This window comes from Streptomyces triticagri (assembly GCF_003429565.1).
GTDB lineage: Bacteria > Actinomycetota > Actinomycetes > Streptomycetales > Streptomycetaceae > Streptomyces > Streptomyces triticagri.
In genome coordinates, this window is sequence record NZ_QUAK01000124.1 from 1 (window position 1) to 56659 (window position 56659).

Here is a 56659-nt window from a genome sequence, read left to right on the forward strand (position 1 = left end):
GCCGACCTCCACCCCGCTGTCGGCGGGCGGGCCCGGGCGCCGGGCCCCGCGCCATCGGGGGTGTGTGAGAACACCCCCCCAGCAAAGCCTTCCGCGTCACGCCGGCCGTCGTCGCCCGCGTGCGCGACCCGTTCCCGCCGTACAACGGCGGCGAAGGAGCTGATTCACGTGTCCGCATCGCCCGTGCTGGCGTTGCGCGGAGTCTCCAAGCGGTTCGGCGCCGTCCAGGCGCTCACCGACGTCGACCTGGAGATCCGCGCCGGTGAGGTGGTCGCCCTGGTGGGCGACAACGGAGCCGGCAAGTCCACCCTCGTCAAGACCATCTCGGGGGTCCACCCGATCGACGACGGCACCATCGAGTGGGAGGGCAAGGCGGTCCGCATCAACCGGCCGCAGGATGCCCAGGGCCTCGGCGTCGCCACCGTCTACCAGGACCTCGCGCTCTGCGACAACCTCGACGTCGTCGCGAACCTGTTCCTCGGCAGCGAGGTCCGCAAGAGCACCATCCTGGACGAGATCGCCATGGAGAAGCGGGCCAAGGAGCTGCTCGACACCCTCTCCATCCGCATCCCGAGCGTCCGTATCCCGGTCGCCTCGCTCTCCGGTGGTCAGCGCCAGGTCGTCGCCATCGCCCGCGCGCTCGTCGGCGACCCGAAGGTGGTCATCCTCGACGAGCCGACCGCCGCACTCGGTGTCGAGCAGACCGCGCAGGTCCTCGACCTGGTGGAACGGCTGCGCGAGCGCGGCCACGGCGTCATCCTCATCAGCCACAACATGGCCGATGTGCAGGCCGTCGCGGACCGCGTCGCGGTGCTGCGCCTGGGCCGCAACAACGGCGTCTACGACGTCGAGGGCACCAGCCACGAAGAGATCATCGCGGCGATCACCGGAGCCACGGACAACGCCGTGACCCGCCGCAGGGCACGCACCGACGGCGCCTCCACCAGCACGGTCACGAAGGAGGACGCGAAGTGAGCGACCTCAAGAAGAACGCAGCGGACACCGAGGTCCCCGAGGCCGAGGTGCCCCCGGAGGCCGTCGCCCCGGCGGCCGTCGACCCGCGCCTGCTCGTCCGCGAGGAGGGCTTCAAGGGCTACTTCACCGAGTTCGTACGCCGGGTCCGCGGCGGTGAGCTCGGCTCGCTGCCCGTCGTCATCGGCCTGATCGTGATCGCGATCGTCTTCCAGGCGCAGAACGACAAGTTCCTGTCGGCGAGCAGCCTGACCAACATCGCGGTCTTCACCTCCGGCCTCGGCATCATGGCCGTCGGCATCGTCTTCGTGCTGCTGCTCGGCGAGATCGACCTGTCGGTCGGCTCGGTGGCGGGCACCGGCGCCGCGGTCTGGGCGGTCCTGAACGTCAGCAACGGCTGGAACGACTGGCCCTCGGTCATCGTCGCCATCGCCAGCGGCACCGCGATCGGCGCCCTGCACGGCTTCTTCTTCGCCAAGGTCGGCGTACCGGCCTTCGTGGTCACCCTCGCGGGCTTCCTCGGCTGGAGCGGTCTGCAGATCTGGCTGATGGGCAACGAGGGCAGCATCAACACCCCGTCCGGCGGCGTCGTCGAGAACCTCACCGGCTACTTCTTCGAGGACAAGGCCGCCGCGTACGGCCTCGCGCTCGTCGCGGTCGTGCTCTACGCCGGCTCGCTGCTCATCGACACCCGGCGCCGCAAGGCCGCGGGGCTGCCGTCCCGGCCGACCAGCGAGATCGCGCTGCGCACCGCCGTCGTCGCGGTCCTGGTCTTCGCCACCGCGTACGTACTCAACGACCTGGAGGGCTCGCGCGGTCTGCCGCTGGCCCTGGTGCTGTTCCTCGCCGTCGTGGTGATCGCGGACTTCGTGGCCCGCCGCACCACCTTCGGCCGCCAAGTCTTCGCGGTCGGCGGCAACGCCGAGGCCGCCCGCCGTGCCGGTATCAACGTCGACCGCATCCGCATCACGGTCTTCGCGATCTCCGGCATGCTCGCCGCCTTCGGCGGTCTCTTCATCGCCTCGCTGCAGGGCGGCGCGACGAAGAACCTGGGCGCCGGCAACACCCTGATGCTGGTGATCGCGGCCGCGGTCATCGGCGGCACCAGCCTCTTCGGCGGCCGCGGCAAGATCTGGTCTGCCCTGCTCGGCATGCTCGTTCTGCAGTCCATCCAGCAGGGCCTCAACCTGCTCGGCATGGCCAGCGAGATCCAGTTCATGATCACCGGTGCGGTGCTGCTCGCCGCCGTCGTGATCGACTCGGTCTCCCGCAGGACGCAGAAGAGCGCGGGCCGCACCTGACGCGGACCGCTGGGGCCGCGGGGGAAGTCCTCTCCCGAGCCCCGCACCACGGACGTGCCCGGCACCGGAGCAACCGGTGCCGGGCACGCCTGCGTCTGTCCCCGGGGCGTGCCTGCGCGGCAGTACGGGGCCGTACGGGTGGCGTACCCCGCGCGGCGGGTCCGTAGCGGAACATTAGACTCGACAGACCCGGAGCAGCTCGAACAGCTCTACCGCTCTACTGCAAGGAGGCACGGCGTATGGCAGCCGCGCACAGCGCGTCCGTCCCGGGTGGTGGGCGAGGCACGGGCATGCTGGCCCGCATCGAGGGGCCGCGTGACCTGGACGGACTCAGCCACGAACAGCTCGACGAGCTGGCGGCCGAGATCCGCACCTTCCTGGTCGACGCGGTCTCCAAGACCGGCGGCCACCTCGGCCCCAATCTGGGCGTCGTCGAGCTCACCATCGCGCTGCACCGTGTCTTCGACTCCCCGAAGGACCGGGTGCTCCTGGACACCGGACACCAGTCCTACGTCCACAAGCTGCTCACCGGCCGCCAGGACTTCGCCCGGCTCCGCGCCAAGGGCGGCCTCTCCGGCTACCCGTCCCGTGCCGAGTCCGACCACGACGTGATCGAGAACAGCCACGCCTCCACCGTGCTCGGCTGGGCCGACGGCCTCGCCAAGGCCAACGAGGTCCTGGAGAAGGACGACCACGTCGTCGCGGTCATCGGCGACGGCGCCCTGACCGGCGGCATGGCCTGGGAGGCGCTGAACAACATCGCCGCCGCCAAGGACCGCCCGCTGGTCATCGTCGTCAACGACAACGAGCGCTCGTACGCCCCCACCATCGGCGGCCTCGCCGACCACCTGGCCACCCTGCGCACCACCGACGGCTACGAGCGCTTCCTGACCCGCACCAAGGAGGTCCTGGAGCGCACCCCGGTCGTCGGCCGCCCGCTCTACGAGACGCTGCACGGTGCGAAGAAGGGCCTCAAGGACTTCATCGCCCCGCAGGGCATGTTCGAGGACCTGGGCCTGAAGTACGTCGGCCCCATCGACGGCCACGACATCGAGGCCCTGGAGTCCGCGCTCACCCGCGCCAAGCGCTTCGGCGGCCCGGTCATCGTGCACTGCCTCACTGAGAAGGGCCGCGGCTACCAGCCCGCCGAGCAGGACGAGGCCGACCGCTTCCACGGCATCGGCCCGATCCACCCCGACACCGGGCTGCCCATCAAGGCCTCCGCGGCTTCCTGGACGTCGGTCTTCGGCGACGAGATGGTCAAGCTCGGCCGGGAGCGCAAGGACATCGTCGCCATCACGGCCGCGATGCTGCAGCCGGTCGGCCTGAAGAAGTTCGCCGAGGCCTTTCCGAAGCGGGTCTACGACGTCGGCATCGCCGAGCAGCACGCCGCGGTCACCGCGGCGGGCCTGGCCACCGGCGGACTGCACCCGGTCTTCGCGGTGTACGCCACCTTCCTCAATCGGGCCTTCGACCAGCTCCTGATGGACGTCGCTCTGCACAAGTGCGGAGTCACCTTCGTCCTCGACCGGGCAGGCGTCACCGGCGACGACGGCGCCTCGCACAACGGCATGTGGGACATGTCGATCCTGCAGTGCGTCCCGGACCTGAGGCTCGCCGCCCCGCGCGACGCCGAGCAGGTCCGGCTGCAGCTGCGCGAGGCCGTCGAGGTGGACGACGCCCCGACCGTGGTCCGCTACTCCAAGGGCGTCGTCGGCCCCGCCGTACCCGCCGTCGGCACCGCGGGCGGAATGGACGTACTGCGCCGCGCAGGCACCGACACCCCGGACGTGCTCCTCGTCTCCGTGGGCGCGCTCGCCCCGATGTGCCTGGAGATCGCCTCGCTCCTCGACAAGCAGGGCATCTCCACCACCGTGGTCGACCCGCGCTGGGTCAAGCCGGTCGACGAGGCGCTCGCGCCGCTCGCCGAGCAGCACCGCGTCGTCGTCACGGTGGAGGACAACGGCCGTGCGGGCGGCGTCGGTTCGGCGATCGCCCAGGCCCTGCGGGACGCGGGCGTCGACGTACCGCTGCGCGACTTCGGCATCCCGCCGCGCTTCCTCGACCACGCCTCCCGCAAGGAGGTCATGGCCGAGATCGGCCTGACCGCACCGGACATCGCCCGGCAGGTCACCGGCCTGGTCTCGCGTCTCGACGGCCGCTTCGAGAGCCCCGGCGCGGACGCCGTGGAGCCCGCCAGGGACTGACCCGGGGCCGAGGCGCCGCCCTCAAGAGCCGACTGAGCCGGCCGGTACACCTTTGCGGGTGTACCGGCCGGCTCTTTCGTATGAAACCCACGCCGCGCGGGGCACACGTGAGGGCGACATACTGACGATGTCGACCACGACCAGCGTGGGAGGTAGGTAGGCCGTGAGCAGCACGCTCTTTCGGACCAAGTCCGTCGAACAGTCGATCAGGGACACCGAAGAGCCGGAGCACGGACTCAGGAAGGCGCTCTCGGCGCTCGACCTCACCGTGTTCGGCGTCGGCGTCATCATCGGCACCGGCATTTTCGTCCTGACCGGGACCGTCGCCAAGGAGACCGCAGGTCCGGCGACCGCCCTGGCCTTCGTGGTCGCGGGCGTCGTGTGCGCCCTCGCGGCCCTGTGCTACGCCGAGTTCGCGTCCACCGTCCCGGTGGCCGGATCCGCGTACACCTTCTCGTACGCCTCGATCGGTGAGCTGCCCGCCTGGATCATCGGCTGGGACCTCGTCCTCGAATTCGCCCTCGGCACGGCGGTGGTGGCCGTCGGCTGGTCCGGGTATCTGCGCTCCCTGATGGACAACGTGGGCTGGCATCTGCCCGAAGCGCTGCAAGGCCCGGACGTGGCGGGCGGCACCTTCGACATCCTGGCCTTCGCCCTCATCCTGATCCTCACCGGGATCCTCGTCGTCGGCATGAAGCTGTCCGCCCGGATCACCGCCATCGTGGTCGCCATCAAGGTCGCCGTGGTGCTCATCGTCATCGTGGCGGGCTCGTTCTTCATCAAGGCCGAGAACTACAAGCCGTTCATCCCCAAGGCCCAGGAACAGTCCGCGGGCTCCGGCTGGGACTCGCCGCTGGTGCAGACGCTCTTCGGGTACGCGCCCACCAACTTCGGCGTGATGGGCATCTTCACCGCGGCCTCCATCGTCTTCTTCGCCTTCATCGGCTTCGACGTGGTGGCCACCGCCGCGGAGGAGACCAAGCTCCCGCAGCGCGACATGCCCCGCGGCATCCTCGGCTCGCTGATCATCTGCACCACGCTGTACGTCGCCGTCTCCATCGTCGTCACCGGCATGCAGCACTACAGCGAACTGTCCATCACCGCACCACTCGCGGACGCCTTCAAGGCGGTGGACGCACCGTTCTTCGGCGGTGTGATCAGTTTCGGGGCCGCCGTCGGTCTGACCACGGTCTGCATGATCCTGCTGCTCGGCCAGACCCGGGTGTTCTTCGCGATGAGCCGGGACGGCCTGCTGCCGACCTTCTTCTCCAAGACCCACCCGAAGTTCCGCACCCCGTACCGCCCGACCATCCTGCTCGGCGTGGTGATCGCCGTCGTCGCCGGATTCACCAGCATCAACGAGCTGGCGACCCTGGTGAACATCGGCACGCTCTTCGCCTTCGTGGTCGTCGCGATCGGCGTGGTCGTCCTGCGCCGCACCCGCCCGGACCTGCCGCGCGCCTTCCGCACCCCGTGGGTGCCCCTGGTGCCGATCCTCTCGGTCGCCGCCTCGGTCTGGCTGATGCTGAATCTGCCGCTCGAGACCTGGTTCCGCTTCGGCGTCTGGATGCTGATCGGCGTCGTCGTCTACTTCGCGTACGGGCGCCGCTCCAGCCGTCTCGGGCGTGAGCAGCTCGGCGCGGAGGGGGCCGACAAGGCCTGATCCGGATCGGGCCTCAGCGGGAGCCGCCGTACACCGTGCGCGGCCCCGTGCAGCGCGCGCCGAGCTCCTCGACGCGGCGGCGGAGGCCGCGGTCGGCCGTGACGACCAGGCAGTCCTGCCCGGTCCCGCGGGCGGCCGCGGCGAGCCCCACGATGTGATCGTCCCCGCTGCCCGCGGCCGACTCGACCCGCACGCCCGGCACGGACTCCACGCCACGCGCCGCGCCCTCCACGACGAGCACGATCTCCAGCGGGCCCGGCTGCCCGGCGACCCCTTCCTCGGCGTAGCCCGGCAACCCGTCCCGCAGCCGCTCGGCGGCACCGCGGCGATCGCGCCACCAGCCGTCCGGCACCGAGCCCACGACATTGGCGGCGTCCACGATCAGCAGGGTCCCCATGCGCCCATCATGAGCCACGCGCGCGTGGGGATACGCCGCAGGGGCCGTACGGACAGCTGCGTCCGTACGGCCCCTGCGCAGTACAGCGGTGTTACGCGGGCACGCTCGCCAGGCCGGGGGCCAGGAACGGCTTGCCGTTGACGCGCTCGCTGACGCCCGCCCGGTCCAGGTACGGCGTGACGCCGCCCAGGTGGAAGGGCCAGCCGGCGCCGGTGATCAGGCACAGGTCGATGTCCTGCGCCTCCGCCACGACACCCTCGTCGAGCATCAGGCCGATCTCCTGCGCCACCGCGTCGAGCACGCGGTCGCGGACCTGCTCCTCGGTGAGCACCGAGTCGCCCTGCTTCAGGAGCGCGGCGACCTCGGGGTCGAGCTCGGGCTTGCCGGAGTCGTAGACGTAGAAGCCGCGCTTGCCGGCCTCCACGACCGCCTTCAGGTTCGGCGAGACGGTGAAGCGGTCCGGGAAGGCCCGGTTGAGGGTCTCCGAGACGTGCAGACCGATGGCCGGGCCGACCAGCTCGAGCAGCACCAGCGGCGACATCGGCAGACCGAGCGGCTCGACGGCCTTCTCGGCGACCGGCACCGGGGTGCCCTCGTCGATGACGTTCTGGATCTCGCCCATGAAGCGGGTCAGGATGCGGTTCACGACGAACGCCGGGGCGTCCTTGACGAGGACCGCGGTCTTCTTGAGCTTCTTGGCGACACCGAACGCCGTCGCGAGCGAGGCGTCGTCGGTCTGCTCACCGCGCACGATCTCGAGGAGCGGCAGTACGGCCACGGGGTTGAAGAAGTGGAAGCCGACGACCCGCTCGGGGTGCTGCAGCTTCGACGCCATCTCGGAGACCGACAGCGAGGAGGTGTTCGTGGCGAGGATCGCGTGCGCCGGAGCGACCGCCTCCACCTCGGCGAAGACCTGCTGCTTGACCGACATCTCCTCGAAGACGGCCTCGATCACGAAGTCCGCGTCCGCGAAGCCCTCGGCCTTGTCGAGCACACCGGTGACCAGGGCCTTCAGGCGGTTCGCCTTGTCCTGGTTGATACGGCCCTTGCCGAGCAGCTTGTCGATCTCGGCGTGCACATAGCCCACGCCCTTGTCGATGCGCTCCTGGTCGATGTCGGTGAGCACCACCGGCACCTCGAGGCGGCGCAGGAAGAGCAGCGCAAGCTGTGAGGCCATCAGGCCCGCGCCGACCACGCCGACCTTGCTGACCGGACGCGCCAGGTCCTTCGACGGGGCGCCCGCGGGACGCTTGGCGCGCTTCTGCACCAGGTTGAACGCGTAGAGCCCGGCGCGCAGTTCGCCGCCCATGATGAGGTCCGCGAGCGCGGTGTCCTCGGCGTCGAAGCCCTGCTGGCGGTCGCCGTCGCGGGCGGCGTCGATGATGTCCAGGGCGCGGTAGGCGGCCGGGGCGGCGCCGTGCACCTTGGAGTCGGCGATCGCGCGGCCACGGGCCACCGCCGCGTCCCAGCCCTCGCCGCGGTCGAGCTCGGGGCGCTCCACGGTGATGTCGCCGTTGAGCACGGAGGCCGTCCACACCAGGGACTGCGAGAGGAAGTCGGCGCCGTCGAACAGGGCGTCGGCGATGCCGAGTTCGTAGACCTGCTTGCCCTTGAGCTGACGGTTCTGGTTCAGCGAGTTCTCGATGATGACCGAGACCGCGCGGTCCGCGCCGATCAGGTTCGGAAGGAGCACACAGCCGCCCCAGCCGGGCACCAGACCGAGGAACACCTCGGGCAGCGAGAAGGCGGGCAGCGCCTTGGAGACGGTGCGGTAGGTGCAGTGCAGACCGACCTCGACACCGCCGCCCATGGCCGCGCCGTTGTAGTACGCGAAGGTCGGCACGGACAGGCCGTGCAGGCGCTTGAAGACGTCGTGGCCGCCCTTGCCGATGGCCAGCGCGTCCGAGTGCTCCTTGAGGATCTCGACGCCCTTGAGGTCGGCGCCGACGGCGAAGATGAACGGCTTGCCGGTGATGCCGACGCCGACGATCTCCCCGGCCGCGGACTCCTTCTCGACCTGGTCGATCGCCACGTTCAGATTCGCGAGGGACTGCGGACCGAAGGTGGTCGGCTTGGTGTGGTCCAGGCCGTTGTCCAGGGTGATCAGCGCGAAGCGGCCCGCGCCGGCCGGCAGGTCGAGGTGGCGTACGTGCGCCTCGGTGACTACCTCGTCGGGGAACAGCTCGGCTGCGCCCTTGAGCAGTTCGGTGGTGGTGCTCACTTGCCCTCCCAGTGGGGGTTCTCCCAGATGACCGTGGCGCCCATGCCGAAGCCGACGCACATGGTGGTCAGGCCGTAGCGGACGTGCGGCTGCTCCTCGAACTGCCGCGCCAGCTGCGTCATCAGACGCACGCCGGAGGAGGCCAGCGGGTGGCCGTAGGCGATCGCGCCGCCGTACTGGTTGACGCGCGCGTCGTCGTCGGCGATGCCGTAGTGCTCCAGGAAGGCGAGCACCTGGACGGCGAACGCCTCGTTGATCTCGAACAGGCCGATGTCGGAGATCGACAGACCGGCCTGCGCGAGCGCCTTCTCGGTGGCCGGGATCGGGCCGTAGCCCATCACCTCGGGCTCGACACCCGCGAAGGAGTACGAGACCAGGCGCATCCTGACCGGCAGGCCGTTCTCCCGCGCGAAGTCCTCGGAGGCGATGATCGACGCGGTGGCGCCGTCGTTGAGCCCCGCCGCGTTGCCGGCCGTGACCCGGCCGTGCGTACGGAACGGGGTCTTGAGGCCCGCGAGCGACTCGAGCGTGGTGCCCGGGCGCATCGGCTCGTCCTCGGTGGCCAGGCCCCAGCCGGTCTCCCCGCCCTCGGGCGTGGTGCGGCGGATCGACACCGGCACCAGGTCCTGCTGGATCTTGCCGTCGGCGTACGCCTTGGCGGCCTTCTCCTGCGAGCGCACGGCGTACTCGTCGGCGCGCTGCTTGGTGATCGACGGGTAGCGGTCGTGCAGGTTCTCCGCCGTCATGCCCATGAACAGCGCCGACTCGTCGACCAGCTTCTCGCTCACGAAGCGCGGGTTCGGGTCCACGGCCTCGCCCATCGGGTGCCGGCCCATGTGCTCGACACCACCGGCGATCACGGCGTCGTACGCACCGAAGGCGATGGAACCGGCGGTGGTGGTCACCGCGGTCAGCGCGCCCGCACACATGCGGTCGATGGAGTAGCCGGGCACCGACTGCGGCAGGCCCGCGAGGATGCCGGCGGTGCGCCCGATGGTCAGACCCTGGTCGCCGATCTGCGTGGTCGCCGCGATCGCGACCTCGTCGATCTTGGCCGGGTCGAGGTCCGGGTTGCGGCGCAGCAGCTCCCGGATGGCATTCACGACGAGATCGTCGGCACGGGTCTCGTGGTAGATGCCCTTCGGGCCCGCCTTGCCGAACGGGGTGCGGACGCCGTCCACGAAGACGACGTCCCTGACGGTACGAGGCACGATGGCTCTCCTCCAGGGTGCGGGTGCGCCTGCCGGCGCGCTTCCACCCCTCATGCTACTTGCGAGTAACTGGAGCGAACAGGCCCCCCGCCCGGAGCGTCGAACGTCACACCGCGGACCCTGCTGCGCACGCTCTCCGGATACGCCGAACCCCCCGGCCCCAGGAGTGCACCCGAGGGATCGGGGGGTTCGATGGCGAGGGCCGGCGTCGGCGCGCTCAGTCCGGGGTAGCCGCGAGCGCGGTGACCAGAGCGGGCGTCACCTGCTCGATCTGCCAGCGCCGCGCCCCGTGGCCGGCGAGCACCGCGGCGACCGACTCGGGCGTGGCCTCGCGGGGCGGCTCCCAGCACAGCCGGCGCACGGTGTCCGGGGTGATCAGATTCTCCTGCGGCATGTTGAGCCCCTCGGCGATCTCCGTCACCGCGGCCTTCGCGGCGGCCAGCCGCGCGGCCGCCGCAGGGTCGCGATCGGCCCAGGAGCGCGGCGGAGGCGGGCCGGGCACCTGCTGCCCCGGCTGCGGCAGTGCGCTGTCCGGCAGCGCCTTCGCCCGGTCCACGGCCGCCTGCCACTGCTCGAGCTGGCGCGGCCGCAGACGGTTCCCGAAGCCGCTGACGGCGGACAGGGCCTGGACGTCGGCCGGCATCGCGAGGGCCGCCTGCACGATCGCCGCGTCGCCGATCACCTTGCCCGGCGAGACGTCACGGCGCCGGGCGATGTGGTCCCGGGTGTTCCAGAGCTCCCGTACGACGGCCATCTGGCGCCGGCGGCGCACCTTGTGCATCCCGGACGTACGGCGCCAGGGGTCCTTGCGCGGCGGCGCCGGCGGGGCGGAGGCGATCGCGTCGAACTCCTGCAGACCCCAGTCGAGCTTGCCCTGCCGGTCGAGCTCCTTCTCCAGGGCGTCCCGCAGGTCGACGAGCAACTCGACGTCGAGTGCGGCGTACCGCAGCCAGGGGTCGGGCAGCGGACGGGTCGACCAGTCGACCGCCGAGTGGCCCTTCTCCAGGACGAAGCCGAGCACCGACTCGACCATCGCGCCGAGTCCGACGCGGGGGAAGCCGGCGAGCCGTCCGGCCAGCTCGGTGTCGAAGATGCGGGAGGGGATCATTCCTATTTCGCGCAGACAGGGCAGGTCCTGTGTCGCGGCGTGCAGCACCCACTCGGCGTCGGCGATGGCGGCGCCGAGTCCGGACAGGTCCGGGCAGGCGATCGGGTCGATCAGGGCGCTGCCCGCGCCCTGCCTGCGCAGCTGCACCAGATAGGCGCGCTGGCCGTACCGGTAGCCGGAGGCGCGCTCGGCGTCCACGGCCACGGGGCCGGTGCCGGCGGCGAAGGCGGAGATCACGTCCGCGAGCGCATCGGCGTCCCCGATCACCTCGGGCACACCTTCGCGCGGTTCGAGCAGCGGGGTCGGCGCCGTTTCGACGTCGTCCGGAGGGCCGCCTCCGGTGGTGCGCAGTGAGCTGTCTGCTGCGGTCTCTTGGGCGTCGGTCACCGGCCCAGGGTATCGGTGTATGCAGCACGCCCGTCGACGGAACGTTCCGTCGACGGGCGTGACAGGGGTGCGAACCGGTCAGTGGATGATGCCGGTACGCAGGGCGACCGCGACCATTCCGGCACGGTCACCCGTGCCGAGCTTGCGCGCGATCCGCGCGAGGTGGCTCTTCACGGTCAGCGCGGACAGGCCCATCGAGACGCCGATCGCCTTGTTGGACTGCCCCTCCGCGACCAGCCGGAGCACCTCCACCTCACGGCCCGACAGCTCCCGGTAGCCGCCCGGGTGGCTCGGGGTACCCGGGGGGCGGCGGTGCATACGGGCGGCCGCGGCGCCGATGGGAGCGGCGCCGGGGCGGGTGGGCATGCCCACGTTGGTACGGGTCCCGGTGACGACGTAGCCCTTCACTCCGCCCGCGAGGGCGTTGCGCACGGCACCGATGTCGTCGGCCGCGGAGAGGGCGAGGCCGTTGGGCCAGCCCGCGGCGCGGGTCTCGGAGAGCAGGGTCAGGCCGGAGCCGTCGGGCAGGTGGACGTCGGCCACGCAGATGTCGCGCGGATTGCCGATACGGGGTCGGGCCTCGGCGATGGAGGACGCCTCGATGACGTCGCGCACTCCGAGCGCCCAGAGGTGGCGGGTGACGGTGGAACGGACGCGCGGGTCCGCCACGACGACCATGGCGGTCGGCTTGTTCGGGCGGTAGGCGACCAGGCTTGCGGGCTGCTCGAGGAGAACGGACACCAGGCCTCCTGGGGATGGCGGCGGGGACGGGGCCGGCTGGGGGAAGGCGCCGGGACCGTGCTTTCAAGGTCACAGACGTCTTCGGCAGCATCTCCGCCCGCCTTTAGCGAATGATCACGATTTGGGGACCTGCAATTCGTGCAATTAGGACACGCGGTCGATCATCCGAAGAGCGAACCGAACACGTCACGCTCACGAGCGAGCGGGGGGTGTACGGCGGCGCTCGCAGGGGAATAGGGGCCGTCGCCGGTCGGCGGCCGAGGGCGTGTGGTCGTCCGGCGGTCGGCTTCGTTCTCCGAGCGATCGAAGGCGATCGGCGGGGGATCGGTCCGTGCGGCTTCGGGCGCGAGTGAGGTGTGCCGACACGGCGACGCGGCCGGCGCGAACCATGTCCGCGCCGACCGCGTCGGCCGATGTGTGTCCCCGTCCGCGCTCCGCCCGCGTACGCCCCTGCCGGGGGAGTGCGCCGTACCTCAGGCGCGGTGCGGCCCCCGGCGCTGCGGCAGCGAGACGACCGCCGCGTCCGACGGGCCCTGCGGGGGCAGCCCGGCGATCTGACAGAGCAGATCGCACCAGGCGGCCAGGTGGGCCGTGGTGTCCGGCGCACCGTGCTGCCCCTCGCGGGGCGTCCAGGAGGCGCGGATCTCGATCTGTGAGGCCGGCCGGCGCTCGGCGAGACCGCCGAAGTAGTGGGAACCCGCCCGTGTCACGGTGCCGCTGGGCTCTCCGTAGAACAGCCCACGGCCCTGCAGCGAGCCGGTCAGCCAGGACCAGCAGACCTCCGGGAGCAGCGGATCGGCCGCCATCTCCGGCTCCAGGTCGGCGCGTACCAGGGTGACGAGCCGGAACGCCCCCTTCCAGGCGTCGTGCCCCGCGGGATCGTGCAGCAGGACGAGGCGCCCGTCCGCCAGATCCTCGTCGCCGTCCACGACCGTCGCCTCGAGCGCGTACGCGTACGGGGCGAGCCGCCCGGGCGCGCGGGTCGGCTCCACCTCGATCTCCGGCCGCAACCGGGCCGTCCGCAACGCCTCGACAGCCGTGCGGAACGGGGGCGGAGCATCCGGCGCCGCCTTCCCCTCCGTAGCGTCCATCCCCTCAGAACCCTCCGACAGTTGTCCCTGCTGTCCCTGCGCCGCAGCCATGCGGGGAAGATTAAGCGGAAGCGGGCCCCGGCGCAGGGAGGGACACCCGCCCCGAGCCAGGCACTTCACGGCACATGGGAGACTTTCGGCGTGAGTGCCAACGACCGCCCGCAGGGCCAGCAGCCGAACCCGTCGCCCGCCGTCGCGGATTCCGCCTTCCTCAGGGCGTGCCGCCGAGAGCCCGTCCCGCACACCCCCGTGTGGTTCATGCGGCAGGCGGGGCGCTCGCTGCCCGAGTACCGCAAGGTGCGCGAGGGCATCGCCATGCTGGACTCCTGCATGCGTCCCGACCTGGTCGCCGAGATCACCCTGCAGCCGGTGCGCCGGCACCACGTCGACGCCGCGATCTACTTCAGCGACATCGTCGTACCGCTCAAGGCCATCGGTATCGATCTCGACATCAAGCCGGGCGTCGGCCCCGTCGTCGAGCAGCCGTTCCGCACCCGCGCCGACCTCGACCGGCTGCGGGACCTCACGCCCGACGACGTCTGGTACGTCACCGAGGCGATGGGCCTGCTCACCGGTGAGCTCGGTGCCACTCCACTGATCGGTTTCGCGGGCGCGCCCTTCACGCTCGCCAGCTATCTCGTGGAGGGCGGGCCCTCGCGCAACCACGAGAACACCAAGGCCATGATGTACGGCGACCCGCAGCTGTGGGCCGATCTGCTCGACCGCCTCGCGGACATCACCGGCACCTTTCTGCAGGTGCAGATCGACGCGGGAGCGAGTGCCGTGCAGCTCTTCGACTCCTGGGTCGGTGCCCTCGCGCCGGCCGACTACCGCGCGTCCGTGCTGCCGGCCTCCGCGAAGGTCTTCGAGCGGGTCGCGGACCGGGGCGTGCCGCGTATCCACTTCGGCGTCGGCACCGGCGAGCTGCTCGGGCTGCTCGGTGCGGCGGGCGCCGACGTCGTCGGCGTCGACTGGCGGGTCCCGCTGGACGAGGCCGCCCGCCGCGTCGGTCCCGGCAAGGCGCTGCAGGGCAACCTCGACCCGGCCGTGCTGTTCTCCACCCCGGAGGCGGTCGCGGCCAAGGCCGACGAGGTGCTCGCCGCCGCGCAGGGCCTGGAAGGGCACGTCTTCAATCTCGGGCACGGCGTCCCGCCGAACACCGACCCCGATGCGCTCACCCGCCTCGTGGAGCATGTGCACACGCGCAGCGCGCGCTGAGTTTGGCTGGAATTCAGTGCTGTGGCACGGGGTGCGTCCCCGTGCCACAGCCTTTTCCGTCGCCCCTCACCCCGCCTTGCGGACCGCCGTGACGGCCTTGCGGGCCGCCACCAGGACGGGGTCCCACACCGGTGAGAACGGCGGGGCGTAGCCCAGATCGAGCGCCGTCAACTGCTCGACCGTCATCCGGGCGGTGAGTGCCACGGCCGCGACGTCGACCCGCTTCGCGGCGCCCTCATGGCCGACGATCTGCACGCCGAGCAGTCGCCCCGTACGCCGCTCCGCGAGCATCTTCACCGTCATCAGGGCCGCGCCGGGGAAGTAGCCCGCGCGGCTGGTCGACTCGATGGTGGCGGTGACGTACTGCAGTCCTGCGGCCCTGGCGTCCTTCTCGCGCAGGCCGGTTCGCGCGATCTCCAGGTCGCAGACCTTGCTGACGGCGGTGCCGACGACGCCGGGGAAGGTGGCGTAGTCGCCGCCCACGTTCGAACCGATCACCTGGCCGTGCTTGTTGGCGTGTGTGCCGAGCGCGATGTGCCGCTCGTTCCCGGCGACCAGGTCCCGTACCTCCACGCAGTCGCCGCCCGCCCAGATGTCGGCGTGGCCCCTGACCCGCATCGAAAGATCGGTGAGTAGTCCGCCCTGAGCGCCGAGCGGCAGCCCCGCGGCCCGCGCGAGGTCCGTCTGCGGCCGTACGCCGATGCCGAGGACGACCACGTCCGCCGGGTACTCGGCGTCCGCCGTGGCCACCGCCCGCACCCGCTTGTCGTCGCCCGTGCGGATGCCGGTGACCTCCGCGTCGTCGACCATCTCGATGCCCATGCCGGACATCGCCTCGTGGACCAGGCGTCCCATGTCGGGGTCGAGCGTCGACATCGGCTCCTGGCCGCGGTTGACGACGGTCACCCGGTAGCCGCGCTGCACCAGGGCCTCCGCCATCTCGACGCCGATGTAGCCGGCGCCGACCACGACCGCGCGCCGGCCTTCGGTGGCGGCCAGGGTGTCGAGCAGGGCCTGGCCGTCGTCCAGGGTCTGCACCCCGTGCACGCCCGGTGCGTCGATGCCGGGCAGCTCCGGGCGCACTGGGCGTGCGCCGGTGGCGATCACGAGCTTGTCGTACGCCGTCCAGTACTCCTCGCCGGAGCGCAGATCGCGCGCGCGGACGCGCTTGCCCGGCACATCGAGCTCGGTGACCTCGGTGCGCATCCGCAGGTCGATGTCGCGCTCGCGGTGCTCATCGGGAGTACGGGCGATCAACTCGTCCCGTTCGGCGACCTGTCCGCCGACCCAGTAAGGGATACCGCAGGCCGAGTACGAGGAGAAGCCGCCGCGTTCGAAGGCGACGATCTCGAGCGCATCCCGGTCCTTGAGCCTGCGCGCCTGGGACGCGGCGGACATGCCCGCCGCGTCCGCGCCGATGACCACCAGTCGTTCACTCATGCGGCACACGCTACGTGGCGCCCGTGGCGGGGGCCCGGAGCGCGTGGGTGGACGGGAACTTCCGGGGTGTCAGGGGCTCTTGGGCGCCTTCTCGCCGGTGTCGGGGCCTTCGCCGGTCCCGGGAGCCGGCGTGGGCGTGGGAATCGTGGCCGGGGCGTGGGCGGGTGCCGCAGGCCACGGGATGCGCCGGCGGTCGGCGCCGGGCAGGCGGGACCGCAGCAGCCGCCACAGCAGGACGAGCAGCGCGCCGAGCGCGAGGAACGGCAGCGCCGCGCCGATCACCACGGCCACCCAGCGCAGGAACGTCACGAAGGCGCCCCAGCCGCCCGCCAGGGCGTCCCCGACGCCGGTGTCGTCGTCCTTCTCCGCCTTCTTCACCGGAGGGCTCGGCTGCGACAGGCTCAAGGTGATCGTCGACAGCGTGGTCCGGTCCTCCAGGGACGCGCGCCGGGCGAGCAGGGAGTCCAACTCGGCCTGGCGGGTGCTCAGTTCGTCCTCCAGGGTGACCACATCGGCGAGCTTGGTCGCGTCGTCCATCAGGTCCCGCACCCGGGCGACACTGGCGCGCTGTGTCTTGACCCGGCTCTCGACGTCCACCACCTCGTCGGTGACGTCCTTGGCCTTCGCCTTGCGGGACACGAGCTTGCCGGTGCCGGAGAGTTCGTCGAGCACATCCGCGTACGCGTCCTGCGGGACCCTCAGGGTGATCCGGGAGCGTTCGCGCCCCGACGCGTCGCGGTCCGTGCTCTCGTCGCCCACGACGCCGCCCGCGTCCTCGGCCGCCTTGCGCGCGGTGTCGAGGGCGGACTGCACATCCTTGACCCGGACCGAGAGGGTCGCCGTGCGGATGATGTGGGTGCCGGCCGGGTCGGACGCCTTGCGGGCGGCGCTCGTGCCGGAGTTGCCCGCGCCCTGGTCGCCCTTGCCCGCCTTCCCGCCGCCGTTGTCCTGATCGCCGCTCGCGGGCCCTTCGGCCCGGTCGGCTGCCGCTTTGCCGCCTTCGCCGCCGTCGCTCCCGGCCGTGCAGCCCGTGACGGCCAGAGCCGCTGCGAGCAGCAGCGCGGCCGGCATGCTGCGGCGGTGCCGGCGTCCGTGCGTGGTGTTCCGGATGTGGGCCGTGCTGCCCATCGGCGTACCCCCTGTTGCCTCGGTGGTGCTTCGGGTGTCGTCCTACGACGCCGGGACGGACCGGAACGTTTGCGCCGGGCGATTCCGAAGCGATTACGGCACGGCCGCGGAACGAGCACCTCCGAAACGAACGCCTCCGAAACGGGCACCCCCGAGACAAGCACCCCCGAAACGAGCACCCCGACACGGGCCCCCGGCCCGCCCGGCCACCCGCCTCTGCGACCCTTGAGGCATGCACGCCTCGGACGCCGCCACCGCCCCGTACCACGCAGTCGTCGTCGGAGGGGGCATCGCCGGTCTCGCCGCAGCGCACCGGCTGCTCGGCACCGGTGCCCGGGTCACGGTCCTGGAGGCCTCCGACCGGCTCGGCGGAAAGCTGCACGCAGACCGGATCGCCGGCGTCCGGGTGGACCTGGGCGCCGAGTCGATGCTCGCCCGCCGCCCGGAGGCCGTCGGCCTCGCGCGCGAGGTGGGCCTCGCCGATGCCCTGCAGCCGCCCGCCACCGCCACCGCGTCGCTGTGGACCCGCGGCGCCCTGCGCCCCATGCCCAAGGGACACGTGATGGGCGTACCGGGCGACCCGGCCGTCCTCGCCGACGTCCTGAGCCCCGAGGGCCTGGACCGCATCGCCCGCGAGCCCGGCCTGCCGCCCACCGAGGTCGACGAGGACATCGCGGTGGGGGAGTACGTGGCCGCACGGATGGGCCGCGAGGTCGTCGACCGCCTCGTCGAACCGCTGCTCGGCGGGGTCTACGCGGGCGACGCGTACCGCATCTCGCTGCGGATGGCCGTACCGCAGCTCTACGAGGTGGCCCGTTCGGGCGGCTCGCTGCTGCACGCCGTACGAGACATCCAGCGCCGTGCCGCCGAACAGCCGCGCACGGACCCGGTGTTCATGGGCATCGAGGGCGGCGTCGGCCGGCTGCCGCTCGCGGTCGCCGATGCGGTACGCGCGCGTGGCGGCGACATTCGCACCGGTACGCCCGCGACCGCGCTGCGCCGCACGGACGGCTCCTGGCAGGTGGTGACCGAGCAGGAGACCCTCCGCGCGGACGCCGTGATCATCGCCGTCCCCGCGCCACGGGCCGCCCGGCTGCTCGCCGCCGAGGCGCCCGCGGCGGCCGCCGAGCTGCGCACCGTCGAGTACGCCTCGATGGCCCTGATGACCTTCGCCTTCCGCCGCGCGGAGGCCGAACTCCCCGCAGGCAGCGGCTTCCTGGTGCCCCCGGTCGACGGCCGGACCATCAAGGCCGCGACCTTCGCCAGCCGCAAATGGGGCTGGATCGGCGACGAGGACCCGGACCTGCTCGTCGCCCGTACGTCCGTAGGCCGCCATGGCGACACCGAGGACCTGAAGCGCGACGACACCGAGCTCCTCGACATCGCACGGGCCGATCTGCACGCCGCGACCGGCCTCACCGCCGCACCCGTCGCCGCCCGGGTCACCCGCTGGCAGGACGGCCTGCCGCAGTACCCCGTCGGCCACCACGCGCGCGTGGAGCGCATCCGCCGGGAGGTCGCCGAGCTGCCCGGGGTCGCGGTCTGCGGCGCGGCCTACGACGGCGTCGGCATCCCTGCCTGCATCGCGAGCGCCCGCGCGGCCGTCGACCTGCTGCGCGGCGATACGGCCGCGGCGGACGAGCTGACCGCCCACCCGGTGCAGAGCCTGCACGGCGGCGCGGGAGAATAGCCCCATGAGTGACGACGCCCCCGCCAAGGCCCCCAACGCGGGCAAGAAGGCCAAGGACCTCAACGAGGTCATCCGCTACACCCTGTGGTCCGTCTTCAAGCTGCGCGACGTGCTGCCCGAGGACCGCTCCGGCTACGCCGACGAGGTGCAGGAGCTGTTCGACCAGCTCGCGGCCAAGGACATCACCGTCCGCGGCACGTACGACGTCTCCGGTCTGCGGGCCGACGCGGACGTCATGATCTGGTGGCACGCCGAGACCTCCGACGCGCTGCAGGACGCGTACAACCGCTTCCGCCGCACCAGGCTCGGCCGCGCCCTCGAGCCGGTCTGGTCGAACATGGCGCTGCACCGCCCCGCCGAGTTCAACAAATCGCACATCCCGGCCTTCCTGGCCGACGAGTCCCCCCGCGACTACGTCAGCGTGTACCCCTTCGTGCGCTCCTACGACTGGTACCTGCTGCCCGACGAGGACCGCCGCCGGATGCTCGCCGACCACGGCAAGATGGCCCGCGGCTTCCCGGACGTCCGGGCCAACACGGTCCCCGCGTTCTCGCTCGGCGACTACGAGTGGATGCTGGCCTTCGAGGCGGACGAGCTGTACCGCATCGTCGACCTGATGCGGCACCTGCGCGCATCCGAGGCCCGTATGCACGTCCGCGAGGAGGTGCCGTTCTACACGGGTCGCCGCAAGAGCGTCGCCGAACTGGTCTCCGGCCTGGCCTGAGCGTACGGCTTGCCCGGTGCGGCTCATCCGCACCGGGCCGCCTCAGCGGTCCCGGTGACCCAACCCGCCGGAGGCGAAGGCGGCGTTCAGAGACGGGTCGCGCACCGCCGCGACCCCGTACGCCGCCACCGCCGTCAGATAGCCCCGCTCACCCGAATCCGCCTCCGGCGACAGCGAGTTGAGCACCGTACGACCGGCCGGCGAGGCCCACTGCGAGCCCGGCCGCACCTCGTACCGGGCGATCACCAGGCAGCCGACCACCACCCCGAGCGGCAGCGCGAACCACGCCGCCACCGGTCCCGGACTCACCTGCGCGGGAAACATCCACAGCGCCACGGCGCCGAGCAGGAACACCGCGACCGCTGCGGTCCGCACCTGCCGCACCGCGTCCGGCACCCGCCCGCCGTCCTCGGTCGCGAGGCCCGCATCCGTGAGCCGCGCGGCCAGGCCGCGCACCGGCTCCGCGACCGCGACGGCAGCACGGACCGGACGGATCCGCTCCTGCCCGGACGGCCCGATCGCCTCGAGCACCGAACGCTCCACGGCGTCCCGGCCCTCGGGCACCGCCACGGTCACCCAGCCGGTGTGCGCGAGCAGCAGCCGGCCGGCCCTGGCCATCGACACCATGGCCAGCTCGGCGACCCGGTACGGACCGCCCGCCAGGAATGCGACCTCGTACAGGCTCGGCCGGTGCCCGGAGCCGGTCATCGGTGGCGCGGGCGCCACGGCGGCGGAGCGCACCGCGGCGAGGCAGAGCCGGGCGACGGCGAGGCCCGCCAGGATCCAGGCGGGGAGCAGGAAGAGCAGCCAGAGCATGGCGATGTTCTACGGGAAGGAGCTCCCCCATGGCTACGGCATTTCACGATGCGAACCGTCCTGGACAGGGATTTCGCGATACGGAATGAGTCCGTCCGTCGATGGTGCGAAGCCGTCGAACGGCCTCGCACTGCTTCACGCGCGCGTGGCCGGCGTACCCGAAGCCGCCGTCACCGCACGTCCCGCGCGCGGGGCCAGCACCCGGCGCACCCGGCGGGCGGCGTCCCGTACGACCGGCGGCAGGGAGAGGTGCGGGCGGCCCGCACGCTCGCTCCACCAGTCGTCCAGGGCCTGCCGCGACCGCGGGTCGTGCGGGAGCCCGGCGTCCAGGAGGTGGGCGGCGAAGTCGAGCGCGTCGTAGCGGTATCCGTCCGTCATGGGCCGGTTGGCGGCGTACGAGAGGAACGCCGGCCGGTATCCGCTGCCGAGGATCTCCGGCAGTTCGGGCGCGACCTTCGCGACCACATCGGCGCGCTTGGCGGCCAGCGCCCTGGACTGCACGGCGAGCCGCCTGCGGTCGAAGCCCTCGGGCGCCGGGGTGCCCGCCACCAGGGACGACAGGAGAGCTGCCTGCGCGAGCGCGACGCGCTGGCGCGAGCTCTCGGTCGCGGTCGCGCGCGGTGTCCCCGCCGGCTCCGGGGCGTCCGCCCGACGCCCGGCCCCTGCCGCCACGGTCGTACGGATCGACTCCAACTCGGCTTCCAGCTCGGCCGGTTCGGGAAAGTTCTCGTCCCGTTCGAGCAGCACACCGGGCGGCGTCACCCGCGAGGCGAGCTCGGCCAGCACGTCGAGGACCGGCCGGGTGACCGGGTGTGCGTGGCTGTCGTGCCACACCCCGTCCCGCTCGAAACCGCCCGCCACATGGACGTACGCGATGGCCTCGACGGGCAGTTCGTCGAGCGCGCGGCACGGGTCCTCGCCGCGGTTGACGTGGTTGGTGTGCAGATTCGCCACGTCGATCAGGAGGCGTACCCCGGTGCGCTCCACGAGCTCGTACAGGAACTGGCCCTCCGTCATCTCCTCGCCCGGCCAGGAGATCAGTGCCGCGATGTTCTCCACGGCGAGCGGCACGGGCAGCGCGTCCTGGGCGATCCGTACGTTCTCGCAGAGCACGTCGAGCGCGTCCCGGGTGCGGGGCACGGGCAGCAGATGACCGGCCTCGAGCCGCTGGGAGGCAGTCATCGCACCCCCGGCCCGTACGAAGGCGATGTGCTCGGTGACCAGGGGCGAGCCGAGCGCCTCCGCCCGCTCGGCGAGACTCGCGAGGCGCGCCGGATCGGGACGCTCCGCGCCGCCGAGACCGAGCGAGACGCCGTGCGGGACCACCGTCACTCCGCGCTCCCTGAGCCGGACCAGGGACGGCGGCAGATGGCCGGGACACACGTTCTCGGCGACGGCCTCGACCCAGTCGATGCCCGGCATCCGCTCGACGGCCTCCGCGATCTCCGGACGCCAGCCGATCCCGGTCCCGAGCCGCGCCGGCACTCGCGCGCCCTGCGAACTCGTACGCTCCGGGCCCCCTGTGTGCTCCGTGCTCCTCATGCTCACCCTCCCTCGCCGCAGCCACCCCGCTGTCCGCACGCGACGACGCGCGCGTGCCGGTGTTGTCGCCCCGCCGTACCGGAACGAATCCCGGGANCCACCCCGCTGTCCGCACGCGACGACGCGCGCGTGCCGGTGTTGTCGCCCCGCCGTACCGGAACGAATCCCGGGACAGAGACGTTCAGAGGTTGATTTGAGGTTCCGCAGCCCTTTGCGGTTCCGCAGCCCTTGGCGGGACACCTGTCGCAAAGCTCAGGAAGGGTCGGGACGGTCGGTGTTGATCACCCGGCCCTCGTCCTCGGGCGATTGGGCGGACGGCTCCGAAGTGAGCTCGGGGGATCCGCTGGGCTCGGCGGGTCCCGCAGCCGGTGGCAGTGATCCGTTCGGCGGCGGCGGTCCCGTCGGGCTCGCCGTGGACTGGCCGGCCGCCTCTCTGGCCATGTCGTCGAAGTCCACTCCGCCGGTGCTCTCCAGCATCGTGATGTGGTCGAGCACCGTCTGGTTGGCGTCCGTGGCCAGCTGCCTGACCAGGGAGTTGCGCGTGGTGTGCCGGACCTCGGCGATCAGTGCGAAGACCTTTCCGTGCGAGTTGCGCAGCAGATTGGCGAACTTCCGCTGGTACGTCTCGCCCTCCGCCTCGGTCAACTCCCGCAGCCAGCCCTGCTGTTCGTCGGACGGCTGATTCGGCAACTGCACACCGAGCTGGGCGGCGACGGACCGGGTACGCCGGTCGAGGTCAGTGTGCCCGACGATCAGATGGTCACCGGTCGACTTGATCGCCTCCGTCGGCGCGCGTTCGAGGGCCTGCTGCCCGGCCGGTATCTCCCACAGGCCGGCCAGCCTGACTTTGACCAGGAAGTCCCGGTCGGTGGCCGAAAGTGGCCCCCACTGGGTGGCGACGGTCCCGGCGTCCAGGTTCGCCTCGCCGGTGCCCGAGCGGTCCGCGTACGACCAGACGGGGAAGGCGAGTGCGCCCAGTGTCGCCACCAGGGCCGCGATGATCAGAGCGGTCCCGTTGATGCGCCGCAGCAAGGTGCCTCCAGAGGTAGAGCCCACGAGTTCGCCGTCACGTGCCCGCCGACACGTGACGGTGCCGAGGGATACGTACGGGAGGGCCGTACCGTTCAACGGGCGGGCTGGGCAGGGCGGTCGGCCGCTGCTCAGCCCCCGCTGCTCAGTCGCCGCTGCTCAGCCCAGGGGGCCGCGGCGCAGCGCAGGGTGGTCGGCCACCACCGTGCATGACCCGGGGGCGATCTCGGTGTAGCCGGCGTCGCGCACCACGGGGAGCCCCGAAGCCACCAGGTCCCGCCAGTCCGCGGCGTCCGGCCTGCGCACCGACAGCGGGAAGCCGGCCTCGCGCCACTGCTCGCGCTCGGCCCCGGTCAGCTCCCACCAGGCCAGCTGGGCGCCGTGACCGGCCTGCGCCATCGACTTGCCCGCCGACATGTCGACCTCTGGATTCAGCCACAACACAGGGGTACCGGCATCCGGCCGGCCCGGCGTCTCCGGATCCTCGAGCTCCGTACCGGACACCTGCAGCCGGGCCAGATCCTTCGGCCAACCGTCGAGGGGGACCGGCGGGAACACCCGCACCTCGGCCGACTTCCCGGTCACGGTGATCCCAGGCAGCGCCTCGGCCCGGCGCCACTCCGCACCGCGCGCCCGGCGCACCACCTTGCGGATCCGGGCGTCCTGCCAGTCCCGCACAGCCTGTGCCCATTCACCTTCGCCGACCGCCCGCGGGTCGCTCAGGAGCAGCAGTACGGCACGGGCCGCGGTCTCCAGCGCATCGGTACGCGCGGGCGGCGCCGCACGCTCGATGCGGACCACCAGCGGGAGTACGAACTGCGGGGCCTGGTCCCGGTCCGTGCTCGCGTGCCGGAAGGGACTGTCGGGCTGTGCGTCGTCGGCCGGGCTGGCGGGATGGCTGGTCACCCGCCCAGTCTGCCAGGCACTGCGGGGCCGGGCTCCGGGGCGGTCGCCCGTTCAGGATGGCGCTGCGGTACACAGGATGGTGCCGGGGTGCACAGGATGGCTCTGCGGTACGCGTCAGCCCGGTTGTCCCGCCGAACCGCCGATCAGCTCCGAGACCCGGGCGAAACGGTAGCCCTGCTTGCGCAGTTCGGGCACGATCCGGCGGATCGCCCGCTCGGTGACCGGCGCCGCGCTCCGTGTGCAGTGCATGACCACCACCGAACCGGGCCGCACTCCGCGCAGCACCTCATCGGCCACCGCATCGGCGTCCTCGGCGAAGGCGTCCCCACTCACCACGTCCCACTGGACGGCGGTGACTCCGGCGGGCGCGATCGCTTCGAGGGCCGCACGGTCGTAACAGCCGCCCGGGAAGCGGAAGTACGGCACGGTGCTCCTGACCCCGGCCTTGCGGAAGGCGGTGAAGGCCCGCTCCACGTCCGCACGCATCCGGTCCGCCGACACGGAGGGGAGTCCGTAGCAGTCGTCGGTGTACGCGTGATGGCTGTACGAGTGGTTGGCGACCTCGAAGAGCGGGTCCGCGCCGATCGCCCGCGCCTGCTTCGGATACTCCTCGGCCCAACGACCGGTCATGAACACGGTCGAGGGCACCTGGAGGCGGCGCAGCGTGGCGATCAGCTCCGGATTGTCGAAGCGCTCTCCGGCAGCGGCCCGCGGGCCCTGATCCGCCGTCATATCGGCGTCGAAGGTGAGGGCCACGGTCTTCCCGCCGTCCGGCCGGCCCTTCTTGAACACCGGGGTCAGGCCCTGCGGCCCCGGAGCGAGGGTGGGCGGCCGCTGTTTCGGCGCCGACTGCGGACGGTGCTCCTGCCCGGCCTGGGGCGTCCGCCGTTCCTCGGGCCGCCCGGCCCCGCCCGTATCGGCGCAGCCGCAGACCAGGGCACCGAGCGCACAGACGGTCACCAGCTTGCGAAGCGAGGAGAGAATCACTCCGCGAAGATAACCCTACAAACAACGCATCTCGGGCATTTCCAGCATCGATGGCGACGAAGTCAGGGCGAGGCGAGCAACTGCTCGCGACTGGCCGCCACGTCGAAGGTGGCCTTCGGGTACTGCGGATCGAGCGCCGTCAGATGCTCCAGAAGCAGGGTGCTGATCGCCCAGTTGCGGTACCACTTGCGGTCCGCGGGGACCAGATACCAGGGGGACGTGGGCGTCGAGCAGCGGGCCAGCGCGATCTCGTACGCCTCCTGGTAGGCGGGCCAGACCGTGCGCTCCGCGATGTCGCCGGGGTTGAACTTCCAGTGCTTGTCCGGGCGGTCCAGGCGCTCCAGGAGACGGGCGCGCTGTTCCTCGTACCCGAGATGCAGGAAGCATTTGACCACCGTGACGCCGTCGTCCGCGAGCGACTGCTCGAAGCGGTTGATCGCGCCGTAGCGGCGGCCGAGCACCGGTCGCGTCACCAGCTCACGCACGCGCGCGATCAGGACGTCCTCGTAGTGCGAACGGTCGAAGATGCCGATCTCGCCGGGCACGGGCAGCGCCTGACGCACCCGCCACAGGAACGGATGGCTCAGCTCCGCACGGGTCGGCGCCTTGAACGCCTTGATACGGCAGCCGGACGGGTTGAACAGCCCGATCACATGCTTGACCGTGCCGCCCTTTCCGCTGGTGTCCATGCCCTGCAGCACGAGCAGCACGCGGCGGCGGTCCCCGGCCGTGCTTGCCGCGTACAGGCGTTCCTGCAGGTCGGCGAGCGGGTCCCCGAGGCCCGCGGTGGCCGTACGGCCGGCCGCCTTGCCGCCGGTGAAGCCGGGGGTGGCGCGGGTGTCGTACGACGAGAGGTCGACCGGCTCACCGGGCGGGACCCGCAGGAGATCGCTCAGCGAGGCAGCGGACTTCGCCTCGCCGGGCCCGCGCTCGGCCTTCGCCCTGCCGCCACCCTTGTCCTTGGCCTTGTTCTTCGCCTCGGCCTTCCGGTCGTGCTTCTCGGACACCGTGCACGCACCCCTTCCATCGCCTGCGTAGAGCCTGCGCCGTGTCGGGGCGCCGCGCTACCCGTGCGCCAGGACCGGATGCGCTCAGACGGCCAGCACCTTGATCCCCGCCTCGGTCAGCCGCGTCACCGTGGCCGGCGCCACCGCGGAGTCCGTCACCAGCACATCCACCCGGTCGATGCCACAGATACGGGCGAAGGCGCGCGCCCCCATCTTCGACGCGTCCGCCACCACGACCACCCGCCGCGCACGCTCGGCGAACTGCCTGCTCACACTGGCCTCGTCCTCGTGCAGCGTCATCACCCCGAGGTCCGGATCGACCGCATCCGCGCCGAGCGCCACCACATCCAGCACGACCTCGCCCAGCACCCCACGGGTCAGCGGACCCACCAGCTCGTAAGACTGCGGGCGGGCCACCCCACCGGTCGTCACGATCTTGATCTGCGGACGTACCGCCAGCTCGCCGGTGATGTTCAGCGCATTGGTGACCACCGTGAGCACCGGCGGCTCCCCCGAGGCCGGTACCGCCTGCAGATCACGGCCCGCCCGCACCGCGAGGGCGCGCGCCACCTCCGTGGTGTCGTTCCGCCGTTGAGGCCCACCACCTCGCCGTCCCCGATCAGATCCGCCGCGGCCACCGCGATCCGCTGCTTCTGCGCCGCGTTCCGCGACGACTTGTAGCGCAACGGCAGCTCGTGCGAGACCCCGTGCGCCAGCGCGCCCCCGCGGGTGCGCAACAGCATGCGCCGCTCGGCCAGTTCGTCGAAGTCCCGCCGGATGGTCGCAGCCGAGACGCCGAGCCGGACCGCGCCGTCCTCGACATCGAGACGGCCCTCCGCGGCCAGGAGTTCGAGCAGATTGCTCCACCGGTCGTGCTTGGACATTCGACGGCTCCTCGGCGCTGCGGCTCGACGCCCCGCGCCACAGCGGCAGCGGGGACGTACGGCCCGCAGGCCGCACGCCCCCGCAAGGTGCCTCAACTTCCCTGTACGCGCCAGTGGTTACCGGTGCCAGGGCCCGGTGACCGCGAAAGTGGTCCCCGGGTTGTAGCAGTTCACATACATCGTGTCCTCGTCGGGCGAGAAGGTGACCCCCGCGAACTCGCCCCACTCCGGCTCCTCGGGCGTACCGACGTTCTGCGCACCGCGAGCCATCGCGTAGACCTCACCGCGCCGGGTCAGGCCGAACACGTGCTGGGCGCCCTCACCGTCCTCGCAGACCATCAGGCCGCCGCTCGGCGCCAGACAGATGTTGTCCGGCTCCTCGCCCGGCAGCTGCACATCGGTGTCCGGACCGAAGACGATCACCAGGGTGAGCCGGCGCCGCTCGGGCTCGTACCGCCAGACCTGGCCGTAGTGGTCACCCGCCGAGCCCTCCTTGCTGCGGGCGTAACTGGACACGAAGTAGACGGACTTGCCGCCCCAGTAGCAGCCCTCCAGCTTCTGCGCGTGGGTGATCCCCTCCGCTCCGAAGTCCTGGAAGCGGATCGGGGTCTCGGCGGCCAGCGGATCGGGTACGTCGACCCACTCGATGCCGTCGAAGCAGGCGCCGGTCTCGTCGATCGCCGAGAGGTCCGGCACTCCCGGCACCCGCATGGCCTGCAGCTTGCCGCCCGCGCGCAGCGAACCGAGGCCGCCGTGCGGCTTGTTGGGCAGGAAGCGGTAGAAGAGGCCGAAGGGCCGCTCGAAGGCGTCCTCCGTCTCGTAGATGATGCCGCGCCGCGGGTCGACGGCGATCGCCTCGTGCTGGAAGCGGCCCATGTCCTCGAGCGGGTGGGCGCCGCTGCGGTGCGGATCGACGGGGTCGACCTCGAAGATGAAGCCGTGGTCCTTGGTGTAGCCGTTGGTGCCGGCCTTGTCCTCGGTCTCCTCGCAGGTCAGCCAGGTGCCCCAAGGGGTCGGTCCGCCCGCGCAGTTGACCGCGGTGCCGGCGATGGCGACCCGCTCTTCGAGGACCTCGCCCCGCCGGTCGAGGGCCAGGGCGGTACAGCCGCCCAGGCCGTCCGGATCGTAGGTCAGGCCGTCGACGGCCGGGACTCTGATCTTGGCGTCGTTGCGGTTCTCGTGGTTGCGGACCAGGTTCACGCCGCCGCGCTTGCCGCGGAAGGCTGCCATGCCGTCGTGATTGCTGGGCACCGGGCCCTCGCCGGAGCGCAGTTCGTCGCCCTCGCGGGAGAGCACCCGGTAGCGGAAACCTTTGGGCAGATCGAGCAGGCCGTCCGGGTCGGGTACGAGCGGACCGTAGCCGCTCTTGCCGTGGGCGGCCGCGGTGCCTGCGAAGAGTTCGGTGAAAGCGCCGGTGAAAGCGATGCCCGCTCCCAAGGCGCCCGAACGGGCCAGGACTTGACGTCGTGTTGCGGACAGTGGTGATTCGGACATGTGGGCAACTCCCTGCTGGCGGACAGGAATGTGACCCGCCTGTGTGTATCACGCGGTCAGGCCGCAAGGAACCACGCGCGTAGAAACGCGTGCGCTGTGTCCTGTGCGGGGCGAGTGGCCGAAGGCATGTGTCTGCGAGAACGTATTGAATCGATCGGTCCAATACGGCTACGCTGCCCGCATGGCACGACCGAGAACATTCGACGAGGGGTACGCACTGGATGCGGCCATGCGCCTGTTCTGGGAGAAGGGGTACGAGGCCACTTCGACCCAGGACCTCTGCGAGGTCACCGGCCTCGGGCGGAGCAGCATCTACAACACCTTCACCAGCAAGCACGCGCTGTTCCTCAGGTCGCTCGAGCGGTATGTCGACATGGTGACCCGCGACCAGCATGCCCTCCTCGACGGCGCCGAGCTCTCCGCCGTCGACCGGCTCCGGTCGATGTTCACCTCGGTCATCGACATGGAGGAACGCCATCGCCGCAAGGGGCGCGGCATCGGCTGTCTGGGTGTCAACAGCAGTACGGAGCTGGCGGGGCGCGACCCCGAGGTCGCTCAACTGCTCGGGCGTGATCTGGAGCGCCGCCTCTCCGTCATGGGTGAGGTGATTGCGCAGGGGCAGCGTGCCGGGGAGATCTCCCGGGCGCGGAAGCCGGACGAGCTTGCCCGGTTCCTCAACGCGGTGATCGCGGGCATCCGGGTGTCCGCGCAGAACGGCGCCGATCGCTCGGCGCTCGAAGGCGTGGCCGCCTGTGCGATGGATTCGCTGACGCGGTAACCGGCTGCGGGTGTGGAGCCCGGTGGCCGGCGGACGCATGCCGCAGTTTTGAACTGAAGTATCCAAAACCAACGAGAGGGAGTACCGCACGTGCCACGCGCCGTATATGTCCTGGCCCTGGGCATCTTCGCCATGGTCACCAGCGAGTTCGTAGTCGCCGGCCTGATGCCGCAGATGGCCGACGGATTGGGTGTGACGATCCCTCAGATCGGCTATCTGATCACGACGTTCGCCGTCGCCATGGCCGTCGGCGGCCCCTTCCTGACCGTCGCCGTGATGCGGCTGCCTCCCCGGCCCGCACTACTGCTGCTGTTCGCCGTCTTCCTGGCCGGGAACGTGCTGGCCGCGACGGCCACCGGCTACGGCGTCATGGTGGTGGCGCGCATCGTCACCGGCGTCGCGGCGCAGGCGTTCTTCGGTGTCGCCATCTCCGTGTGCTCGGCCGTGACGAGGGAAGAGGTCCGCGGCCGGGCCATCGCGGTGGCCATGAACGGCCTGATGCTCGGCACGCTCCTCGGCCTGCCGATGGCCACCTTCATCGGCGGCCGGCTGGGCTGGCGGGCCGCCTTCTGGGCGATCACCGTGCTCACCGTGATCGTGGCGGCGGTCACCGCTCTGGCCGTACCGCGTCTGGACCGCCCGGGGGCTGCCGGCGGCACCTTCCGCGACCAGGTCCAGGTCTTCCGCAGGCCCAGGCTGTGGCTGGTGCTGTCCACCAGCACGCTCATCATCGGCGCGACGTTCGCCGCCTTCAGTTACTTCAACCCGATCCTGACCGGGCTCAGCGGCTTCAGCGAGGGCGCCGTCCCCGGTCTGCTGATCGTCTACGGAGCCGCCACCGTCATCGGCAACACCGTCGTCGGACGCCTCGCCGATCGCCGGAACCTCGGCGTCCAGGTCGTCGGACTGGCCCTGAACGCCGCGTTCCTCGCCGCCTTCGCGCTGCTCGCCGACGTCGGGGCGGCCGCGGTGGTGCTCATGATCGGCATCGGTCTGGTCGGCGTGACGATGAATCCGGCGATGGCCACCCGGGTCCAGCGCACCGGAAACCCGGGACCGCTGGTGAACACCGTCCACGCGTCCTTCATCACGCTCGGAGTCGTCGTCGGATCGTCCCTGGGCGGAGTCTTCGTCACGCACTTCGGACTGCGCTCCCCGCTGTGGCTCGGCGCCGGCCTGGCCGTCCTGGGGCTGCTGTCGCTGCTGCCCGAACTGGTGTGGCGCCGTGGGGCGTCGGCGTCGAGCGGGGTGGTGGTCACCCGGGCCGCGGTCGTCGTACCCGTATCCGTGGCCGTACTCGAATCAGAGTCCGTATCCGAACCTGAATCCGAATCCGAATCCGAATCCGAGGAGCGGGTCGGCGAAGCTACTGGCGTTCCGACACCAGCGGGGCGGCGTCGCGGGCCAGGGCGGTGAGGCGCGAGATGGCCCGGAAGTACTTCTTCCGGTATCCGCCCTTCAGCATGTCCTCGCTGAACAGCCGGTCGAACGGTACGCCGGAGGCCAGCACCGGCACCTCGCGGTCGTAGAGCCGGTCGGCGAGGACCACCAGGCGCAGCGCCGTGGACTGGTCGGGCACCGGCTCGGCGCCGGTCAGGCACACCGCGGTGAGCCCGTCGGTCAGGGCTCCGTACCGGCTGGGGTGCACCTTCGCCAGATGCTCGAGGAGCCGCGGGAAGTCGTCGAGGGACGCGCCTTCGGTGGCGTACGCGGCCTTGGCGACCTGCTCGTCGGAGTACGGGGCGGGGGCCTCGGGCAGACCGCGGTGCCGGTAGTCCTCGCCGTCGATGCGCAGCGCGCGGAAGTGCGCGGACAGGCCCTGGATCTCGCGCAGGAAGTCCGCGGCGGCGAAGCGGCCCTCGCCGAGCTTGCCCGGCAGGGTGTTCGAGGTCGCGGCAAGCGCCACTCCGGCCTCGACGAGCTTGCCGAGCAGGGTGGAGACCAGCACGGTGTCACCGGGGTCGTCGAGCTCGAACTCGTCGATGCAAAGGAGCCGGTGCTCGCTCAGGGTGCGTACGGTCTGCTGGAAGCCGAGCGCCCCGACCAGATTGGTCAGCTCCACGAAGGTGCCGAAGGCCTTGTGCTCGGGCGCCGCCGGAGTGGCGTGCCACAGGGAGGCGAGGAGGTGGGTCTTGCCGACGCCGTACCCGCCGTCGAGGTAGATCCCGCGGGGGCCCTGGGGCGCGGCGGGCTTGCGGCCGAAGAACCGCCGCTTGGTGCCGACCGCATGCGCCCCGCCGAGCCCGGCGGCGAAGCCGCTCAGCACCCGGACCGCCTCGGCCTGGCTGGGCTGCCGCTCGTCCGGTACGTACGTCTCGAAGCGTGCGGTCTGGAAGCGCGGCGGCGGCACCATCTCGGCGACCAGACGATCGGCCGGTACGTGCGGCTCGCGGGCGCACAGGGACTCGGGGGCCGCGTCGGCTATGTGCGAAGTACCGGCGGCGGGAGCGGAGGTCGACACAACTCCCCACCTTAAGGGCCGTGGGAGACTGCGGGACATGCGCAGCCTCTTCCCTGTGACCGACGAAACAGCCGACCAGGGCCCCGGGGCCGATCGCCAGTGGACGCTCGACGAGCTGGCCGACCGGTACGCCTATCCGGTGGATCGGGCGGATTCGGCGACGGAAGCGAAAGGTTCCGCTTCCGCTTCTTCTTCGCCGGCACCGTCGCCCGCTGCTTCGCCCACACCTTCGCCCGCTTCCTCCTCCGCTTCTCCTTCCGCTGCGCCGGGCCCCGCTCCCCGCCCCTGGCTGCGGGCCAACATGGTCTCCTCCCTGGACGGCGCCGCCCAGCACGACGGCCGCTCGCAGCCCATCTCCTGCGCCGCGGACATGCGGATCTTCGGCACCCTGCGCGGCCTCGCGGACGTGGTTCTGGTGGGTGCGGAGACGGTCCGGAAGGAGGGGTACCGGCCCGCCCGCGCGCGGGAGGCCTTCGCGGACCGCCGCAGGGCGGCCGGCCAGACCCCGGCCCCGGCGGTCGCCGTGATCAGTGCGGGTCTCGACCTCGACTTCTCCGCCCCGCTCTTCACCTCGCCGCTGACCCCGACGCTGATCCTGACCGGCGAGAAGGCGCGCGAGGACCGCAAGAAGGAGGCCGAGCAGGCCGGCGCCCGGGTGGTCGTCGCCGGCGAGGGCAGGGGAGTGGACCCGGCGCGAGCCGTGGCCGCACTCGCCGGGCTCGGCCTCACCCGGCTGCTCACCGAGGGCGGCCCGCGGATCCTTGGTCAGTTCATCGCGGCCGGAGTCCTGGACGAGCTCTGCCTGACCCTGTCGCCGATGGTCACCTCGGGGGAGGCGCAGCGGATCGCGGACGGTCCCGGGATCGCCGTGCCGAAACGGTTCTCCTTGGCTTCGCTCCTGGAAGAGGAGGGGTTTTTGTTCACCCGTTACCGTCGAACCTGACAATCAGCGGAATTGATCGTTCCGTTTGTGTTCCGCTGGGCACACTAGAACCGGCAGACCCCGTGTGACCGCGGGGCAGGATGGTTTCCGCAGGGGCCAGGCGGCCCCCGAAGGAGAAGGGCGCCCGTCGTGTTCACGAGCGTATTGATGATCGAAAAGGCCCTGTCGGCCGTGGACGTGGAGTTCGTCACCACACTGCACGGCGACGAGCCGGTCTCCTTCGTCGTCCTCATGCAGCCGCGCGGCGACCAGGACCGGCTGCTGCGCGCGGTCGACGACGTGGCACTCGGCGAACTCGAGGACGCCGTGCACGAGGCGGACGAACCGGAGGGCGACGAGGCCGTAGGCCCCGCCCGCCTCGGCCTCGAGCACTCCCTGAAGGTCCTCCGCGACGCCGGCGGCGAGGCCGTCGGACAACTGGTCGAGGACCACCCGCTGGACGTACTGACCTCGGTCGCCGAACAGACCCACGCCGACGAGGTCATCGTGCTCACCGCGCCGCACTACGTGGAGGAGTTCTTCCACCGCGACTGGGCGTCGAGGGCGCGCCACAAGGTCGGCGTCCCCGTGCTCAAGCTCTACGCGCACAGCGAATAGGCTGGGGCCGCCCCGGGCACCGACCGGGGCACCCGCCGGCCGCACCGGCACCGCTCCCGCGTCGCCGGGTCCGTGCCGCGGCGTGGCGGCCGTACCACCCGTACTCGCCCCCGTGCCCAGGAGACGCAGATGACCCCCGGCCTTCCCCCCGCCATGGACCGACCGCACTTCATCGGCATCGGCGGAGCGGGCATGTCGGGCATCGCCAAGATCCTGGCCCGGCGCGGCGCCGCCGTGGCCGGCAGCGACGCCCGCGACTCCGCGACCGCCGAAGCGCTGCGCGCCCAGGGAGCGACGGTCCACATCGGCCACGCCACCGGACACCTGGCCGACGACGCGAGCAGCGTCGTCGTCTCCTCCGCCATCCGGGAGGACAATCCGGAGCTCGCCGCCGCCCGGGAGCGCGGCATCCCGGTCGTCCACCGCTCGGACGCCCTCGCCTCCCTGATGGACGGTCTGCGCCCGATCGCCGTCGCCGGCACCCACGGCAAGACGACCACCACCTCGATGCTCGCCGTCGCCCTGTCGACCCTCGGCCTCGAGCCCTCGTACGCCATCGGCGGCGACTTGGACGCCCCCGGCTCCAACGCCGAGCACGGCACCGGCGACATCTTCGTGGCCGAGGCGGATGAATCGGACCGCAGCTTCCACAAGTACGCACCCGAGGTCGCCATCGTCCTCAACGTGGAGCTCGACCACCACGCCAACTACGCCTCGATGGACGAGATCTACGAATCCTTCGAGACCTTTGCCGGCCGCATCGTGCCCGGCGGCACCCTCATCGTCTCGGCCGACCAGTCCGGCGCGGTCGAACTGACCCGTCGGCTGCGCGACCAGTCGTCCCTGAAGGTCGTCACCTACGGCGAGTCCGAATCCGCCGACGTACGCGTCCACAAGATCACCCCGCGCGGCCTGACCAGCGAGGTCACCGTCCTGCTCGACGGCAAGCTGCTCACCTTCGCGGTCTCCGTGCCCGGCCGCCACTACGCCCTCAACGCGGTCGCCGCGCTCGCCGCCGGCGTCGCCCTCGGCATCCCCGCGCACAATCTGGCCTCCGCCCTCGGCAAGTACACCGGCGTCAAGCGCCGCCTGCAGCTCAAGGGCGAGGCCGCCGGCGTCCAGGTCATCGACTCCTACGCCCACCACCCGACCGAGATGACCGCGGACCTGGAGGCCATGCGCGCGGCGGCCGGCGACTCGCGACTCCTCGTCGTCTTCCAGCCGCACCTCTTCTCCCGCACCCAGGAGCTCGGCAAGGAGATGGGCGAGGCCCTCGCCCTCGCCGACGCCTCCGTGGTCCTCGACATCTATCCGGCCCGCGAGGACCCGATCCCCGGCATCACCAGCGCCCTGATCACCGACGCGGCCCGCGCCGCCGGCGCCGACGTGGTGGCCGAATCCGCCAAGGACGCGGTGCCCGAGGTGGTGGCGGGAATGGCGAAGCCCGGCGATCTCGTTCTCACCATGGGCGCGGGCGACGTCACGGACCTCGGTCCGGAGATCCTCGCCCGCCTGTCCCGCTGACCGCTCCACCGCACGCCGAGGAGAACGCACATGTCGTACGACGTCGAAAAGCCGGACGAGCAGTGGCGCGCCGAACTGTCCCCGGCCGAGTACGCCGTCCTGCGCCAGGCCGGCACGGAGCCGGCCTTCACCGGCGAGTACACGGACACCAAGACCGAGGGCACCTACGCCTGCCGCGCCTGCGGCGCCGAACTCTTCACCTCCACCACGAAGTTCGAATCCCACTGCGGCTGGCCGAGCTTCTACGACCCGCGGGACACCGACGCGGTCGAGCTCGTCTCCGACACCTCCCACGGCATGGTCCGCACCGAGGTCCGCTGCGCCCGCTGCGGCTCCCACCTGGGCCACGTCTTCGAGGGCGAGGGCTACGACACACCTACGGACCAGCGCTACTGCATCAACTCGATCTCGCTGACGCTGAGTCCGGCGGAGGGCTGACGACTGGGCGGAGGGCGCCGGCCGGCCCCCCACACAACTGCGTTGAGGGTGCTGGGCGGTCCCACGTCACTTGGGTCGGCTTTTCGGCGGCACTGGTCCCGGGACCACACCCAGGTCCATGAGTTCGAGTCGGCCGTGCTGGTTGGTGAACGGCTTCGCTGGTTTCCAAGAGCGTCCTGCCTCGGGGAATCGAGGGCTTGGGCCGCGTCCGTGTCATGGTCGCCACGATGATGTCGGCGTCATCATCGGCACCGATCCGCTGGTGCAGCGTCTCGTCCCGTCCCCGCCAGAAGCAGTCCGGCTCGGCCCGGCGAAGCGGCCGGAGCCCGCTGTCGGCGGCCGGTCACGAGGTGGATGCCACCGACAGTGGGGGAGCGATGTCCTCGAGGGAGCGGCGTTCGGCCGCTACGGCGAAGACGACGGCGACGAGGCCTGCCGCGACCATCAGTCCGGCGCCGATGCAGAAGGCGAGAACGGCGTCGGCGACGACTCCGCTGCTGGTGAGGCCGGCGAAGATCAGCGGGCCGGAGATTCCGCCTGCGGCGGTTCCGATCGCGTAGAAGAAGGCGATCGACATGGCCCTGGTCTCCATCGGGAAGATCTCGCTGACGGTCAGATAGGCGGAGCTGGCTCCGGCGGAGGCGAAGAACAGCACGAGGCACCAGCACAGTGTCATGGTGGTGGCGTCGAGGAGCCCGGCACCGAACAACCCGGCGGTGGCGAACAGGAGCAGGCCGGAGAGTATGTACGTGCCGGCGATCATGGGCCGTCTCCCCCAGGTGTCGAAGTAGCGCCCGAGCAGAAGTGGGCCCATGAAATTGCCGGCAGCGATGATGGCGAAGTAGTAGCCGGTTGCGCCCGACGGAACGTCGAAGAACGTGATCAGGATCGTGCCGAAGCCGAACGTGATCGCGTTGTAGAGGAATGCCTGGCCGATGAAGAGCGCGAAGCCGAGGGTGGCGCGGCGGGGATAGTCGCGGAACACTGTCCGTGCGATCTCGACGAACCTGATGGTGCCGCGCTGGTGAATGGTCATCTCGTCGGTGGCCTGCGGCAGTTGCCGGGACGTGTCCCGTTCGATCTTCGCCTCCACGTCGTCCACGAGGCGTTCCGCGGCGGCCGCGCGACCGTGGATCAGCATCCAGCGTGGGCTCTCCGGTACGTGGCGTCGAACCAGGAGAATCACCAGACCCAGCACGACACCCAGCGCGAAGGTGAGTCGCCACCCCAGGTTCTTCGGGAAGACATCGGTGTTGAGTGCCGGCACGGAGAGCAGGGATCCGCCGACGGCGCCGAGCCAGTAGCTGCCGTTGATGATCAGATCGACGCGTCCGCGGAAGGCGCTGGGGATCAGTTCGTCGATCGCAGAGTTGATGGCCGCGTACTCGCCGCCGATGCCGAGACCGGTCAGGAACCGGAAGAGGAAGAACCACCACGCGGTGAACGAGACCGCGGTCAGCGCGGTGGCAGCCAGGTACACGGCGAGGGTGACCAGGAAGAGCCTCTTCCGGCCGAACCGGTCGGTGAGCCTGCCGAAGAACAGTGCCCCCGCGCAGGCGCCCGCCACGTACAGGGCGGCCGCGACCCCGGTCACCTGCGCGTCGGTGATGGCGAGTCCGCTGCCGTCCTCCGCGATACGACCGGCCACGGCGCCCACGACGGTCACCTCGAGCCCGTCGAGGATCCAGACGGTGCCCAGACCGATCACGATCATCCAGTGCCACCGGGACCACGGCAGCCGGTCCAGGCGTGCGGGGATCGTGGTGGTGACCGTGTCCACCGGTGTGGTGCTGTTCCTGTTCATGGCCCGACTCCTTCAGGCGGCCGCAGGTGGCCGGCGCCGGACGCGCGGACGTCAGACCGCCGCTCGGTCCGTCGGCTCGCCGGCCTCCTCCCGCACCCGGCTGCAGGTGTTCTTGAGGGGGCGGAGAGGTGCATCTGTGAGATGCCGAGCGCATGGCCGATCGACAGTTGTGGCATGTCCTGGGAGTAGCGAGTAGCGCAGCCTCACCAACACCCGCACCTTGTTCGCCAGGCCCAGTGCCTCGGCATGGCCAGGAGCAGTTGCTCCTCCACTCCGACGCTGCGCATGCCACCGCGGTCAGTCCACGCCCCGGACGATATTCGGCTCCCGCCCCTTCCCGTCCCCTTCACCCTCTCCCTTCGCCCGGACGCAGGTGCGGATACTGCTCCTGTGCCGGCGCTGTGCCCTCGCCCATCCTGTTTCGGGCGGTCGCTCGAGCGTCGTCGCTGCCTTGGCTTTCCCGGTCACGGCGTGCCATCCCCTTTCCGATGCCGCCCCTCCGGGGCGGTTCGGTCTCGTCCGGCTGCACAACGGCTGTCGGGTCCCCGCTGCTACCCCGGCCAAACGGAAGGAGCACCGGGCCCTGCGTGTGTGCCGTTCCAAGCCGGGGGTACTCCTGCGGGGCGACCGTCCCGGTCGGACGTCGCGCACCGACCCGAGAGGAGCGAACCATGGGACACGGCGGCAATGTCATCGAGGAACTCACCACCGATCACCGCGAGGTCGACGAACTCTTCGACCGGATCGAGTCCCTGCCCGCCGGCGACAAGCAACGCCGCGAACTGGCCGACGAGTTGACCATCGAACTGGTGCGGCACTCCGTGGCAGAGGAGATGCACCTGTACCCCGCGGTACGCACACACGTGGAGAACGGTGACTCGCTCGCGGACAAGGAGATCTCCGACCACGCCACGGTGGAGCAGCACCTCAAGGACCTCGAAGGCACCGAGGCCGACGACCGGGAGTTCGACCACCTCCTGGCGACCCTGAAGCTCGAGGTGAGTGACCACGTACAGGACGAGGAGGCACACCTGTTCCCCATGCTCGCGATCTCCTGCCCGCCGTAGACGCTCGACGAGCTGGGCGAGAAGATCCGTACCGCGAAGAAGACCGCACCCACCCGACCGCACCCCTCCACACCGTCCACACCGCCCGCCAACAAGCTGCTCGCCCCCGGCACCGGCCTCGTCGACCGCGCACGGGACGTCCTCACCGGACGCGGCAGCGGCTGACCGCGGCAGGACAAGCCGACGCTCTCCGAGCGCTGTCTCTCCGGGTGGGATCCGCACGTCCCACGCCGCATCCAGGAACTGCGCAATACCGTGCGCATCGCACGCCGGGACCGACCGCGCAACCGCCAAGGCAAGCCTGCGGCACCTCCCACAACGCGAGCGCATCATCCTCTACGGCAGTCGGCCTCCGACTCGGTACCTTGCGGCAGTGCAGCTCATGCGCGGTGAGCCCTCGAACCCCGCAGTGGATGAGTATGGCGGGCCGCGCCCTGCGGCAAAACGGCCGTCGATCGGGTTGCAAATTCCCGCAAGGCAAGGGCATTTCCTCGATCCTTGCGCAAGTATGCGCAACAGTCTGGCTGTTGCGGACCGTGGTCGCGCACTCTCGATCCGTCAGCGAACGCGACTTCGAGGAGCCGTAGTGGCACTTCATCTGCTGTGCAAAGACCCCGAGAGTCCGAACAACGGAAGCCCCACCCTGTACTACGACGACGAGTCGGACACCTTCCTGCTGCAGTCGTGGCGGATAGGTGAGACCGAGCGCCTGTCTTCCATCACCGTACCGTCGCACGAGACGGTCGTGGAGTTCCCGAAGAGACTCTTCCGCCTCTTCCCCACTGCCGAAGTCGCCCTGGAAATGGGGGAGAAGAAACCGAACCAGCAGTGACAATACAGCGCATACGGAAGCATCCGGGTGCCGGGGAAGTTGGCCAGGAGACACAGCGCAAGAGACACTGTCGGCATGTCTCAGTCCTCCAGTCTCAACGCCGCACGGCTCGCTCTCGGGCAGCGCTTACGCGCGGAACGTCGTGAAACGGGTATCACCGCACGGGAGTTGGCATCTCGATGCGACTGGCACGAATCAAAGGTCAGTCGCATCGAGAACGGCCGCGCCGCGCCCTCGCCCGCCGACATCGCCACCTGGCTCGCGGCCTGCGGCAAGGAGGAGCTGACCGCGGACCTCGTCGCCCTGGTCCAGGGGATAGACAGCATGTACGTGGAATGGCGCCACATGGAGAAGGACGGCCTGCGCAGAGCCCAGGACCAGGCCCTCCCGCTGTGGGAACTGACCTCCCGCTTCAAGGCGTACAGCCAGTGCCTCATCCCCGGTCCGCTCCAGACCGAGGCCTACACCCGCGCCGTCCTCGCAGGACTGCGCAAGCGGCGCGACCTCACGGACGACGTCGAAGAGGCCGTGCAGTCCCGCATGGAGCGCCAGAAGGTGTTGCGTGACGGGAGCAAGCAGTACGCGATCCTCCTCGAGGAAGCCGTCCTGCACTACCGCCTCGGCGATCGAGCCCTGATGCTCGGCCAGCTCAGCCGGCTCATCGAAGCCGCCGGCTTCACCAACGTCAGCCTCGGCATCATCCCGCGCACGGCCGACCGCTCCGGCATGTGGCCCGTCGAGGACTTCTGGATCTTCGACGACCGGCAGGTCAACGTCGAGAATGTGTCCGCGTACATCACGATCAAGCAGAGCGGCGAACTCGCCCAGTATCAGGACGCGTTCAGCCGCCTGCAGAGCCTCGCCGTCTACGGCCGCGACGCCTTCGCCCTGATCATGACCGCCCTGCCGGACACGTAGGCCCAACCGGATCGCACACGTACCCCCCGACCACCGTCACGTCGTTCAGGCAGGAGCGGCACATGAGACGCCGCACGACCCCTCGCGAGCCCATCATCGAGGCAGTACCCCCGGAACCGGAACGGTTCTACAGACAGGGGCCGTTCATCCTCGCCCTGTCGGTGGCCGCGCTGCTCGCCGCCACGCTGGCGCTCGGCAGCCTCGCGGAAGGTGGAGACGACCAGACGTCGGACGCGTCGGACCCGAAGGACGCCGCCGACCGTGCACGGCAGCACGACACCTTCCTGGACCTGATGGCCCAACAGCCCGGAGTGCAGGGCCGTGTGGCCGCATCGACCGCCGAGACCGGCCGCCGCGTGCAGGTAACCATCGGTGACCCCGAACACCCCGGCAACCTCCTCACCTACGCATGCTGGGGACCCGGCACCCTCACCATCGACGTCCGACCAGCACTCGAATCCCGGCCCGGCCACGCCGCACAACGCTGCGACGGCAGCGTCGTCCGCGTCCACACGTCAACTCCCACCCGAGTGACCCTCACACCGACCACCACCACGACCAGCATCTCCTACGCGCTGTCCGCCACCAAGACGGGAGTGGAAGCCGACGCCCGGTCGTCCGGGTGACGATGGGCGGGGAGACGAGTTCGGCGAGCTCGGGCAGGGGGGCGGGGCGATCACCGAGTTGAGTACGGCAGGAGTGCCATCTCTCGCGCGTTCTTGATCGCGGTGGCGATCTGTCGTTGCTGCTGGGCCGATACGCGAGTGACCCGGCGGCTGCGGATCTTGCCGCGGTCGGAGATGAACCTGCGAAGCAGATCGGTGTCCTTGTAGTCGATGTAGGTGATGCCGGCTGCGTCCAGAGGGTTGGGGCGGGACTTCAGCGGCTTACGTGGGTCGTGACGGCGGGCCATCAAGGGCTCCTTCAGTAATTCTCCGTCGCTGGGGACGGAGGGGGAGTGGCGAGCTAGGACGCAGGATCCAGGAGTGAGTCGAACGCCGCAGGCAGTTGTCTCCAGGCCTGCGGGCCGGCGGCGTACTCCTCGTCCGTGAGCAAGCAGGACTCGAGCAGTCGCTCCAAGCCGTCGCGGTCGAGGCCCGGCGAGGTGAAGACGAGGTGCTGACAGCAGTCGCCGTGGACGGGATGCCAGTCGAGTGCGGCGGCTGCCCTGCGCATCGGCGGTACCAGCTCCCAGGCCGCATCGGGCAGCGACGCCAGCCACGGGCCGGCGTACTCCACGCACAGGGCTCCGCCTGCAGCGTCCCAGGCGAGCAGCGACTCCAGACGGTCGGCGAGCCAGAAGCGTCCGCGACTGCGGACCGCAGCGCAGCACAGATCCTCCAGTGCTCTGTACAGGCGCTCGGGGTGGAACGGGCGTTGGCGACGCCAGACGAGTGTCGAGACACCCGCTTCCTCCGACTCCTGGGGCAAGAGCGCACAGGCGGGGTGCTGAGCGGCTGCCGCAGTATCCACGTCGAAGCCGGTGGAGAAGGCGAGTTGGACGAGCTGCTCGCAGTCGATGGCGGGCACTCGGCTCGCCGTTGGATGGAGCTGCGCTACGAGGGCTCGATCCTCTTCGTCAGCGTCCGGATTGTCGATGAGGGCGAGTACGGGTGCGTACTCGAGCTGGCGGGCGAAGGTGTCGCCGACTGTGCGCTCGTCCGTCGAGGCTGCGGCGAGGCCCGCCTCGGAGAGGTCGTCACCGTTGGCGAGATACGGCAGTACAAGAGCTGGATCAACTGCTGTGATCACGTTCGAAAGGCTGACTCCGTCGCCGTGAGCTGTGACGACTTCGGCCATTGCCTTCGGTTCGACCGAATCCCACAACTCGACGACGGCGAGCCGGGTGAGTCCGCTGGCGGCCAGGCGTTCGAGCTCGGGGACGAGGTCTTCGCGCAGGGCGCAGCAAGCGCAGTCGTTGACCAACGGGGCGTTGTCGCGGGACAGTTCGCCGGCGGCGTCACGGATGGTGCGCTGTACGGTGCCGTCCGCGGCGGTGGCCAGATTGTGGTGAAGAGCGACGCTGCCGGGGACGGAGTGCAGTAGCTGCTCGACGACCTGTGTGCGGGCGTCGGCGTGGAGTCCTGCGACGATGACGACGGGCAGCGGTGGATTGTCCTTCATCAGTTGGCTCCGCGCCGACGGTATCGGCGCTCGAAGCGCTCGACGCGACCGGCAGTGTCCAGGACTCGGGCCGTTCCCGTGTAGAAGGGGTGGCTCACGTTGGAGATCTCGACGTCGACGACCGGGTAGGTGTTTCCGTCCTCCCATTCGATGGTCTTGTCGCTCGTCATCGTGGAGCGGGTGAGGAACGCGGAGCCGGCGGCCTTGTCACGGAAGACGACGGGTGCGTACGCGGGGTGGATTCCAGGCTTCATGACGGGTCCTTGGGGTGGGGCGGTTCGAGTCAGCGTTCTTCGCGGAAGTCGACGTGTCGGCGGGCGATCGGGTCGTACTTGCGCAGAACCATGCGGTCGGGGTCGTTCCGGCGGTTCTTGCGAGTGACGTAGGTGTAGCCGGTCCCCGCGGTCGAGCGGAGCTTGATGGTCGGGCGTAGTTCGTTGCGGGCCATGACGAGGTACTATATGGCAATGGTTTCCATTACCAAAAAGAGCGCAACCTGGAGAGGTGGAACACGCTGTGTCTGCACACTGCCAACTGACCGGAGCGCAGCCGGGCTTCGGCAAGAACATCTCGCACTCGCACCGCCGGACGTCACGCCGCTTCGACCCCAACATCCAGCGCAAGCGGTACTGGCTCCCGAGCGAAGGTCGTCATGTGCGACTGACGCTCAGCGCCAGGGCGATCAAGACCGTTGACAGCATCGGCATCGAGGCGGCCGTGGCTCGTATCCGTGCACGAGGGGGGAAGGTCTGATGGCGAAGAAGAGCAAGATTGCTCAGAACGAGAAGCGCAAGGTGATCGTCGAGCGCTACGCGGCGCGGCGGGCCGAGCTGAAGGAGATCATCAGGCGCCCTTCGTCGACGGAGGGTGAGCGAAGGGCCGCCGTCGAGGAGCTGCGCAGGCAGCCGCGTGACGCCAGTGCGACCCGGGTCCGCAATCGCGACGCCGTGGACGGTCGCCCCCGAGGGCACCTGCGCAAGTTCGGCCTCTCGAGGATTCGCATGCGTCAGGAGGCGCACGCGGGGCTCCTTCCCGGAGTCACCAAGTCCTCCTGGTGATCGCTGCAGCCTGAGCGTGAAGGGCCGGCCGCCCTCCGGAGTGCGTGCGGCCGGCCTTGCGGGCGGTGCCGAACGACAGACGGACATGCGCGTCTGTCGTGGGCACGCAATGCGCGCAGGCTCGTGCAAGACCGAACTGACCCGGCAGGCGTACGGAGATGAGGAGCCATCAGATCATGGACAAGTACCAGGTGAAGCAGGGAGGAGTGGAAGAGACCGTCCTGATTCCGCTCTACGCCCGAGCCGTGGAGACTGCCAAGACGGACCCTGCTCTACGCGATCCACGCGCGGTGGAGATGGTCGAAGCCATCGACTACGACTACGCCAAGTTCGACGGTCTGCCCAGCCTCGGTGGTGCTGTGATGCGTACTGCGTTGTTCGATCACTGGACGAGGGCCTTCCTCGCGGAGCATCCGGACGGCACCGTGATCGAGGTGGGCACAGGCCTGAACACCCGCTTCGAGCGGACGGACAACGGGCGGGCGCACTGGTACGACCTGGACCTCCCCGACATCATCGAGCTGCGCCGCAGGTTCTTCCACGACACCCGGCGCCGGACCATGATCTCGGCATCGGTCACCGATCCGGCGTGGCCCGATCAGGTGGACACCGGCGGCCCGTACCTGATCAGTGCCGAGGCCGTGCTGGCCTTCCTGTCCGAGGAATCGGTGCGCAGCGTCGTCCAGTTGGTGGCGAACCGCTTCCCGGGAGCCCTGCTGGCCATGGACACCTCGGGAACCGGGATCGTCGCGGCTCAACAGCAGCACGACGTACTCAGCAAGGTGGACGCTGTCATGAACTGGGCGTGTGACGATCCGTCCGAGGTCGCCGGCTGGCGTCCTGGAGCCGAGGTGCTCGGCTCGCACACCCTGACGTCGTTGCCGCCCGAGCTCTACGCCGCGCTCCCGGCCGCGTACCGCGCCATTGTCGACGAGCTTGTCCCCCAGCAGCTGATGCAGGTCGAGCAGTACCGCATGAGTCTGATCCGCCTCCCTTGACCGAACCCGCCGTCCTACGCACGCATGTGGCAAGGGCAGCAGCAGAGACAGTCCGGGAGCTGAGGTGTGCCTTTCAGGCCGGTGGGCGGTCGACGTAGGGGCGCTTCGGCTCCGGGATGCGCTGGAGCGAGTCCACGTTCAGGGCCACGGCGGCGCTCGTGGTCCCGAGGGTGCCTGAGGGGTGCCATGTGCCGGTCACCGTCACCCAGGTGTCGGCGGCGGGGGAGTGGATGCCGTGCATCCTGACGGTGAGGGACTGGGAATCGGCGGCACAGCACGAGACGAGGAGTCGACTCAGGTCCCACGCCCCGTCCGTGCGCGGTGTCACGAATCCTGACAGGACGACGGTGCGCCCCCGCAGGCTCTGTGCTTCCTCCTGCTGGACGCGGGCGGTGAACTCGGTGAGCGACAGGTGAACGGCCCCGTGCGTCGGCAGCGGGTCGAAGTGGTCGTAGTCGGCGACGATCTTCGGATTGTTCCGCGCTGCCGTGTACGAGCCGAGGGCGGGCGGCGCCCAGCACAGCAGGGCCAACGCGGGCGGCACCAGGAGCCAGGCCGTGCGCGGCGGCCCGTGTCCGTCGCCGCGCCCGTCGCGCACCCGACTCAGCGCGGCCGCAAGGATCAGGACCGCACCGGTGACCGCGAGGTACGGGCGCAGCGGCTCCTGCACGTAGCGCAGGGCGACGTCGCCGAACAGGGTGATGCGCAGCAGCGCGGCACCGACGAGGAGCAACAGAACGGCGGGTACGGGGTGCTTCACAACAGCCACCACCCGGTCACCGCTGCGGAGATGACGGCGACCACGGCGGTGGCAGCCGAGAAGCGCAGGGCGAAGGACTTGCCGAACGTGCCCGCCTGGAGCGCCATGAGTTTGAGGTCGACCATGGGTCCGACCACCATGAACGCCAGACGTGCGGTGGGGGAGAACCCGGTGAGCGAGGCCGCCACGAACGCGTCTGCTTCCGAGCAGACGGCGAGGACGACGGCGAGCAGCGCGAGCACGAGGACGGACAGCCACGGTGAGGTGGACAAGGAGTCCAGGACGGAGCGGGGGACGAAGACATTGAACGTGGCGGCGGCGAAGGCTCCGAGGACGAGATAGCCGCCGGCATGCAGGAAGTCGTGTTGAAAGCCCTGCCGGAACTCCTCCCACCGTGAGGCGCCGGGCTGATGGCCGGTGTGGCGCACGGCCGGACGCAGCCACTGGGCCCGCCCGAAGCGGAGCCACAGCCAGCCCATCACGGCAGAGGTGGCCAGTGAGGCGATGAGCCGGGCCGCCACCATCCGGGGCGATCCGGGAAAGGCGACGGCGGTCGACGTCAGAACGATCGGATTGACCGCAGGCGCCGAGAGCAGGAAGGCGAACGCGGCCGACGGCGTGACGCCGCGCCGGATGAGGCTGTTGGCCACGGGCACCGAGGCGCACTCACAGCCCGGCAGGGCCACGCCGGCCACGGAGGCCACCGGCACGGCCAGTGCGGGGCGCCGCGGCAGCAGGCGCTGGAAGACATGGGCCGGGACGAAGGCGGCCACGGCCCCGGAGACCAGGGTGCCGAGCACCAAGAAGGGCATCGCCTGGACGGTGATGGCGACACAGACGGTCTGCCAGGCCCGTACGTCCGGCCGGGCAAGCCACGCACCGAGTCCCGTCGCCCAGGCCAGAGCCAGCAGGAGCAGTACGGACAGCGCGCCGACGAGGGGGAGTGACCGCGAGGTGCGCGGCCGGCCGTCGACGGGATCGTCGTGCGCGAGCGGCGCGGTCGGGACGGTGTCGTCCTGGTGCACGCCCGCTCCGATCGCTCCGGCCGGTTCGACTGAATCCTTCAGTCCGGCACTGTCTTGTCACTCAGCCCGGCACTGTCTTTGTCACCCAGTCCGGCACTGTCTTGTCACCGCGCGGCAGACGGGATACCCGTGTGAGGACACGCGTGCTCACACGGGGTGCCCCGGGTCTTTCGGCGGTTGCCCTGGCATCGTGAACATCATGGACTCGCACATCAACGGCTCGAGCGCCCGCACTGCATCACCGACCGCAGCTCTGGTTCCCCCGAGAGTCGATGGTGCCCGCATCGGCAAGGCGCCCGAATTGCTCGCGCAGAGCGGTGCGTTGATCCTCTCCGAGTTCGGAACATCGGCCGATGACCTTGTGGTGGCCGCCGCTCGCGTACTCGGCAGCCGTCTGCGCGAAGTCTACCCGCTGCGTCTGAGGGCTTCCGAGGGCTCCGGGCCCGTGCATCTGCATGCGGACAGCCTGGACTTGGTGGTCGACCGGGCTGGTGTCCTCGAGCGGCGACGTCACCCTGACGAGGACTGTGTTCTCGTCCAGTGCGTGAGGCCGGCCCCTCAGGGAGGTGATTCCTTTGCCGTCGACGGCTACCGGCTGATCGACGACATCACTGCTGCCGATCCGCTGCTGGGAGAGTTCCTCACCGGTTGCGACGTCGACCTGTACGGCGGCTGGTCGGGGCTGCGGGGACTTCCTGCTGTGCCCAGAGTTGCCAGACTCGTGGAGTACACGCGGGCTGGTCGGCGCATCGTCCGCAACACCGACGGCGTCGTGCCGCTGCACAGAGATCCGCGTGCCGCGCACATCCAGGACATGCTCGTCCGGTTCCGTGAGGTGGTCCGCGGCCATGAGCCGCAGCTCCCGCGCTTTCGCCTGGAGGAAGGAGACATCCTCGTGCTGGACAACTACCGCTCCTGGCACGGCCGCGATGCACACGAAGGTGATCGCGCCGTCCGCATTCTCACGCTGCGCACCGATGCAGCAGCGTGATGTCCGGCTGTTGACCGACTGAGTGTAGAGAGGCCGATCAGACAGCACGTTCCGCTGATCACGGGCCGGCCACCCACCTGCACGGCTGGGGTCCTGCCCCTGCTGCGCAGGCTTTTCGTGGGTCATGACAGCAGGGCCGGCGCCCCGTCGAGTACTGCGCCGGGTTCGCCTGCCGCGTCGAGGTGGCCCGCGCGCAGCAGCAGGCAGTGATCTCCGGAGCGGGCGGAGTCGAGGTCGTGGGTGGCCTGGACCACCGTCGTACCGTCTGCGGCCAAGTCCGCGAGGAGCCGGCTGATGCTCTGCCGCGTCCCGGGATCCAGTCCTGTGCACGGCTCGTCCAGGAGCAGCAGGTCGGACCGCTGCGCCAAGCCCTGGGCGATGAAGGCGCGTTGACGCTGCCCGCCGGACAGCTCGCCGAGCTGCCGCCCGGCCAGATCTGTGATGCCGAGCCGCTCGAGTGCCTCATCGACGGTCGAGTGATCGCGTCCGGTGAGCCGCCGCCACAGCCCGCGTTCGCGCCAGCGGGCCATCGCCACGGTCTGCCGCACAGTGAGCGGCAGGGCGTCACTCACCGCGCCGCGCTGTGGCACGAATGCCGGTGCGCCGCCGCGGTGGACCACCGTCCCTGCTGTCGGCCTGATCACACCGGCGACGGCGGAGAGCAGCGTGGACTTTCCGCTGCCGTTCGCTCCCACCAGCGACGTGACCGCCGACTCGGGTATGTCTGCGGTGACTTGATGCAGGACAGTGCGCCCGTCGTAGCCGGCGCTGAGGGCGTCGAGGCGGGTGCGGGGTGGCCGGTCGTATGCCGGAGGGAGAGGGCTCATGCGGGGTCCAGTCTGTAGTGACAATCATTTTCAGTATAGTCTGCGGGCATGGAGTGGTTGACCGGTCCCTTCGAGGTGACCTTTGTGCAAAGAGCCCTGATCGGAGGGCTCCTTGTGTCCGCGATCACCGCGCTCGCCGGCACCTGGGTGGTGCTGCGCGGGATGGCGTTCCTCGGGGACGCGATGTCGCACGGCCTGCTCCCCGGGGTCGCGATCGCCTCGCTGCTCGGTGGGAGCCTCCTGATCGGGGCAGCGGCCAGCGCCGTGGTCATGGCGGCCGGCGTCACCGTCCTCGGGCGTACGCCGAGGCTGTCGCAGGACACCGGGATCGGACTGCTCTTCGTCGGGATGCTCTCGCTGGGCGTGATCATCGTGTCCCGCTCGCAGTCGTTCGCCGTCGACCTGACCGGTTTCCTCTTCGGGGATGTACTGGCCGTCGGCGCCGACGATCTGGCCACCCTCGCTGTCGCGCTCGTCCTCGCCGTGGCCGTCGCGGCGCTCGGACATCGGGCGTTCCTCGCCCTGGCCTTCGACGAACGCAAGGCGCACACCCTCGGACTGCGTCCACGCGTCGCGCACGCGGTCCTGCTCGGACTGCTGACGCTCGCGATCGTCGCGTCCTTCCACGTGGTGGGCACGCTGCTGGTGCTCGGTCTGCTGATCGCGCCGCCGGCCTCGGCACTGCCTTGGGCACGGAGCGTGCCGGGTGTGATGGCGGGCGCCGCGGTCCTGGGGGCGAGCGCCACCTTCTTCGGACTGCTCATCTCCTGGCATCTCGGCACCGCAGCCGGGGCGAGCATCGCGGCCTTCGCCGTCGCTCAGTTCTTCGTCTCGCGGCTGGCCGCCGGCCTGTTCGGCCGGACCCGTACCGCCGACGAGCCGGGCCCCTCGGCCCCGGACCGCACCACCAGTACCCCCGTACGCATCGGAATGGGAAACTCGTGATCACCCGCAGCAGCACGGCCCGTCGGCTCCCGGCCGTCGCCGCACTCACCGCCGCCCTGTGCGCGGGATGTGCCTCCGGCGGCGACGAGGAGCAGCAGCCCGCCAAGTCCTCCGCCTCCGCTCCGCACGGATATGTCGAGGGCGCCGAGGAGTCCGCCGAGCAGCAGTCGCGGCTCGTCCTCGGCGACCCGGCCACCGGCGAGACCCGCGTCCTCGACCTCATCACCGAGAAGACCCACAGGACACCGACGGTCAAGGGGGTCACCGCCCTCACCACCGACGGCCGGTTCGGTCACTTCCACTCCGGGTCCGGCGTCACCGTGCTCGACACCGGTGCCTGGATGGTGGACCACGGCGACCATGTGCACTACTACCGTGCCGACATCCGGCCGGTGGGGCGCATACCCGCCGACGGCGATGCGGACGTGGCGATACGCAGCGACGCGGCCGTGACGGCGGTGACCACCGAGGACGGTGGTGCGCGACTGCACCGGCGTGCCGACCTCGAGGACGGCCGGGTCGGCAAGGGACGGGACGCCGGAATCGGCAGGCCCGCGGCGGTGATTCCCTCCGACGAGCACCTCGTCGTCGTGGCGGGCGACGACCAGGACGACCGGATCACGGTGCGTACCCGCGCGGGCAAGCAGGTCGCCGCGCCGAAGACCGCCTGTCGCGATCTGCGCGGCGACGCCGTCACCCGCCGCGGGGTGGTGCTCAGTTGCGCCGACGGGGCCGTGCTCGTACGGGAAGAAGACGGCGACTTCGAAGCCGTGGAGATCCCCTACCCCGAGGACACACCCGAGGGAGAGCGGGCGGACGGATTCCGGCTGCGGCCCGGCAGCGACACCCTGACCGCGCTCGCCGGCGATGAAGCCGTCTGGGTCCTGGACGTCACCGACCGCAAGTGGCAGCGCATCGGGACAGGACCCGTCGTCGCCGCCAACACTGCAGGCGAGGGCGCCCCGTTGCTGGCCCTCGGTCCGGACGGCACGCTGCGCGGCTACGACATCGAGAGCGGCCGGCGCACGGCCGAGACCGAACTCGGCGCCAAGGCGACGGGGACGGGCAAGGGCTCGGGCGCGCCGGACATCGCCGTCGACACGACCCGTGCCTACGTCAGCGACCCGGCCGGAAAGCGCGTCGCCGAGATCGACTACAACGACGGTCTGCGCCTCGCCCGTTCCTTCGACCTGGACATCCGTCCCGGCCTGATGGTGGAGACCGGCCGATGAGCCGCCGCACCGGGATACGCATGCTGCTGCGCCGCGCCCTGCTGCCCGTACTCGCCGCGCTGCTTGCCGTCGTTGGGCTGCCCGGTTGCTCCACCGGGCCGGACCGCCCGCACGTCGTGGTCACCACCAACATTCTCGGCGACATCACCCGCCGGATCGTCGGCGACGAGGCGCGGGTCCAGGTCCTGATGAAACCCAATGCCGACCCGCACTCCTTCGGCCTCTCCGCGACCGAGGCAGCCGCCCTCGAACAGGCGGACCTGGTGGTGTTCAACGGCCTCGGCCTCGAGGAGAACGTCCTGCGGCACGTCGACAACGCCCGCAAGTCCGGCGTGCCCACCCTCGAAGTCGGCGCCGCCGTCGACCCGTTGGCGTACGGCGCGGGCCAGGGCGACGCAGGACAGCAGGACCCGCACTTCTGGACCGACCCCGACCGCGTACGCAAGGCCACCGGCCTGATCGCCGACGAGGTCGCAGCCCATGTCGACGGGGCCGACGAGCCGACCGTACGCAAGAACGCCGAGCGGTACCGGAAGGAACTGGCCGGACTCAGTACCTGGATGACCGAGACCTTCGACCGCATCCCGCGCGAGCACCGGGCGTTGGTGACCAACCACCACGTCTTCGGCTACCTCGCCGACCGGTTCGGCTTCCGGGTGGTCGGCGCCGTCATCCCGAGCGGCACCACGCTCGCCTCGCCGAGCTCGTCCGATCTGCGCTCCCTCACCCGCGCCATGGACGAGGCGGGAGTACGGACCATCTTCGCCGACTCCTCCCGGCCGAAGAAGCTGGCCGAGGTGCTGCGCAAGGAGATGGGCGGCGACGTACGGGTCGTCGAGCTGTACTCCGAATCCCTGACCGGGAAGGGCGGGGGAGCGGCCACCTACCTGGCCATGATGCGCGCCAACACCCGTGCCATGGCCGGGGGATTGACCGCCTGACCCGCCCCTGACCGCCCCGCCCTCGAACCCCTGCCGGACCCCTGTGTCCGGCCTGCTGGAAACCCATCGTCCCCGACCTAAGGAACACCGGACGTGAACATCCCCGTACGCAGCCGCGCCGCACAGGGCGCCGCGCTCACCCTGGCCCTCGCTCTCGCCCTGACCGCCTGTGGCAACGACGAGGACGCCGGCTCCTCGAAGGCCGCCGACGACAGCAGCCCGAGCACCTCCACGCCCCTGAACGAGCCTGTGGTCGCCACCTACGACGGCGGCCTCTACTTCCTCGACGGCAAGACCCTGAAGCTCGCGAAGACCGTGAAGGTCCCAGGCTTCAACCGGGTCAACCCGGTCGGTGACGACACCCACGTCATGCTCTCCACCGACAGCGGCTTCCGCGTCGTGAACGCCGCCGAACAGACCCTCACCGACATCGAGTACAAGGGCGCCAAGCCCGGCCACGTCGTACGGCACGCCGGCAAGACCGTCCTCTTCACCGACGGCACCGGCGAGGTCAACGTCTTCGACCCCGCGGACCTCGGCTCCGGAGAGAAGCCGAAGGGCCGCGAGCACACCACCGACAAGCCGCACCACGGCGTGGCCATCGAGCTGAAGAACGGCGAACTCCTCACCACCATCGGCGACGAGGAGAAGCGCACCGGCGCCCTCGTCCTCGACAAGGACGGCAAGGAGATCGCCCGCAACGAGGACTGCCCCGGCGTGCACGGCGAAGCCGCTGCCAAGGGCGAGGCCGTGGTCGTCGGCTGCGAGAACGGCGCACTCATGTACAAGGACGGCAAGTTCAAGAAGATCGACGCCCCCGACAAGTACGCCCGCATAGGCAACCAGGCGGGCAGCGACGCATCCCCCATCCTGCTCGGCGACTACAAGACCGACCCGGAGGCCGAACTCGAGCGCCCCGAGCGGGTCTCGCTCATCGACACCCGCACCGGCAAACTGCGCCTGCTCGACCTCGGCACCAGCTACTCCTTCCGCTCGCTGGCCCGCGGCCCGCACGGCGAGGCACTCGTCCTCGGCACGGACGGCGACATCCACGTCATCGACCCGGAGAAGCGCAAGGTCGTCCGCACCATTCCGGCCATCGGCGATTGGAAGGAGCCGCTCGACTGGCAGCAGCCCATGCCCGTCCTCTTCGTCCGCGACCACACCGCGTACGTCTCCGAGCCCGGCGCGAAGAAGCTGCACGCCATCGACATCGAATCGGGCAAGAAGAAGGCCTCGGTGACCCTGCCGAAGACCACGACCGAACTCTCCGGAGTCGTCGCCGGGCACTGACACGCGAGACACATCGGCCGGCACCCTTGGGTCGCGACCGCCTCGGCGGACGCGACCCAAGGATGCGTCTGGATCGCGAGGTGGACAATCCAACAGGCATGAATGCTCCAGCAGTCCCAGGCGGTCAACAAAGGAAGCGAGATCCGTGATGGTCGAAGGGCGTCAGCCTCTACGCTCGTTGAGGAACGCACCGCGAAAATTTGACTGGCCGGCGCTTCGTGCAGATCTGAAAGGTGCTGTGCCGGATGCGACGCTGGCATTAGTGGCAACTGCGGCAATTTTCCTGTGGCTTGTCGTACGCGTAGAAAATGGAACATCTGGGACGACTCAGCTCATGCCCATGATGAGTGATTGGGACAACTGGACATACTGGCTCTGTCAGGCGTTCGGTTGGTCAGGCCTGCTGTGGGCCTACATCACCGTCATTCTTGGACTGCTGCGTTCCGGCAGGCAGCCCCGCTGGCGGTGGTTCCGCGGGGCGACCGTGGAAAGGCTGCACCGCACGACCAGCTTGACCACGATCGGCCTGATGTTCATGCACGCCCTCGTGTTCTTCGTGGACAAAGTGCAGGCGAATCGTGAGCAGTACGCAGGTGCCGAACGCTTCTTCAAGACGTTCACGCACATATGGGTGCCCGGGACCTATCCCTCGGGTACCGGGAGAGTCGCCATCTTTGTCGGACTGATTGCGTTCTACTTGGCAATTCCGCTGGGGCTGGCGTTCTACCTCCGTCACCGCACCGGTTCTCGGGTATGGCTGGCGCTCCACCGTTTCATCATCGTGGTCTACGCTCTCAGTGTTTGGCATACCCTGCTGTACGGCACGAATGTTTGGTACGACGGCAGTTTTCGGGATCTGGTCTGGGCGCTGCAACTACCCATAGCGGGTCTACTGTTGTTTCGTCTGCTGGCCCCTGCGCGTCCGGCGGAGAGATTGAGGAGCCGTCGAGCATCCGGATCTGCGCCGGTCTACGCGGTGGGGGCCTGGGTGGCCGGGCGGCTGTCCGTCGTGCTCATCATGGTCGGGCTGCTCGCCGTCATGATCTCGGGGGTCGACGGAGGGCGGCCGCAGGAAGGCCATGGGTCGCACGAGCTGTGGCCCGAGAGGTGGGTCATCTGGGCGAGCCTCGTGCTCTTCGTTGTTGCCATCGTCGTCACGGCACGAAGGCAACGGTCCGTGCGGACGCGAGGTACCAAATCGAGCACGCAGGCCGCGAAACCTTCGGCGAACCGCGGGGAGACCGCCGCCCCCTCCGTCGACGAGGCGGACGGGTCGTGAACCGATCAGCGGGGCGATCGCGGCCTCGACCAGTGTGTGGCCGATCGGCCGACGCCGTGCCGCGGCGAGGTGACGCTCCGTACCAGCTCGATGAGTGCACGGCACGATGCGGCCTCCGGCAGGCATCCGAGTCGGGCCTTGCGCGCACCGGGAGGCGGCCGGTCGTCAGGGGGCGGGTGCGAGCCCTGCCCGGAGGATCCCGAGGTAGTTGTCGATCGCGGTCGGCTGCCGCTCCGCCGGGTGCTCGCTGACGGCGTGGATCAGTCCGCACAGGAGCTTGAGCAGGTTCTCGCCGGTGAGGGCCGGGGCGGGGCGGATGTCTGAAAGCAGTCCGGAGGTGGCCTCGACCAGCTCTCCCTTGGCTCGGTGCAGAGACTCGGTCTCGTCGGACCCGGTGATCAGGACGTCGGTGAGGCCCGGTCGCGCCAGAGCGGTCAGCAGTGCCGTGCGGAGGAAGCCGACGAGTGCCTCGGCGGGATCGGGAGCTCCGCTCGCCGCGGCCGCGGCATCGATGAGCTCGCGGACCGCCTCCTCCAGGACGGACTCGCGCATGGCCCGCTGCGTGGGAAAGACCCGATAGACCGTCCCCACTCCCACGCCCGCCCTGCGCGCGAGCTCGTTGAGGGTGAGCGCGGTCTCCCCGCCGATGACGGCGCTGCGTGCCTCGTCGAAGATCCGCTGCCGGTTGCGTGCGGCGTCCGACCTCATCATTCCTCCTCCGCGGACGTATGTGGATAACCTATCAGGTCGGTGTTACGGTGAAGCGGATAACTAATCCACTTCGCAGCGTCAGGGAGCTCTCGTGACCGTCGTATTCATCCATGGAGTACCGGAGACACCGTCCGTGTGGGACGGCCTCCGGGAGAGGATCGACCGCCCCAACACGGCCCTGCGGCTGCCCGGGTTCGGCAGCCCCCGCCCGGCCCGCCTCGACGGCAAGGAGGCGTACGCCGACTGGCTGGCGAACGAACTGCGGGCCCTCAGGGGGCCGTTGGACCTCGTGGGTCACGACTGGGGCGCGCACCTGGTGATGCGGATCGTCTCCGCCTACGACGTGCCGGTACGCAGCTGGGTGTCCGACGTCGCGCACGGCTGGCACCCCGACTATGCGTGGCACGAGGCCGCCACCCTCTTCCAGAAGACGCCGGAGGGCGAGGACCTCCTCGCGTCGCTGCGCGACCAGACCCCCGGCAGCCCCGGCTTCGGGGACTTCCTCCGCCCCCGGGGGATGAGCGCCGAACTGGCGACGGAGGTCGACACCGTCCACGATCAGGAGATGAGCACGGCCATCCTGACGCTCTACCGCTCCGCCTGGCCCAACCTCCACGCCGACTGGGGCAAGGACTTCGACCACCCCGCTCAAGCGCCGGGTCTCGTCCTGATCCCGACCGGCGATCCCATGGCACAGCCCGCGATGGACCTGGACGTGGCCGGGACAACCGGAGCACAGGCAGTGGAACTGGACCGTCTCACCCACTACTGGATGCTCCAGGACCCGGACCGGGGCGCCGACGTGCTCAACCGATTCTGGGACTCCCGGCCCGCTTAGAGAGCGGGGCGAGGAGCACGCGGCGCCCACGGATCAGCGGTACTGCATCAACTGCGTCGCCGACCGCGTGGCCCGCCCTGCGCCGGGTCAGCCGGCACCGCCGCTCCTGGTGCAGCGGTCCGTGAGCTTCTCGCCGGAGGGCCAGGCCACGCGGTGGAAGGAGATCTTCCGGCCCTCCTTCCACTCCGGGTCGAGTTGTACGAGGTGGATGGCCTTGTTGAAGGCGTTGCCGTCGTTGTCGAGGCAGATCCAGCCGGTGGTTCCGTGCACCTTTTCCACGTTCTTCAGCCGCGGCCAGCCGTTGAACACCTCGTCCAAGCCGGGGAGATCGTCCTTGCCGCCCTGGAGCCGGATGTTCTTGATGGCCGTACGTGTGGCGTCGTACGTGGTCATGAGCCGGGAGTCCTCCAGGTCCGACTCGGCGAGACCGAGTCCGCTGAAGCCCTCCCTGAGGGCGCTCAGTTCCTCCCTGGCGTCTGCGGCCTCGGGAGCCTTCGTCCTGTCCTTCTCCCAGGCGTCCGGGTGCCCGACGGCGGAGTACTCCACGGTCACTCGGCGCAGCGCCTTGCGCCATTTCCTGAGATCGCGGCTGCTGACGTAGGAGTCGATGGTGGAGGCGCCCGAGCCGGTGATGATCCGGAATCGGTTCTCGGTGTTCTCACAGCCGTGCGTGCCGAGTTGCAGTACGAGCTGCCGCAGCTGCGGCGGCCGGCCGGCGAAATAGATGTCGGAGGCGCCGGCCTGACAGATGTTCTGCGCGATGTTCAGGAAATCGTCGTCGAGGCCGGGATCGTCGTCGGAACCGCCCGACGACCGGTACTGCTCGGACTCCAGGGCCTCCGTGTCGCGCTGCTTGTTGAACGCGTCGCGGAGCGTGGCGACGTAGCTGTCACCGGGACGTGTGTCCTCCACGAGGAAGGTGCCCTTGTCGCCGGGGAGGCCGGCGAGCACACCGGCCTGGTCCTCATTGGGCGGCACGACCCGGGCGAGGCCCGGCATCGCGAGATCCGTCGCGGTGATGGGGCCGCCGACGACCGGGATCCCCAGGTCCTTCGTCAGATGGCTGATGGCGTTCTTGGTGTTCTCCTCACTGACGTCGAAGCCGACGACCGCGCGCAGCCTGTGCCGGGAGGCGGTCTCCTCCTCGAGATCGTCCGCCACGGGCCGGTACTGGGTGCTGCCTCGCCCGGCGTTGGCCAGGACCAGCCGGATCCTCGGTGCCCCCTCCTTGTTCATGCGGAGTTGGGCGAGGTGGGCTCCCTGCACCTCGTGGCGGATCTGACGCTCGACGGCGGCCCGGCGGTTCTTGTCGGTCTCGTCGGTGGTCATGGGGATGAGGACCGCGATGGTGACATACGGCGTGCTGCCGTCGGTCACCGTGTCGTTCTCCTGCTTGATGGAGGCGGACACGTCAGCCAGGTCTCCGAAGACGTAGCCGCCGTCGGACACGCCGACGCACTCGTCCTCCGGGCCACGCTCCCAGATGTCGTCGGCGCAGTGCCGGGTCACGTACTCGAGCGTTCCCCATCGCTCTCCGCCGAAGAGGAAGTAGCCGATGCCCCCGAGGAAGAGGACTGCGAGGGCTCCGATGACGTAGGTACGGGGGCGCTGCCACCAAGGTACGTGCGGTGTCGGGGGGACGATGGGGCTCACCAGGGATCCTTCCTGTAGGTCTTGATTCGCTCGCACAGCGACAGGCCCTGCTGGTCCGTCAGACGTCCACGCAGCTCGCCCAGCTGATCGATGATTTCGCCGCGCAGCTCGGCCGTGGGATCCCCCAGAGGGTCGGACCACAGATGCGCACAGGGGTCGTCCACGGGGTGCAGCGTGAGCTGGCCGGCGATCAGGAGTCTGGCGATCGGCCACTGTGACCGCGGGAGGACCGCGGTGACCCCGGTGACCCGGCGGCGGTACTCGCGCATGGCGTCGCCGGGCTGCGAGAGGGCGGGGTGCGGGGCGCGCTGGATCCAGGACAGCGCCGCACACCACTCCTGAGGCCGCGTGCGTCCCTCGCGTACGCCGCCGAGCAGTTCATCGAGGTAGTGCACGGCGGCCGCCGTGTTCTCCACCCCGCCCAGCGCCATGCGGTGGTACGCGGCATCCCGGCCGCT

General features: G+C 70.4%; 53 protein-coding genes and 3 pseudogenes (1 of these 56 cut by a window edge). 28 read left to right on the forward strand and 28 right to left on the reverse strand.

Translation table 11 applies throughout. The features are described from left to right. Window positions 1–159: 159 nt before the first annotated feature. The 4 genes from DY218_RS23815 to DY218_RS23830 all read left to right on the forward strand — a co-directional run bounded on the left by DY218_RS23815 (window position 160) and on the right by DY218_RS23830 (window position 6143). A complete protein-coding gene (locus DY218_RS23815) occupies window positions 160–975 on the forward strand; it encodes an ATP-binding cassette domain-containing protein (protein ID WP_128558258.1) in 816 nt (271 codons plus the stop codon). After that, on the forward strand, window positions 972–2273 hold the full coding sequence (locus DY218_RS23820) for a sugar ABC transporter permease (protein ID WP_128558189.1): 1302 nt from the start codon (window positions 972–974) through the stop codon (window positions 2271–2273). Before DY218_RS23815 ends, DY218_RS23820 begins: the two co-directional genes overlap by 4 nt. A 290-nt stretch (window positions 2274–2563) precedes the next feature. Further along, the gene (dxs, locus tag DY218_RS23825) at window positions 2564–4480 is read left to right on the forward strand and encodes a 1-deoxy-D-xylulose-5-phosphate synthase (RefSeq protein ID WP_128558259.1); all 1917 of its coding nucleotides are present in this window, start codon (window positions 2564–2566) and stop codon (window positions 4478–4480) included. Between the two features lie 163 nt (window positions 4481–4643). Next, entirely contained in the window at window positions 4644–6143 is a 1500-nt protein-coding gene (locus tag DY218_RS23830) for an amino acid permease (RefSeq protein WP_128558190.1), read from the forward strand. Between the two features lie 13 nt (window positions 6144–6156). Here the strand turns inward: DY218_RS23830 and DY218_RS23835 are convergent, their stop codons facing one another. The 6 genes from DY218_RS23835 to DY218_RS23860 all read right to left on the reverse strand — a co-directional run bounded on the left by DY218_RS23835 (window position 6157) and on the right by DY218_RS23860 (window position 13350). Continuing rightward, window positions 6157–6540 carry a PIN domain-containing protein gene (locus tag DY218_RS23835; RefSeq protein WP_128558191.1) on the reverse strand — a complete coding sequence of 128 codons (384 nt, stop codon included), beginning with the start codon at window positions 6538–6540 and terminating at the stop codon, window positions 6157–6159. A 91-nt stretch (window positions 6541–6631) separates the two neighbouring features. Then, a complete protein-coding gene (locus DY218_RS23840; protein ID WP_128558192.1) occupies window positions 6632–8761 on the reverse strand; it encodes a 3-hydroxyacyl-CoA dehydrogenase NAD-binding domain-containing protein in 2130 nt (709 codons plus the stop codon). Next, window positions 8758–9972: a thiolase family protein gene (locus DY218_RS23845; protein WP_128558193.1), complete on the reverse strand. Its 1215-nt coding sequence runs from the start codon at window positions 9970–9972 to the stop codon at window positions 8758–8760. The genes DY218_RS23840 and DY218_RS23845 overlap by 4 nt, the downstream gene beginning before the upstream one ends. Window positions 9973–10189: 217 nt before the next feature. Beyond that, a complete protein-coding gene (locus DY218_RS23850) occupies window positions 10190–11467 on the reverse strand; it encodes an HRDC domain-containing protein (RefSeq protein WP_128558194.1) in 1278 nt (425 codons plus the stop codon). A 78-nt stretch (window positions 11468–11545) separates the two neighbouring features. After that, window positions 11546–12208, reverse strand: a complete 663-nt coding sequence (locus DY218_RS23855) for a response regulator transcription factor (RefSeq protein WP_128558195.1) — start codon at window positions 12206–12208, stop codon at window positions 11546–11548. 473 nt (window positions 12209–12681) lie between these two features. Next, window positions 12682–13350, reverse strand: a complete 669-nt coding sequence (locus tag DY218_RS23860; RefSeq protein WP_128558196.1) for a DUF3000 domain-containing protein — start codon at window positions 13348–13350, stop codon at window positions 12682–12684. Between the two features lie 90 nt (window positions 13351–13440). Between DY218_RS23860 and hemE the strand changes: the two genes are divergently transcribed. After that, window positions 13441–14517, forward strand: a complete 1077-nt coding sequence (hemE, locus tag DY218_RS23865) for a uroporphyrinogen decarboxylase (protein WP_128558197.1) — start codon at window positions 13441–13443, stop codon at window positions 14515–14517. A 66-nt stretch (window positions 14518–14583) separates the two neighbouring features. On the opposite strand, the gene DY218_RS23870 is transcribed toward hemE, so the two are convergent. Together DY218_RS23870 and DY218_RS23875 are read right to left on the reverse strand one after the other, a co-directional pair. Continuing rightward, a complete protein-coding gene (locus DY218_RS23870) occupies window positions 14584–15957 on the reverse strand; it encodes an FAD-dependent oxidoreductase (protein ID WP_128558198.1) in 1374 nt (457 codons plus the stop codon). Window positions 15958–16026: 69 nt separating this feature from the next. Further along, entirely contained in the window at window positions 16027–17085 is a 1059-nt protein-coding gene (locus DY218_RS23875; RefSeq protein WP_128558199.1) for a DUF4349 domain-containing protein, read from the reverse strand. 232 nt (window positions 17086–17317) lie between these two features. Here DY218_RS23875 and hemG point away from each other — a divergent pair, with 232 nt between their 5' ends. Continuing rightward, window positions 17318–18775, forward strand: coding sequence for a protoporphyrinogen oxidase (gene hemG, locus DY218_RS23880; RefSeq protein WP_128558200.1), 1458 nt, complete (start codon window positions 17318–17320; stop codon window positions 18773–18775). Window positions 18776–18779: 4 nt separating this feature from the next. Next, the gene (gene hemQ, locus DY218_RS23885; protein ID WP_128558201.1) at window positions 18780–19499 is read left to right on the forward strand and encodes a hydrogen peroxide-dependent heme synthase; all 720 of its coding nucleotides are present in this window, start codon (window positions 18780–18782) and stop codon (window positions 19497–19499) included. Between the two features lie 42 nt (window positions 19500–19541). Here the strand turns inward: hemQ and DY218_RS23890 are convergent, their stop codons facing one another. The 8 genes and pseudogenes from DY218_RS23890 to DY218_RS23925 form a co-directional block, all read right to left on the reverse strand. Beyond that, window positions 19542–20315 (reverse strand): TIGR04222 domain-containing membrane protein, encoded by a 774-nt coding sequence (locus DY218_RS23890; protein ID WP_128558202.1) that lies wholly within the window; start codon window positions 20313–20315, stop codon window positions 19542–19544. 135 nt (window positions 20316–20450) lie between these two features. Beyond that, entirely contained in the window at window positions 20451–21737 is a 1287-nt protein-coding gene (locus tag DY218_RS23895) for a DUF692 domain-containing protein (RefSeq protein ID WP_233521874.1), read from the reverse strand. 372 nt (window positions 21738–22109) lie between these two features. After that, entirely contained in the window at window positions 22110–22886 is a 777-nt protein-coding gene (locus DY218_RS23900; protein WP_199566838.1) for a DUF4142 domain-containing protein, read from the reverse strand. A 159-nt stretch (window positions 22887–23045) separates the two neighbouring features. Continuing rightward, complete coding sequence (locus tag DY218_RS23905; protein WP_128558205.1) at window positions 23046–23792, reverse strand: aminoacyl-tRNA hydrolase; 747 nt, start codon at window positions 23790–23792, stop codon at window positions 23046–23048. A 114-nt stretch (window positions 23793–23906) separates the two neighbouring features. Then, on the reverse strand, window positions 23907–24776 hold the full coding sequence (locus tag DY218_RS23910; protein WP_128558260.1) for a polysaccharide deacetylase family protein: 870 nt from the start codon (window positions 24774–24776) through the stop codon (window positions 23907–23909). A 65-nt stretch (window positions 24777–24841) separates the two neighbouring features. Beyond that, window positions 24842–25675, reverse strand: coding sequence for a PPK2 family polyphosphate kinase (locus tag DY218_RS23915; protein WP_233521875.1), 834 nt, complete (start codon window positions 25673–25675; stop codon window positions 24842–24844). 195 nt (window positions 25676–25870) lie between these two features. Next, a pseudogene (locus DY218_RS23920) lies at window positions 25871–26670 on the reverse strand (DeoR/GlpR family DNA-binding transcription regulator). Between the two features lie 117 nt (window positions 26671–26787). Beyond that, window positions 26788–28164, reverse strand: a complete 1377-nt coding sequence (locus DY218_RS23925; RefSeq protein WP_128558207.1) for an alkaline phosphatase PhoX — start codon at window positions 28162–28164, stop codon at window positions 26788–26790. 181 nt (window positions 28165–28345) lie between these two features. Here DY218_RS23925 and DY218_RS23930 point away from each other — a divergent pair, with 181 nt between their 5' ends. Continuing rightward, complete coding sequence (locus DY218_RS23930; protein WP_128558208.1) at window positions 28346–28942, forward strand: TetR/AcrR family transcriptional regulator; 597 nt, start codon at window positions 28346–28348, stop codon at window positions 28940–28942. A gap of 90 nt (window positions 28943–29032) precedes the next feature. After that, window positions 29033–30358 (forward strand): MFS transporter, encoded by a 1326-nt coding sequence (locus DY218_RS23935; RefSeq protein ID WP_128558209.1) that lies wholly within the window; start codon window positions 29033–29035, stop codon window positions 30356–30358. Here DY218_RS23935 and zapE read toward each other — a convergent pair. Beyond that, entirely contained in the window at window positions 30309–31442 is a 1134-nt protein-coding gene (gene zapE / locus DY218_RS23940) for a cell division protein ZapE (RefSeq protein WP_128558210.1), read from the reverse strand. The two genes, DY218_RS23935 and zapE, sit on opposite strands and share 50 nt — an antisense overlap. On the opposite strand from zapE, the gene DY218_RS23945 reads away from it, so the two are divergent. The 4 genes from DY218_RS23945 (at window position 31441) to msrB (ending at window position 34905) form a co-directional block, all read left to right on the forward strand. Further along, window positions 31441–32346 carry a pyrimidine reductase family protein gene (locus DY218_RS23945; protein WP_128558211.1) on the forward strand — a complete coding sequence of 302 codons (906 nt, stop codon included), beginning with the start codon at window positions 31441–31443 and terminating at the stop codon, window positions 32344–32346. The genes zapE and DY218_RS23945 overlap by 2 nt on opposite strands. 129 nt (window positions 32347–32475) lie before the next feature. Then, complete coding sequence (locus DY218_RS23950; RefSeq protein WP_128558212.1) at window positions 32476–32943, forward strand: indole-3-glycerol phosphate synthase; 468 nt, start codon at window positions 32476–32478, stop codon at window positions 32941–32943. A gap of 129 nt (window positions 32944–33072) precedes the next feature. Then, complete coding sequence (gene murC / locus DY218_RS23955; protein WP_128558213.1) at window positions 33073–34467, forward strand: UDP-N-acetylmuramate--L-alanine ligase; 1395 nt, start codon at window positions 33073–33075, stop codon at window positions 34465–34467. A gap of 30 nt (window positions 34468–34497) precedes the next feature. After that, entirely contained in the window at window positions 34498–34905 is a 408-nt protein-coding gene (gene msrB / locus DY218_RS23960; protein ID WP_128558214.1) for a peptide-methionine (R)-S-oxide reductase MsrB, read from the forward strand. Between the two features lie 343 nt (window positions 34906–35248). On the opposite strand, the gene DY218_RS23965 is transcribed toward msrB, so the two are convergent. After that, window positions 35249–36709, reverse strand: coding sequence for an MFS transporter (locus DY218_RS23965; protein WP_128558215.1), 1461 nt, complete (start codon window positions 36707–36709; stop codon window positions 35249–35251). A 671-nt stretch (window positions 36710–37380) separates the two neighbouring features. Between DY218_RS23965 and DY218_RS23970 the strand changes: the two are divergent. From DY218_RS23970 to DY218_RS23985, 4 genes and pseudogenes are all read left to right on the forward strand, one after another. Then, window positions 37381–37941: pseudogene (locus tag DY218_RS23970) on the forward strand (hemerythrin domain-containing protein). 421 nt (window positions 37942–38362) lie between these two features. Further along, window positions 38363–38608, forward strand: coding sequence for a hypothetical protein (locus DY218_RS23975; RefSeq protein WP_128558216.1), 246 nt, complete (start codon window positions 38363–38365; stop codon window positions 38606–38608). A 75-nt stretch (window positions 38609–38683) separates the two neighbouring features. Beyond that, complete coding sequence (locus tag DY218_RS23980; RefSeq protein WP_128558217.1) at window positions 38684–39526, forward strand: helix-turn-helix domain-containing protein; 843 nt, start codon at window positions 38684–38686, stop codon at window positions 39524–39526. A 62-nt stretch (window positions 39527–39588) separates the two neighbouring features. Continuing rightward, window positions 39589–40152 (forward strand): hypothetical protein, encoded by a 564-nt coding sequence (locus tag DY218_RS23985; protein WP_128558218.1) that lies wholly within the window; start codon window positions 39589–39591, stop codon window positions 40150–40152. Between the two features lie 50 nt (window positions 40153–40202). Here the strand turns inward: DY218_RS23985 and rpsR are convergent, their stop codons facing one another. From rpsR to rpmG, 4 genes are read right to left on the reverse strand one after another with little or no spacing between them, the layout of a single operon-like run. Further along, window positions 40203–40439 carry a 30S ribosomal protein S18 gene (gene rpsR / locus DY218_RS23990; protein WP_128558219.1) on the reverse strand — a complete coding sequence of 79 codons (237 nt, stop codon included), beginning with the start codon at window positions 40437–40439 and terminating at the stop codon, window positions 40203–40205. 53 nt (window positions 40440–40492) lie between these two features. Continuing rightward, window positions 40493–41650, reverse strand: coding sequence for a CobW family GTP-binding protein (locus DY218_RS23995; protein ID WP_128558220.1), 1158 nt, complete (start codon window positions 41648–41650; stop codon window positions 40493–40495). Continuing rightward, window positions 41650–41904 (reverse strand): type B 50S ribosomal protein L31, encoded by a 255-nt coding sequence (locus DY218_RS24000; protein ID WP_128558221.1) that lies wholly within the window; start codon window positions 41902–41904, stop codon window positions 41650–41652. Before DY218_RS24000 ends, DY218_RS23995 begins: the two co-directional genes overlap by 1 nt. A 29-nt stretch (window positions 41905–41933) precedes the next feature. Then, window positions 41934–42098: a 50S ribosomal protein L33 gene (gene rpmG / locus DY218_RS24005; protein ID WP_128558222.1), complete on the reverse strand. Its 165-nt coding sequence runs from the start codon at window positions 42096–42098 to the stop codon at window positions 41934–41936. Between the two features lie 68 nt (window positions 42099–42166). Here rpmG and rpmB point away from each other — a divergent pair, with 68 nt between their 5' ends. From rpmB to DY218_RS35895, 4 genes and pseudogenes are all read left to right on the forward strand, one after another. Beyond that, complete coding sequence (gene rpmB, locus DY218_RS24010; RefSeq protein WP_128558223.1) at window positions 42167–42403, forward strand: 50S ribosomal protein L28; 237 nt, start codon at window positions 42167–42169, stop codon at window positions 42401–42403. After that, window positions 42403–42708, forward strand: coding sequence for a 30S ribosomal protein S14 (gene rpsN, locus DY218_RS24015; RefSeq protein WP_128558224.1), 306 nt, complete (start codon window positions 42403–42405; stop codon window positions 42706–42708). The genes rpmB and rpsN overlap by 1 nt, the downstream gene beginning before the upstream one ends. A gap of 176 nt (window positions 42709–42884) precedes the next feature. After that, entirely contained in the window at window positions 42885–43706 is an 822-nt protein-coding gene (locus DY218_RS24020; RefSeq protein WP_233521867.1) for a class I SAM-dependent methyltransferase, read from the forward strand. Window positions 43707–43724: 18 nt separating this feature from the next. Next, window positions 43725–43769: pseudogene (locus tag DY218_RS35895) on the forward strand (hypothetical protein); the annotation flags it as partial. A gap of 10 nt (window positions 43770–43779) precedes the next feature. Here DY218_RS35895 and DY218_RS24030 read toward each other — a convergent pair. After that, window positions 43780–44475 (reverse strand): TIGR03943 family putative permease subunit, encoded by a 696-nt coding sequence (locus DY218_RS24030; RefSeq protein ID WP_325052019.1) that lies wholly within the window; start codon window positions 44473–44475, stop codon window positions 43780–43782. Further along, window positions 44463–45491, reverse strand: a complete 1029-nt coding sequence (locus tag DY218_RS24035) for a permease (protein WP_407703678.1) — start codon at window positions 45489–45491, stop codon at window positions 44463–44465. The genes DY218_RS24030 and DY218_RS24035 overlap by 13 nt, the downstream gene beginning before the upstream one ends. Window positions 45492–45690: 199 nt before the next feature. On the opposite strand from DY218_RS24035, the gene DY218_RS24040 reads away from it, so the two are divergent. Then, window positions 45691–46482, forward strand: coding sequence for a TauD/TfdA family dioxygenase (locus DY218_RS24040; RefSeq protein WP_128558265.1), 792 nt, complete (start codon window positions 45691–45693; stop codon window positions 46480–46482). A gap of 122 nt (window positions 46483–46604) precedes the next feature. Here the strand turns inward: DY218_RS24040 and aztA are convergent, their stop codons facing one another. Then, on the reverse strand, window positions 46605–47309 hold the full coding sequence (gene aztA, locus DY218_RS24045) for a zinc ABC transporter ATP-binding protein AztA (RefSeq protein ID WP_128558225.1): 705 nt from the start codon (window positions 47307–47309) through the stop codon (window positions 46605–46607). A 48-nt stretch (window positions 47310–47357) separates the two neighbouring features. Here aztA and aztB point away from each other — a divergent pair, with 48 nt between their 5' ends. From aztB to DY218_RS24070, 5 genes are all read left to right on the forward strand, one after another. Continuing rightward, window positions 47358–48254 carry a zinc ABC transporter permease AztB gene (gene aztB, locus DY218_RS24050; RefSeq protein WP_128558226.1) on the forward strand — a complete coding sequence of 299 codons (897 nt, stop codon included), beginning with the start codon at window positions 47358–47360 and terminating at the stop codon, window positions 48252–48254. Next, window positions 48251–49486 (forward strand): hypothetical protein, encoded by a 1236-nt coding sequence (locus tag DY218_RS24055; RefSeq protein WP_128558227.1) that lies wholly within the window; start codon window positions 48251–48253, stop codon window positions 49484–49486. The genes aztB and DY218_RS24055 overlap by 4 nt, the downstream gene beginning before the upstream one ends. Further along, window positions 49483–50427, forward strand: coding sequence for a zinc ABC transporter substrate-binding protein AztC (aztC, locus tag DY218_RS24060; protein ID WP_128558228.1), 945 nt, complete (start codon window positions 49483–49485; stop codon window positions 50425–50427). Before DY218_RS24055 ends, aztC begins: the two co-directional genes overlap by 4 nt. A 93-nt stretch (window positions 50428–50520) precedes the next feature. Further along, window positions 50521–51720 carry a zinc metallochaperone AztD gene (gene aztD / locus DY218_RS24065; RefSeq protein WP_128558229.1) on the forward strand — a complete coding sequence of 400 codons (1200 nt, stop codon included), beginning with the start codon at window positions 50521–50523 and terminating at the stop codon, window positions 51718–51720. 148 nt (window positions 51721–51868) lie between these two features. Beyond that, window positions 51869–52999, forward strand: a complete 1131-nt coding sequence (locus DY218_RS24070) for a ferric reductase-like transmembrane domain-containing protein (RefSeq protein WP_128558266.1) — start codon at window positions 51869–51871, stop codon at window positions 52997–52999. A gap of 165 nt (window positions 53000–53164) precedes the next feature. On the opposite strand, the gene DY218_RS24075 is transcribed toward DY218_RS24070, so the two are convergent. Beyond that, a complete protein-coding gene (locus DY218_RS24075; RefSeq protein WP_128558267.1) occupies window positions 53165–53707 on the reverse strand; it encodes a TetR/AcrR family transcriptional regulator in 543 nt (180 codons plus the stop codon). A 94-nt stretch (window positions 53708–53801) separates the two neighbouring features. Between DY218_RS24075 and DY218_RS24080 the strand changes: the two genes are divergently transcribed. Then, window positions 53802–54548: an alpha/beta fold hydrolase gene (locus DY218_RS24080; protein ID WP_128558230.1), complete on the forward strand. Its 747-nt coding sequence runs from the start codon at window positions 53802–53804 to the stop codon at window positions 54546–54548. Between the two features lie 87 nt (window positions 54549–54635). Here the strand turns inward: DY218_RS24080 and DY218_RS24085 are convergent, their stop codons facing one another. Together DY218_RS24085 and DY218_RS24090 are read right to left on the reverse strand one after the other, a co-directional pair. After that, window positions 54636–56201, reverse strand: coding sequence for an ABC transporter substrate-binding protein (locus DY218_RS24085; RefSeq protein ID WP_128558231.1), 1566 nt, complete (start codon window positions 56199–56201; stop codon window positions 54636–54638). Then, window positions 56198–56659: the 3' end of a hypothetical protein gene (locus tag DY218_RS24090; RefSeq protein ID WP_128558232.1), read on the reverse strand. It continues 1566 nt past the right edge of the window; the window shows 462 of its 2028 coding nt (coding positions 1567–2028); its start codon lies off the right edge, out of view; its stop codon occupies window positions 56198–56200. Before DY218_RS24090 ends, DY218_RS24085 begins: the two co-directional genes overlap by 4 nt.

Bases quoted from the DNA above. Each gene is read 5' to 3' on its own strand.
- DY218_RS24040 (WP_128558265.1), top strand. From the start codon at position 45,691: ATGGACTCGCACATCAACGGCTCGAGCGCCCGCACTGCATCACCGACC.
- zapE (WP_128558210.1), bottom strand. From the start codon at position 31,442: ATGTCCCGCAGTCTCCCACGGCCCTTAAGGTGGGGAGTTGTGTCGACC.
- DY218_RS23980 (WP_128558217.1), top strand. From the start codon at position 38,684: ATGTCTCAGTCCTCCAGTCTCAACGCCGCACGGCTCGCTCTCGGGCAG.
- DY218_RS24075 (WP_128558267.1), bottom strand. From the start codon at position 53,707: ATGAGGTCGGACGCCGCACGCAACCGGCAGCGGATCTTCGACGAGGCA.
- DY218_RS23835 (WP_128558191.1), bottom strand. From the start codon at position 6,540: ATGGGGACCCTGCTGATCGTGGACGCCGCCAATGTCGTGGGCTCGGTG.
- DY218_RS23860 (WP_128558196.1), bottom strand. From the start codon at position 13,350: ATGGCTGCGGCGCAGGGACAGCAGGGACAACTGTCGGAGGGTTCTGAG.
- rpmG (WP_128558222.1), bottom strand. From the start codon at position 42,098: ATGGCCCGCAACGAACTACGCCCGACCATCAAGCTCCGCTCGACCGCG.
- aztA (WP_128558225.1), bottom strand. From the start codon at position 47,309: ATGAGCCCTCTCCCTCCGGCATACGACCGGCCACCCCGCACCCGCCTC.
- rpsR (WP_128558219.1), bottom strand. From the start codon at position 40,439: ATGGCCCGCCGTCACGACCCACGTAAGCCGCTGAAGTCCCGCCCCAAC.
- DY218_RS23870 (WP_128558198.1), bottom strand. From the start codon at position 15,957: ATGAGTGAACGACTGGTGGTCATCGGCGCGGACGCGGCGGGCATGTCC.
- msrB (WP_128558214.1), top strand. From the start codon at position 34,498: ATGTCGTACGACGTCGAAAAGCCGGACGAGCAGTGGCGCGCCGAACTG.
- hemQ (WP_128558201.1), top strand. From the start codon at position 18,780: ATGAGTGACGACGCCCCCGCCAAGGCCCCCAACGCGGGCAAGAAGGCC.
- DY218_RS23890 (WP_128558202.1), bottom strand. From the start codon at position 20,315: ATGCTCTGGCTGCTCTTCCTGCTCCCCGCCTGGATCCTGGCGGGCCTC.
- DY218_RS23925 (WP_128558207.1), bottom strand. From the start codon at position 28,164: ATGTCCGAATCACCACTGTCCGCAACACGACGTCAAGTCCTGGCCCGT.
- dxs (WP_128558259.1), top strand. From the start codon at position 2,564: ATGCTGGCCCGCATCGAGGGGCCGCGTGACCTGGACGGACTCAGCCAC.
- DY218_RS24020 (WP_233521867.1), top strand. From the start codon at position 42,885: ATGGACAAGTACCAGGTGAAGCAGGGAGGAGTGGAAGAGACCGTCCTG.
- DY218_RS23995 (WP_128558220.1), bottom strand. From the start codon at position 41,650: ATGAAGGACAATCCACCGCTGCCCGTCGTCATCGTCGCAGGACTCCAC.
- DY218_RS23930 (WP_128558208.1), top strand. From the start codon at position 28,346: ATGGCACGACCGAGAACATTCGACGAGGGGTACGCACTGGATGCGGCC.
- DY218_RS24000 (WP_128558221.1), bottom strand. From the start codon at position 41,904: ATGAAGCCTGGAATCCACCCCGCGTACGCACCCGTCGTCTTCCGTGAC.
- DY218_RS23985 (WP_128558218.1), top strand. From the start codon at position 39,589: ATGAGACGCCGCACGACCCCTCGCGAGCCCATCATCGAGGCAGTACCC.
- hemG (WP_128558200.1), top strand. From the start codon at position 17,318: ATGCACGCCTCGGACGCCGCCACCGCCCCGTACCACGCAGTCGTCGTC.
- DY218_RS23965 (WP_128558215.1), bottom strand. From the start codon at position 36,709: ATGAACAGGAACAGCACCACACCGGTGGACACGGTCACCACCACGATC.
- aztB (WP_128558226.1), top strand. From the start codon at position 47,358: ATGGAGTGGTTGACCGGTCCCTTCGAGGTGACCTTTGTGCAAAGAGCC.
- murC (WP_128558213.1), top strand. From the start codon at position 33,073: ATGACCCCCGGCCTTCCCCCCGCCATGGACCGACCGCACTTCATCGGC.
- rpsN (WP_128558224.1), top strand. From the start codon at position 42,403: ATGGCGAAGAAGAGCAAGATTGCTCAGAACGAGAAGCGCAAGGTGATC.
- aztC (WP_128558228.1), top strand. From the start codon at position 49,483: ATGAGCCGCCGCACCGGGATACGCATGCTGCTGCGCCGCGCCCTGCTG.
- DY218_RS23895 (WP_233521874.1), bottom strand. From the start codon at position 21,737: ATGCCGGGCATCGACTGGGTCGAGGCCGTCGCCGAGAACGTGTGTCCC.
- DY218_RS23875 (WP_128558199.1), bottom strand. From the start codon at position 17,085: ATGGGCAGCACGGCCCACATCCGGAACACCACGCACGGACGCCGGCAC.
- DY218_RS24070 (WP_128558266.1), top strand. From the start codon at position 51,869: ATGGTCGAAGGGCGTCAGCCTCTACGCTCGTTGAGGAACGCACCGCGA.
- DY218_RS23945 (WP_128558211.1), top strand. From the start codon at position 31,441: ATGCGCAGCCTCTTCCCTGTGACCGACGAAACAGCCGACCAGGGCCCC.